At 71.2% G+C, this 46204-nt stretch carries 37 protein-coding genes and 1 pseudogene (1 of these 38 running past the window's edge); 27 read left to right on the top strand and 11 right to left on the bottom strand.

All coding sequences use genetic code 11. From position 1 onward, the window contains the following. Nucleotides 1–98 precede the first annotated feature (98 nt). Nucleotides 99–587, top strand: coding sequence for a hypothetical protein (locus EDF24_RS15770; protein WP_123704059.1), 489 nt, complete (start codon nucleotides 99–101; stop codon nucleotides 585–587). Between the two features lie 2 nt (nucleotides 588–589). On the opposite strand, the gene EDF24_RS15765 is transcribed toward EDF24_RS15770, so the two are convergent. The 5 genes from EDF24_RS15765 to EDF24_RS15750 all read right to left on the bottom strand — a co-directional run bounded on the left by EDF24_RS15765 (nucleotide 590) and on the right by EDF24_RS15750 (nucleotide 7337). Next, nucleotides 590–1669, bottom strand: coding sequence for a glycosyltransferase (locus EDF24_RS15765; protein ID WP_123704057.1), 1080 nt, complete (start codon nucleotides 1667–1669; stop codon nucleotides 590–592). Between the two features lie 24 nt (nucleotides 1670–1693). Continuing rightward, nucleotides 1694–1849 carry a hypothetical protein gene (locus EDF24_RS19285; protein ID WP_165931488.1) on the bottom strand — a complete coding sequence of 52 codons (156 nt, stop codon included), beginning with the start codon at nucleotides 1847–1849 and terminating at the stop codon, nucleotides 1694–1696. A gap of 96 nt (nucleotides 1850–1945) precedes the next feature. Further along, entirely contained in the window at nucleotides 1946–4537 is a 2592-nt protein-coding gene (locus EDF24_RS15760; protein WP_185021691.1) for a glycosyltransferase family 2 protein, read from the bottom strand. Beyond that, nucleotides 4537–5979 carry a glycosyltransferase family 2 protein gene (locus EDF24_RS15755; RefSeq protein ID WP_123704053.1) on the bottom strand — a complete coding sequence of 481 codons (1443 nt, stop codon included), beginning with the start codon at nucleotides 5977–5979 and terminating at the stop codon, nucleotides 4537–4539. The genes EDF24_RS15760 and EDF24_RS15755 overlap by 1 nt, the downstream gene beginning before the upstream one ends. Continuing rightward, nucleotides 5976–7337 (bottom strand): hypothetical protein, encoded by a 1362-nt coding sequence (locus EDF24_RS15750; protein WP_123653103.1) that lies wholly within the window; start codon nucleotides 7335–7337, stop codon nucleotides 5976–5978. The genes EDF24_RS15755 and EDF24_RS15750 overlap by 4 nt, the downstream gene beginning before the upstream one ends. 52 nt (nucleotides 7338–7389) lie before the next feature. Between EDF24_RS15750 and hisD the strand changes: the two genes are divergently transcribed. Genes hisD through EDF24_RS15735 form a run of 3 tightly spaced genes read left to right on the top strand, consistent with a single transcriptional unit; the run spans nucleotide 7390 to nucleotide 10313 of the window. Next, complete coding sequence (hisD, locus tag EDF24_RS15745) at nucleotides 7390–8697, top strand: histidinol dehydrogenase (protein WP_123704051.1); 1308 nt, start codon at nucleotides 7390–7392, stop codon at nucleotides 8695–8697. Nucleotides 8698–8709: 12 nt separating this feature from the next. Continuing rightward, complete coding sequence (gene nrdR, locus EDF24_RS15740; protein WP_123704049.1) at nucleotides 8710–9240, top strand: transcriptional regulator NrdR; 531 nt, start codon at nucleotides 8710–8712, stop codon at nucleotides 9238–9240. After that, a complete protein-coding gene (locus tag EDF24_RS15735) occupies nucleotides 9237–10313 on the top strand; it encodes a quinone-dependent dihydroorotate dehydrogenase (RefSeq protein WP_123653106.1) in 1077 nt (358 codons plus the stop codon). Before nrdR ends, EDF24_RS15735 begins: the two co-directional genes overlap by 4 nt. Nucleotides 10314–11179: 866 nt before the next feature. Here the strand turns inward: EDF24_RS15735 and EDF24_RS15730 are convergent. After that, a complete protein-coding gene (locus EDF24_RS15730; protein WP_243698342.1) occupies nucleotides 11180–11752 on the bottom strand; it encodes a DUF3043 domain-containing protein in 573 nt (190 codons plus the stop codon). 71 nt (nucleotides 11753–11823) lie between these two features. Here EDF24_RS15730 and EDF24_RS15725 point away from each other — a divergent pair, with 71 nt between their 5' ends. From EDF24_RS15725 to EDF24_RS15700, 6 genes are all read left to right on the top strand, one after another. After that, nucleotides 11824–13317, top strand: a complete 1494-nt coding sequence (locus EDF24_RS15725) for a dipeptidase (protein ID WP_123704048.1) — start codon at nucleotides 11824–11826, stop codon at nucleotides 13315–13317. 120 nt (nucleotides 13318–13437) lie between these two features. After that, complete coding sequence (locus tag EDF24_RS15720) at nucleotides 13438–13824, top strand: iron-sulfur cluster assembly accessory protein (RefSeq protein ID WP_123653108.1); 387 nt, start codon at nucleotides 13438–13440, stop codon at nucleotides 13822–13824. Between the two features lie 299 nt (nucleotides 13825–14123). Continuing rightward, the gene (gene coxB / locus EDF24_RS15715) at nucleotides 14124–15023 is read left to right on the top strand and encodes a cytochrome c oxidase subunit II (RefSeq protein ID WP_123653109.1); all 900 of its coding nucleotides are present in this window, start codon (nucleotides 14124–14126) and stop codon (nucleotides 15021–15023) included. A gap of 11 nt (nucleotides 15024–15034) precedes the next feature. Beyond that, complete coding sequence (gene ctaD / locus EDF24_RS15710; protein ID WP_243698341.1) at nucleotides 15035–16771, top strand: cytochrome c oxidase subunit I; 1737 nt, start codon at nucleotides 15035–15037, stop codon at nucleotides 16769–16771. A 4-nt stretch (nucleotides 16772–16775) separates the two neighbouring features. After that, nucleotides 16776–17195, top strand: a complete 420-nt coding sequence (locus EDF24_RS15705; protein WP_123653110.1) for a cytochrome c oxidase subunit 4 — start codon at nucleotides 16776–16778, stop codon at nucleotides 17193–17195. A 193-nt stretch (nucleotides 17196–17388) separates the two neighbouring features. Beyond that, nucleotides 17389–18762, top strand: a complete 1374-nt coding sequence (locus EDF24_RS15700) for a glucose-6-phosphate dehydrogenase (protein ID WP_123653111.1) — start codon at nucleotides 17389–17391, stop codon at nucleotides 18760–18762. 277 nt (nucleotides 18763–19039) lie between these two features. Here EDF24_RS15700 and EDF24_RS15695 read toward each other — a convergent pair whose 3' ends face one another. Further along, a complete protein-coding gene (locus tag EDF24_RS15695) occupies nucleotides 19040–20911 on the bottom strand; it encodes a glycoside hydrolase family 15 protein (protein ID WP_123704046.1) in 1872 nt (623 codons plus the stop codon). Nucleotides 20912–20992: 81 nt separating this feature from the next. After that, nucleotides 20993–22042: an App1 family protein gene (locus tag EDF24_RS15690; protein WP_123704044.1), complete on the bottom strand. Its 1050-nt coding sequence runs from the start codon at nucleotides 22040–22042 to the stop codon at nucleotides 20993–20995. A gap of 169 nt (nucleotides 22043–22211) precedes the next feature. On the opposite strand from EDF24_RS15690, the gene EDF24_RS15685 reads away from it, so the two are divergent. The 13 genes and pseudogenes from EDF24_RS15685 to holA all read left to right on the top strand — a co-directional run bounded on the left by EDF24_RS15685 (nucleotide 22212) and on the right by holA (nucleotide 39226). After that, entirely contained in the window at nucleotides 22212–22859 is a 648-nt protein-coding gene (locus tag EDF24_RS15685) for a TetR/AcrR family transcriptional regulator (protein ID WP_185021690.1), read from the top strand. A 158-nt stretch (nucleotides 22860–23017) separates the two neighbouring features. Beyond that, nucleotides 23018–23887, top strand: a complete 870-nt coding sequence (locus tag EDF24_RS15680) for an ABC transporter ATP-binding protein (RefSeq protein ID WP_123653115.1) — start codon at nucleotides 23018–23020, stop codon at nucleotides 23885–23887. After that, on the top strand, nucleotides 23884–24606 hold the full coding sequence (locus EDF24_RS15675; RefSeq protein WP_123653116.1) for an ABC transporter permease: 723 nt from the start codon (nucleotides 23884–23886) through the stop codon (nucleotides 24604–24606). The genes EDF24_RS15680 and EDF24_RS15675 overlap by 4 nt, the downstream gene beginning before the upstream one ends. Beyond that, a complete protein-coding gene (locus EDF24_RS15670; RefSeq protein ID WP_123653117.1) occupies nucleotides 24603–25343 on the top strand; it encodes an ABC transporter permease in 741 nt (246 codons plus the stop codon). The genes EDF24_RS15675 and EDF24_RS15670 overlap by 4 nt, the downstream gene beginning before the upstream one ends. After that, complete coding sequence (locus EDF24_RS15665; RefSeq protein ID WP_243698340.1) at nucleotides 25340–26275, top strand: ABC transporter substrate-binding protein; 936 nt, start codon at nucleotides 25340–25342, stop codon at nucleotides 26273–26275. Before EDF24_RS15670 ends, EDF24_RS15665 begins: the two co-directional genes overlap by 4 nt. 288 nt (nucleotides 26276–26563) lie before the next feature. Beyond that, nucleotides 26564–27976: a cytochrome ubiquinol oxidase subunit I gene (locus tag EDF24_RS15660; RefSeq protein WP_123653118.1), complete on the top strand. Its 1413-nt coding sequence runs from the start codon at nucleotides 26564–26566 to the stop codon at nucleotides 27974–27976. Further along, nucleotides 27976–28980, top strand: a complete 1005-nt coding sequence (gene cydB, locus EDF24_RS15655; protein ID WP_123653119.1) for a cytochrome d ubiquinol oxidase subunit II — start codon at nucleotides 27976–27978, stop codon at nucleotides 28978–28980. The genes EDF24_RS15660 and cydB overlap by 1 nt, the downstream gene beginning before the upstream one ends. Before the next feature lie 17 nt (nucleotides 28981–28997). Next, complete coding sequence (cydD, locus tag EDF24_RS15650; protein WP_123704042.1) at nucleotides 28998–30638, top strand: thiol reductant ABC exporter subunit CydD; 1641 nt, start codon at nucleotides 28998–29000, stop codon at nucleotides 30636–30638. Further along, a complete protein-coding gene (gene cydC, locus EDF24_RS15645) occupies nucleotides 30635–32329 on the top strand; it encodes a thiol reductant ABC exporter subunit CydC (protein ID WP_123704040.1) in 1695 nt (564 codons plus the stop codon). The genes cydD and cydC overlap by 4 nt, the downstream gene beginning before the upstream one ends. Nucleotides 32330–32401: 72 nt before the next feature. Continuing rightward, nucleotides 32402–34963, top strand: a complete 2562-nt coding sequence (gene leuS / locus EDF24_RS15640; RefSeq protein WP_395868280.1) for a leucine--tRNA ligase — start codon at nucleotides 32402–32404, stop codon at nucleotides 34961–34963. Between the two features lie 105 nt (nucleotides 34964–35068). Continuing rightward, nucleotides 35069–35782 carry a helix-hairpin-helix domain-containing protein gene (locus EDF24_RS15635; protein WP_123704038.1) on the top strand — a complete coding sequence of 238 codons (714 nt, stop codon included), beginning with the start codon at nucleotides 35069–35071 and terminating at the stop codon, nucleotides 35780–35782. Then, a pseudogene (locus tag EDF24_RS19710) lies at nucleotides 35779–37587 on the top strand (ComEC/Rec2 family competence protein); the annotation flags it as partial. The gene EDF24_RS15635 and the pseudogene EDF24_RS19710, both read left to right, overlap by 4 nt. 619 nt (nucleotides 37588–38206) lie before the next feature. After that, on the top strand, nucleotides 38207–39226 hold the full coding sequence (gene holA / locus EDF24_RS15620; protein ID WP_123653124.1) for a DNA polymerase III subunit delta: 1020 nt from the start codon (nucleotides 38207–38209) through the stop codon (nucleotides 39224–39226). A 475-nt stretch (nucleotides 39227–39701) separates the two neighbouring features. On the opposite strand, the gene rpsT is transcribed toward holA, so the two are convergent. Then, on the bottom strand, nucleotides 39702–39962 hold the full coding sequence (rpsT, locus tag EDF24_RS15615; protein WP_123653125.1) for a 30S ribosomal protein S20: 261 nt from the start codon (nucleotides 39960–39962) through the stop codon (nucleotides 39702–39704). Between the two features lie 190 nt (nucleotides 39963–40152). On the opposite strand from rpsT, the gene EDF24_RS15610 reads away from it, so the two are divergent. After that, the gene (locus EDF24_RS15610) at nucleotides 40153–41319 is read left to right on the top strand and encodes a pyridoxal phosphate-dependent aminotransferase (protein ID WP_123704034.1); all 1167 of its coding nucleotides are present in this window, start codon (nucleotides 40153–40155) and stop codon (nucleotides 41317–41319) included. Nucleotides 41320–41471: 152 nt separating this feature from the next. Further along, complete coding sequence (gene lepA, locus EDF24_RS15605) at nucleotides 41472–43319, top strand: translation elongation factor 4 (RefSeq protein WP_123704032.1); 1848 nt, start codon at nucleotides 41472–41474, stop codon at nucleotides 43317–43319. Between the two features lie 7 nt (nucleotides 43320–43326). Here lepA and EDF24_RS15600 read toward each other — a convergent pair whose 3' ends face one another. After that, the gene (locus EDF24_RS15600; RefSeq protein ID WP_148070911.1) at nucleotides 43327–43755 is read right to left on the bottom strand and encodes a hypothetical protein; all 429 of its coding nucleotides are present in this window, start codon (nucleotides 43753–43755) and stop codon (nucleotides 43327–43329) included. A gap of 122 nt (nucleotides 43756–43877) precedes the next feature. On the opposite strand from EDF24_RS15600, the gene EDF24_RS15595 reads away from it, so the two are divergent. Next, complete coding sequence (locus EDF24_RS15595; protein WP_123653129.1) at nucleotides 43878–44525, top strand: DUF1990 family protein; 648 nt, start codon at nucleotides 43878–43880, stop codon at nucleotides 44523–44525. Here EDF24_RS15595 and EDF24_RS15590 read toward each other — a convergent pair. Then, nucleotides 44522–45232 (bottom strand): HAD family hydrolase, encoded by a 711-nt coding sequence (locus tag EDF24_RS15590; protein ID WP_185021689.1) that lies wholly within the window; start codon nucleotides 45230–45232, stop codon nucleotides 44522–44524. The genes EDF24_RS15595 and EDF24_RS15590 overlap by 4 nt on opposite strands. A gap of 28 nt (nucleotides 45233–45260) precedes the next feature. On the opposite strand from EDF24_RS15590, the gene hemW reads away from it, so the two are divergent. Further along, nucleotides 45261–46204 carry the 5' portion of a radical SAM family heme chaperone HemW gene (hemW, locus tag EDF24_RS15585; RefSeq protein ID WP_123704025.1) on the top strand. It continues 289 nt past the right edge of the window, so the window shows 944 of its 1233 coding nt (coding positions 1–944); the start codon lies at nucleotides 45261–45263; its stop codon lies off the right edge, out of view.

Genomic DNA, 46204 nt, shown 5'->3' with positions numbered 1-46204 from the left:
TCGTCGAGGCCGCCCGCAGCACCCTCGTCATCGGCACCACCTGACCCGACACCGATCGCAGCGAAAACGACGACACAGAGCGAGGCTGCTCACAGGCGATGGTCGACGCGCTCACGCGTGGCGACACGAAGTCCGTGGCCGAGGTGTCCCGGCTCCGCCGGTTCGTGCCGCTGGTGGTGAGTCGCGTGGAACCCACGCCCGAAGGGCTCGAACTGAGCGGGACCCTGACCGGAGACGTCGACGTGCCCGCAATCAGCATCGTGCTGCATGACGGTGGCATCGAATCCAGAGCGCCGATCCGGGCGGGGGAGGCCCCGCGCGCTGACGGCAGTCGAGCCTGGTCCGCACGGATCAGTGCGAACGGACTGGACGACGGCCGCTACGCCGTGTCGGTCCGGGGAGAGCACTCCTCGGAGCTGCTGCCCGTCGTGACGGCGAGGATGCCGCTCCCTCCGCTCGACCCGGAGTTCCCGCTGCAGCCGCTCGCGGATCGGAAGAACGGCTGGCGCTTCCTCATCGACCGCCGTCGACCGCCGCGCCGCGGGCTCGCCGGCGTGCTCGGGCGAGTCGGACGCCGACTCCGCTGACCTCAGGCCGCGCGGGCTCCGGCTGCCGTGCTGATGCTGTCGAGCAGGTCGGCATACCGGCGTGAGAGCGCGAACGGAGCGAGACGGCGGCTGAACGCCTCTGCCGCTGCGCTGCTGGCCGGAGGCCCGGCATCCGCCCCCACGATCGCAGCGAGCGAGGACACCGGCTCGCGGGTGTCGAACCACCGCAACCAGTCCTCGCCATCGAACTCGGCTCGCAGGTGCGGTTCGTCCGGGATGACCGCCGGGACCCCGAGGGAAGCCGCCAGGTGGACGCTGCCGGAGTTGAGCACCTGCCGGTACGGGAAGACGGCGAGGTCAGCGGCGCGGAACCACCGCTGGACGTCGGAGTCCGGGACGTAGTCGTACGAGCGGATCGTCCGCACGTCGTCGCCGATCAGGTCGTCAAGTGCCGCACGGTCCTCGTCGCTCGTGCGTCCGGCGAGCAGCAGGACGGGACGGGCGTGGGCGGGGACCCGGGACACCGCCTCGATCAGCACGTCGAGCCCCTTGTACGGGCGGATCTGCCCGAAGAAGAGCACGGCGTGTTGGTCGTCCTCGAGCCCGAAGGACGCCCGGGCGTCGGCCCGTGATGACGACGCCGGGTACACCCCCTGGTAGCTCGGGTGCGGGATGTGCACGACCTTCCCCGCGTCGAGCACGTAGTGCTGCTCGGTGACGGAGGCGGTGGCTGCGTTCAGCACGTGGATCACGTCGGCGGATTCTGCGAGCCACTGGTTCAGCTCGAGTTCCAGCGCAACGTGCCGGGCGTCGTGGGGGAGCACGTTGTGGATCGTCCACAGCAGACCCGCCCCACGGGAGCGAGCGTCGTCGACCGCTCGGCGGAAGCGCTCGAGCCGCTCCGTCGCCTCGGCGAGCGTGTCGGCCCGCTGCACGATCGGCGCCGTCCAGTGCATGTGGAAGACGTCCCCGTCGCCGAGTCGGCCGAGGTGCTGTTCCAGCTGTTCGAGCCGGAGGCTCTCGAGGACGTTCCAGCCGCGGGCCCGGGGAGCCAGCAGCATCAAGTTCAGGTAGGGGTTGTCGCGGTAGGCGGGGAACACCGCGAGGGAGCGATCGGGCACTGCCCGATCCTATGGGCGAGCAGGTCAGTCGAGCATCGTCACGGCGTACTCGACCTCGTGCAGCACGGAGCAGAAGTGCTCTCCGTCACGGTCGATCGCGTCGTGCTTCAGCATGACCGTCCCACACACCGCGCAGTGGGTCGTCCGGGACGACTTGATGGCATCGGTGAGGAGCGACATAGGAGCAGCGTGCTCCGCGCAGATGAACAACGCGCTACAGCAGCCTTGGAACGCGATGAACGTCCCAGCAGCATCGGCCTGGGACGTGACGAAGGGTCAGTGTTGCGCGAGCGTGGAGACGATCGCCGACACCGGGCTCGCGGGGTCGAACACGACCGCGAACTCCCCGTCCGGAACCGCCTGACCAGCACCCAGCCACACCGCGTTGACCGCGCCGGGCTGCGGCACCCACGGCGCCCCAGCGGCGGCTGAGGACCCGGCCCCGACCCACACGGTCACCTCGTCCAACCCGCTCGACCCCCGGTACCAGGACGACGGCGCGTCGACCTGGACGTCGTGCCCGGCGGACCGGAGCGCCGACGCGAGGTCCGACACGTCGGACGCCCGCGACCCGTCGTGCTTCACCGCCACACGGAGCGGCGCGGAGTCACCCCGCACGATGACCGGCCGCGACGACCGCACCATCACCCGGTGCCCCTTCGGCAGCCCCGGCTCGACGCCGAGGTACTCCAGCCCCGCTGCGGCGTACCGGGCTGCGGCATCGGCCGCGGGGTAGCGCCCACGCCACCGCTCGTCGAACAACCGCCGGTTGTCGATCCGGGCATCGTCCCGCCCCGGCGATCGGCTCTCGTGGTGCACGACGAGGGAGGACGGCACGACGACGAACGCCGAGCCGGCAGGGGAGGACGACAGCGCCCGCAGGCACAGGTCCACGTCCTCGAGCCCGTTCGCGTAGACCGGGTCGAACCCGCGCCAGCGGAGCAGGTCGGCGGCCCGGAACGCGGCGGCGGCGGCCGTGATCGCCGAGAACCGGCGCGAGGAGGCGGGAGCGGACGGGTCGAGCGCCCGTTCCGCGTCGTACCGCGGGTGGTCGCCGAGGAAGTGCCACGGCAGCACCTTGTCGCCACCGAAGACGGTGCCGGCGGCCTGCACGACCCCGTCCGGGTAGACCAGGAGTGGTTGGGCTCCGAGGACCGACGGGTCGGACAGTGCGTCGACGAGGGGCCGCAGCCACCCGGACGCCACCTCGGTGTCGTTGTTGAGCATCACCACGGTGCCGCCGGTGGACCACGCGAGACCCAGGTCGCTGCCGAGCGCGAAGTTCCGGTTCCGGTCCTCGCGGTGCAGCTGCACACGCGGCTCGTCGGCGAACCAGGCGCCGAGGATCGCGGACACCGAACGCGGTGACCCGTTGTCCACCACGACGACCTCGACGCGGTCCCCGTCGGCGTCGGCAGCGGTCAGCACGGCCGACACGGCCCGGCGGGTCATCGTCCAGTCCCGGAAGACGGGCATCACGATCGACACGAGCGTGTCGTCGCGGACCGCCCCGGCGAGGGCGTCCCAGTCGATCCGGTGCGGCGCGAGCGCCACCTCCTGCCACGACGCGGGCTGCGCGGAGGACACCCGCCGGGCGTCCCGCACGTTGTCGTAGTCGACCCCGAGGACGGGCACGTAGCGCGGGACACCGAACCGGGTCCCGATGCGGAGCAGCCACTCCCAGTCGATCCAGCGGCGCAGCGCCTCGTCGAACGGGCCGACGGCGGCCACCACGGAGCGCCGGACGACGACCGCGTTGAGGTCGATGAAGTTGCCGGCGAGCAGGTCGTCGAGCGTGCCGTCCTCGCCGCGGTACGTCTCCACGGGAGCGGTCGCGTCGTCCGCGTTGTTCGCGCCGACCATCCGCACGCCGGTGTGCACACCGGACACGTCGTCGTCCTGCAGCAGGGCAGCGACGGCGGCCGCCAGGTGCTCCGGCCGCCAGGTGTTGTCGGCGTCGAGGAACGCGACGAACTCGCCGCGGACGGCCGCGAGCCCGGTGTTGCGTGCGGCGCCGGCGCCGCCGTTCTCCCGCTCGACGAGGCGGATCCGCTCGTCGGTGGCGGCGCGCTCGCGGACGAGGTCGGGGGTCGCGTCGCCGGAGCCGTCGTCGACGACGACGAGCTCCCACGACGGGTACTGCTGCGCGAGCACGGAGTCGATCGCGGCACCGAGCACGTCGGCGCGCCGGAACACCGGCATCACCACGGACACGAGCGGCGTCTCGGCGTCACGACGAGCGGCTCCGGTGGCGTACCGGGCGAGCACCTCGTCGGTCGGCGGTCCGTCCCACGTGCTGCGGTAGCGCCGGCGGGTCCGGTGCTGCGCGTCGGCGAACGCGCGGGCAGTGCGGACGGCTGCGTCGCGTGCGGCGGCCCACGTGGGCGCGTCTCCCGGTCGGCCTGGAGGCACGGGGAGCGTGGTCTCGCCGGTCGCGTTCCGCACGAAGTGCCGGAGTGCGTCGAGGGTGGATGCCGGACGCTCCGCGCTCGGCAGGGTCGCCGCGTAGATCCCCGCATCGAACAGCGGACCGGTCGCGAAGAGCTCCGGCCCTTCCTGGTGCAGGGCGTCGTACCAGGACATCCGGGCGTCGGGCTGGTGCTCGCGCATCCATTCGTGCTCGACGAGCGGGGACAGCGACAGGCCGCGCTGCCCGTCGTTGTGCACGTAGAAGGAGATCGCCTCGTCGTCGGTGGCGAAGCGGCGCCCGGTCTGGGCCTCGAGGTACGCGCGGTCGACGATGCCGAACTCGGCGATCCGGCGAGCCCAGCGGTCGAGCCTGTCGGTGACGGTGAGGGGCTTCTCCGGGCCGCGGCCCAGTCGCGCGAGCTTCCGAGCGACGCGGCCGAGCCCGTTCTTGTCGGCCATCAGCGACGACCCGGCAGCCGACCCGCGACCTTCGCGATGGCCTGGCCGGTCCGGAACGACCGGCTCGTGCGGAGCTCGTGGAGTTCGCGGCGGAGCCGGACGACCTCGTCCGCGGCGCCGGCGTCCGCGGCCTCGGCAGCGGTGACGTCGAGGGGGAGCAGCGCGGCCCAGCGGCGTTCGACGGCGGCAGCGCGGTCGGCCAGCGGAGCGGTGACCGCCGCGGCGATGGCCGGACCGGCGTCGACGAGTTCGCCGCGCGGCACGACGACGTCGGCATGCGCGTCGACGAGCGGGGCAACGGCATCGGAGCCGGCACGGTGCGCCGCGGAGGACCACGGGGTCCACGGCTCGGGGGACCGGACGACGACGATGTGCAGCGATCTGCGGTTCGCGAGGACGACCGCTGCGGGCGTCGGGTCCACGAGCACGGTGACCGTGACCAGGTCGTCCGCGTTCGGGGCACCGGACGTGAGCGCCCATCCGGCCGGGCCCGGCACACCGGAGGGGAGCCGGGCCTCCAGGCGGTACCCGTCCCCGAAGGCGGCGTCGAGCGCACCGACCAGGCCGGCCGTCTCCTCGACGTGGCGGAGGTCCACCGCGACCCGGCGGACGGTGCCGGCGGGCACCAGCGCGTCGGCGAAGCGCTCCGTCGCCGTCATGCCGTGCCGCTGGTAGGCGGCGACGGCGTCCGGCAGGAACGGGTAGCGCCGCTCGAGTTCCTGCTGGTGGGCGGCACGGAGGGCGTTCCGGTTGCCGGAGAAGCTCTTGCCGCCCGCGTGCAGGACGAGTGCGCGGTTCGCGATCCGCGACGACCAGCCGTGCGCGGCGATGCGCAGGCAGTAGTCGTTCTCCTCGCCGTAGCCGGGGGCGAACGCGTCGTCGAACAGGCCGTGCTCCGTGATGAGCTCGCGGCGGGTGAGGAAGCAGAAGCCCATCGCGACCGGCATCACCTGGGACACCGGCAGCAGCGGGGCGATCTCGGACCAGACGGCGCGGGTGCGCTCCTCGGTGCGGGCGGCACCCGGCGTGGTCAGGCGGTAGGGGATGCTCGCGATCGTGGCGTTGTCGCTCCGGGCCGTGACGACGCCGGTGTGGTCCTCGTCGAGCACCTCGAGCATCGCCTCGAGGAACCCGGCGGTCGGGACGGCGTCGCTGTTGAGCAGGAGGACCGCGTCGCCGCCGGTGTCGAGTTCGGTCACCGCGCGGTTGCAGGTGCCGACGAAGCCGAGGTTCTGCGCGTTGCGCTCGTACCGGAACGCCTCCATGCCGGCCGTGCGGTCGAGCAGCGCGCGCTCGATGGTGTCGGCGTCGGGGCCGCAGTCGTTCACGAGGAGCACGCGGTGGTGCGTCGTGTCGAGGTGTTCGACGAGGCCGTCGACGCACCGCAGCAGCGACTCGAGGTCGCCGTACACGGGGACGACGACGAGGACGGATCGGGTCATCGGGCGGACTCCTCATCGAGTTCGGTCGCGAGCGCGTGGATCGCGCGCTCCAGGGTGCCGCCGAGCGCGCCGTCGGCGAGCGGGGCGTAGCCGGTCGGTCCCTCGGCGAGGACCCGGCGGACGGCGTCGGCGACGGCGAGGCCGAGCGAGCGGGCGTCGGCGGGGACGGCCGCGAGGTTCGGGTGCAGCGCGCCGCGGGTGTCGCGGAACTCGTTCGTCACGACCCGGGCGCCGGAGATCGCCCCGTCGAACGGCGGGTGGCTCGGGTGCGGGCTGTGCTGCAGCGAGAGCACGACGTTCGTCGACGCGATGAAGCGGAAGTAGTCGTCCCAGGGCATCGTGCCGTGGGAGACGAGCTTCACGTCGCCGCGACCGCCGTCGAGCTCCACGTCGCCGTGCAGTTCGCCGGCGGAGTGGAACTCCAGGCGGACGTCGTCGTCGGCGAGCTCCTGCACGGCCACGCGGAGCGCCGCGACGCCGAGCCGGAAGAGGTTCCGGTGCTTGCTCGGGCGCCCGTAGAAGAGGACCCGGACCACGCGGTCCTCCGCGGGACGACGGGCGTCGGCCACGCGCTGCAGGAGCTCCTCGTCCAGGTGCGGGGCGAAGGTCAGCGCCTCGGGGACGTCGATGCCCTCGACCTCGGACAGGTAGCGGCGGAGCGGCTCGGAGTTCACGACCATCCGGAAGCCGGCGCGGTACGTGGACGCGGCGACGGCGTACTCGGTCGACCACGGGCTGAAGCCGGGCTCGTAGTCCTGCACGAGGTACACGACCCGGGCGCGGTCGATCACGCCGGCCGTGACGGCGACGTCGATCGCGTGCGCGGTCTTCCAGTGCGTGGCCATCCACACGTCCTCGGCGCCGAACACGGTGTCGAGGACGTCCTCGCGGCGGACCACCCGGACGCCGGGGCGCCCGTCGATCCGCGTCTCGGGGAAGCGGTCGGCCACCAGGGCCTCGGCGGCGGCGGTGCTGTTGCCCGGCGTCGTCCAGCGGACCATGACGACCCGGACGCGGCGGTCCAGGCGCTGCCCGAGCGCGACCGCAGCGGCGAGGGCGGTCTGCACGCCGGCGAACGCGGCGCCCTCGCGGAGCTCGTCGACGACGAGGACCACCTCGGGCGCGCGGGCCTCGGTGCGGATGCCGGCGATCGCGAGACTCGTCTCCACGAGCCCCTCGAACGGCTGCGCGGACCGGGGCGCACGGTCGCGTTCGCGTCGGGCGACGCCGACGTCGACCCGGGACACGGTGCGCCCGAGCCGCTCGCGGATGTCGTTGCGGTAGTGGTCGTCGCGCAGGTACCGCTCGTTGACACGGGCCAGGTCGGCGACGAGTCGTCGGGCCTTCTCGAAGTTCATCGATGCTCACGTTACCGGGCGGCACTCCTGCCCTCGGTACGCTGGGGGCCTCATGATGCAGCGAATCGACCTCCGCGGCGGACTGCCCGCCCGCGCCGAACTCCTCCGACTCATGCCGCGCGCCGCCGGGGACGTCTCGCACGCGGTCGACGCCGCACGGGTGCTCGTCGAGGACGTCCGCGCACACGGGGCGGCAGCGCTGCAGGAGCAGGCCGAGCGGTTCGACGGGGGAGCCCCAGCGAACGTGCGGGTGCCGGCCGCCGAGATCGCCGCCGCGGTCGCCGGCCTGACGCCGGAACTCCGCGAAGCACTCGACGAGGCGATCCGCCGCGTCCGGGCAGCGAGCGCCGCGCAGGTGCCGCCCGCATCCGTCACGACCCTGGCCGACGGCGCCGAGGTGCACCAGCGCTGGCAGCCGATGCGCCGCGTCGGGCTCTACGTCCCCGGCGGCAAGGCCGTGTACCCGTCGAGCGTCGTCATGAACGTCGTCCCCGCGCAGGTCGCCGGCGTCGGGTCGATCGCGCTCGTCTCCCCGCCGCAGCGGGACCACGGGGGAGCGGTGCACCCGACGATCCTCGCCGCCGCCGGGCTCCTCGGCATCGACGAGGTCTACGCGATGGGCGGCGCCGGCGCGATCGGTGCGCTGGCGTACGGCGTGCCGTCGATCGGGCTCGAACCCGTCGACCTGGTCACCGGCCCCGGCAACAACTACGTCGCCGCCGCGAAGCGCCTGGTGCGCGGGGTGGTCGGCATCGACGCCGAAGCCGGCGCGACCGAGATCCTCGTGATCGCCGACGACACCGCCGACCCCGCATTCGTGGCCGCCGACCTGATCAGCCAGGCCGAGCACGACGAGCAGGCCGGCAGTGTGCTGGTGACGACGTCGGCGGCGTTCGCCGATGCGGTGGAAGCCGCCATCCCGGGGCAGACGGCCGTGCTCGGGACCGCCGTGCGCCTCCAGGCCGCCCTGGACGGACCGCAGTCCGCCGTCGTCCTCGTCGACTCGCTCGCCGACGCGGCCACCGTGAGCAACGCGTACGGACCGGAGCACCTCGAGATCCAGACCGCCGACGACGACGCGGTGCTCGCCGACATCGACGCCGCGGGTGCGGTGTTCGTCGGACCGAGCACGCCCGTGAGCCTCGGGGACTACCTCGCCGGCTCCAACCACGTGCTGCCGACCGGCGGCCAGGCGCGCTTCGGGTCCGGGCTCTCCGCGTCCACGTTCCTCCGGCCGCAGCAGGTGATCCGCTACACGGCGGACGCCCTCGCCCAGGTCGCGCCGCACATCGTGGCGCTCTCGACCGAGGAACAGCTCCCCGCACACGGGGCCGCCGTGACGGAGCGTGTGAACCGATAGCCTGGGGCCGACATGTTCTGCCCCTTCTGCCGCCACCCGGACTCCCGCGTCGTCGACTCCCGCACCAGCGACGACGGCACCTCCATCCGTCGACGCCGCCAGTGCCCGAACTGCGGTCGACGTTTCTCCACGACCGAGACGGCATCGCTCAACGTCGTCAAGCGCAACGGGGTGCTCGAGCCGTTCTCGCGGGAGAAGATCATCTCCGGCGTGCGGAAGGCGTGCCAGGGGCGACCCGTGACCGACTCCGACCTCGCGGTGCTCGCGCAGCGGGTGGAGGAGATCGTGCGGTCCTCCGGCGCCAGCCAGATCGAGGCGAACGACATCGGGCTCGCGATCCTCGACCCGCTGCGGGAGCTCGACGAGGTCGCCTACCTGCGGTACGCCAGCGTGTACCAGGCGTTCGACTCGCTCGAGGACTTCGAGTCCGCGATCGGGCAGCTGCGGATCGACCACCACGGGGCTGCTGGTTCTGGCGCTTCGGCCGCGTCCGGGTCATCGTCCGCTTCCGGGGCCCCGTCCGCTTCCGGGGGGTCCGCGTGAGCGGCGTCGCCGAGCGGCTCGTCCGCGGCGGGTACGCCGTCGTCTTCCGGTCCGTCTTCGCCAACATGGACCCCGAGCGCGCCCACCACGTCGCCTTCGCCGTGATCCGCTGGCTGCCGCACGTGCCCTTCCTCTCCGGAGTCGTCGAGCGGTACTCCCGCCCCGCGGCAGCCGACGGCGTCACCACGATGGGCATCCACTTCCCCTCCCGCTTCGGCCTCGCCGCCGGGTTCGACAAGGACGCCCGCGGCATCGCCGGCCTGGGGCTCCTCGGCTTCGGCCACGTCGAGGTCGGCACGATCACCGCGAAGCCACAGCCGGGCAACGAGAAGCCCCGGCTCTTCCGGCTCATCGAGGACCGCGCCCTGATCAACCGGATGGGCTTCAACAACCGCGGCGCCGCAGCCGCCGCCCGCCGCCTGGAACGCGCACGCCGGAACCCCGGCCGCCCGGTCATCGGCGTGAACATCGGCAAGAGCCGCGTGGTCGACGTCGCCGACGCCGTCGAGGACTACCTCGAGTCGACCCGGCTCCTCGCCCCCTTCGCGGACTACCTCGCGGTGAACGTCAGCTCGCCGAACACGCCGGGGCTCCGCGGCCTGCAGGAACTCGACCAGCTCCGGCCGCTGCTCTCCGCCGTGAAGGCCGCCGCCGGACGCGTGCCCGTGCTCGTGAAGATCGCGCCGGACCTCACCGACGAACAGATCGACGCGATCGCCGGGCTCGCGGTGGACCTCGGGCTCGCCGGGGTCATCGCCAACAACACCACGATCGACCGGTCCGGGCTCCGGACCCCTGCTGACGCCGTCGCGGCGATGGGTGCCGGGGGACTCTCCGGAGCGCCGCTGGCCGGGCGCTCGCTCGACGTGCTCCGGCGCGTGCGGGCCGCGGTGCCGTCGGACTTCTGCGTGATCGCGGTCGGGGGCGTCACCTCGGAGGCCGACGTCCAGGCCCGGATCGACGCCGGCGCGACCCTGGTGCAGGGCTACACGGCGTTCCTCTACGAGGGGCCCACCTGGGCCACGCGGATCAACCGGCTGCGCCGACGCCGCTTGCGGCGCGCCGCGCGCTGACGCGCGGGCTGCCGCGCGGGGCGCTGGGGCGGGGCGCCCCCGCGCGGGCGGGGCGCGCGCGCCCGCGCGGGGCGCGGCGCGCACGCGCGGGCGTGAGATCGCACTTCGTGTCGCCTCGACGTGAGCAAGGCGACACGAAGTGCGATCTCGCGGCCTCGGCGGTCGTCACCACCCACGGGCCGGGAGGCTCGTTGCGGCCCGCCACCGAGCCTCCCGTCCGGCGCCGCGCCACGCGCGGGCGTGAGATCGCACTTGCGGTCGCCTCGACGTGAGCAAGGCGACACGAAGTGCGATCTCGCGGCCTCGTCGGTCGTCACCACCCGGCGGCCGGGAGGCTCGTCGTGGCCCGGCACCGAGCCTCCCGTCCGGCGCCGGGCCACGACACGGGCGTGAGATCGCGCTTCGTGTTGCCTCGACGTGAGCAAGGCGACACGAAGTGCGATCTCGCGGCCTCGTCGGTCGTCACCACCCACCGGCCGGGAGGCTCGTTGCGGCCCGGCGCCGAGCCTCCCGTCCGGCGGGTGGCCCGCACGCCACCGTGGTGGTGCCGCCGCGCGCCGGGCCACTTCGGATGGCGACCGCGAGCGGTCGCGACACCCCGCTCACGTCCGCCGAGCGGTCGCAGATCGTCGCGTGATCGCTCGCCGGGTGACGGTTCGTGACCGGTCGGCGTCCCGCACACGGGGTGTCATGACCGCGCGAGGAACCGCCGGGGACCACGGGGCGCGCACGAAGCACGGACGACGAAGCGCGGACGACGAAGCGCGGACGACGAAGCGCGGACGACGAAGCGCGGACGACGAAGCACGGACGACGAAGCGCCGCCGGCCCGGGGGCCGACGGCGCTTCGCGCGGAGCAGGAGGGGTCAGGCGGGGTACTGGCCGCGCTTGACCTGGGGCTTGGGGAGGCGGAGGAACCGCAGCTGCCACGCCCGCGTCAGGATGTAGAGGAACGAGCCCTTCTGGAACTCGCCGAACTTCGCGGTGAGCTTGCGGCGCAGGACGAACCAGAGCACCAGGCAGTCGATGATGAACAGTGCGACGAACGCCCACACGAGGAGCAGCGCGTACGAGGCCGCCGCGGTCTGCGACGCGACGAACCCGACGATCAGGAAGATCACCAGGATGGGCATCATCACTTCGCCGACGTTCCAGCGGGCGTCGATGTAGTCGCGCACGAACTTGCGCTGCTCGCCCTTGTCCTTGGCGGGGAGGTAGCGCTCCTCACCGTTGGCCATGCCGACCCGGGCCTTCTCGCGCTCGTTGGTGAGACGCGCGCGGGCGGCCTTCTTGTCGACGGGGGTGTTGCCGACGAGCGGGCGGCGGTTGGCGGCTTCGCGCTCACGGCGCGACGGCGTCGGACGACCCTTGCCCTGTTCGAGCAGTTCCTCTTCGGAGGGGTTGACTGTCGTGTTGGTCTTCGGTGCTGCCTTCGCCACGGTGATTCCTGCTGTCGGTGAGCGGTGCACCGAGGAGCGCCCCGGTGCCGGTGTCCTCTAGATTACCGGGCATGACCGACACCGCACAGTCCGCACCCGCGACCGACCCCCGGCTCCTCGACGCCCTCCGCGAACAGGTGCAGGGTGACCTGCCCCGGACGATCGCCGATCTCGCAGGCCTGGTGCGGATCCCGTCGGTGTCGTGGTCGGCGTTCGACGCGGCGAACGTGCGCCGGAGCGCCGAGGCGGTGGCGGAGCTCGCGCGGGACACCGGCGTGTTCGAGGAGGTCCGGATCGTCCGCAGCGCGGTGAGCGGCGACACGCCCGCGGACGCGGACGGCGCCGAAAGCGCGGACAGCGCCGAGAGCGCCGACAGCGCCGAAGGCGCCGAGCACGACGGCGTCGAGCTCGGCCAGCCGGCGATCCTCGCGGTCCGCCCGGCCCGGAACGGCAAGCCGACCGTGATGCTCTACGCCCACCACGACGTCCAGCCGCAGGGCGACGACGCGCTCTGGGAGACCCCGCCGTTCGAGCCGACGCTCCGCGGGGACCGTCTGTACGGCCGCGGCGCCTCGGACGACAAGGCCGGTGTGATGACCCACATCGCCTCGCTCCGGGCCCTGCACGCGCAGTTCGGTGACGACCTCGACCTCGGCATCGTGCTGTTCGTGGAGGGGGAGGAGGAGTTCGGCTCCCGCTCGTTCCGCACCTTCCTCCGCGAGCAGAAGGAGCACCTCGCCGCCGACGTCATCGTGGTGGCCGACAGCGACAACTGGTCGACCGAGGTCCCGGCGATCACCGTCTCCCTCCGCGGCAACGTCACGTTCAAGCTGACCCTCACGACGCTCGAGCACGCCAGCCACAGCGGCATGTTCGGGGGAGCGGCCCCCGACGCGATGCTCCCGATGGTCCGGCTCCTCGCCTCGCTGCACGACGACGCGGGTTCGGTCGCGGTCGACGGCCTCACCGCGTACGACGCGCCGGTCCCGGCCCGCTCCGAGGACGAGCTCGCCGCCGACGCCGCGCTGGTCCCGGGCGCGAAGCCGGTCGGCACGGGCGACGTGCTGTCCCGGATGTGGTTCCAGCCGTCGATCACGGTCACGGGCATGGACGTCCCGAGCGTCGCGAACGCCTCGAACACGCTGCTGCCGACCGTGTCCGCGCGGGTCTCGGTGCGCGTCGCGCCGGGCCAGGCGGCCACGGACGCGTACGCCGCGGTCGAGCGGCACATCCACGCCCACACGCCGTTCGGTGCCCGCGTGGAGATCAGCGAGCCGGACGCCGGCGACGGCTTCCTGGTGGACACCAGCGGCTGGGCGGTGCAGGAAGCGCGGACCGCGATGGCCGAGGGCTGGGGCGCCGCGCCCGTCGAGCAGGGCATCGGCGGCTCGATCCCGTTCGTGTCCGACCTGGCCGCGGAGTTCCCGGAGGCGCAGATCCTGGTGACCGGCGTCGAGGACCCCGACACCCGTGCGCACAGCCCGAACGAGTCCCAGCACCTCGGTGTCCTGCACCGTGCGATCGCCTCCGAGGCGATCCTGCTGGCTCGCCTGGCGACGCGCTGACGACACGACCCAGCCTGGAGGCCCGGTGCACGTTCTCCACAACGGCTCACGTCGGTCGGTGGGCGTGCTTACAATCGGACCAGGCGCGGTGAACCGCACCGCTGCGAGAGGGAGGCGCGCATGAGCGACACCATCACGAACGAAGCCGTCGTCACGGACGTGGCTGCCACGGCGACGCCGTCGCACGGCGTCCTGCTCAGTGACGCCGCCGCGGGCAAGGTCGCGAGCCTCCTCGAGCAGGAAGGGCGCGACGACCTCCGCCTGCGCCTCGCCGTGCAGCCGGGTGGTTGCTCGGGCTTGATCTACCAGCTGTACTTCGACGAGCGCCTGCTCGACGGGGACACCACGGCGGAGTTCGACGGGGTCGAGGTCGTCGTCGACAAGATGAGCGTCCCGTACCTCGACGGCGCCACGATCGACTTCGAGGACACGATCCAGAAGCAGGGCTTCACGATCGACAACCCGAACGCCCAGGGCAGCTGCGCCTGCGGAGACAGCTTCCACTGATCCGCAGCCACCGACGCGTGAACGCGGGTGGGGAACGACCGACACGGTCGCTCCCCACCCGCGTTTCTGCATGCCGGACTTCTCACACTCGACGACACCTGCGGTTGACCAGGGAAAATCCCTGTCCGACCCGCGCCGATCCGGCCCGAGGGTGTGTCGGGTGTGCACGAGGCGTCACCAGCTGCGAGTAAGCTAGGAGTGTCCCAACCAAGCTGGGAGCCAGCCATGGGTCACCTCTGTGACCCGACGTCGGTCTCGACGGGCTGAGCCCGCGGCTTCAGTCTTTCCGAGAGGTAACAGTGCGTTCGAATCGCCGTATACGTTGGGCGGCCGTCCCGGTGGCCGTCGGTCTGGTCATCGCACTGGCGGGCTGCTCGCAGCAGCAGCTCAACGGATGGCTCCCCGGCACCGATGAGACGAAGGACGTCACGAACCACACGAGCCGCATCGTCGGCCTGTGGACCACCAGCTGGGTCGTGCTCCTCGCCGTCGGTCTCATCGTGTGGGGCCTGATCATCTGGGCAGCGATCGTCTACCGCCGTCGGAAGGGCCAGACCGGCCTCCCGGTGCAGATGCGCTACAACATGCCGCTCGAGATCTTCTACACGATCGTGCCGCTGATCCTCGTGCTCGGCTTCTTCGCCTTCACCGCGAAGGACCAGGCCGCGATCGAGAAGCCCTTCGCGCAGCCGGACACCACGGTGCACGTCTACGGCAAGCGCTGGGCGTGGGACTTCAACTACATCGACCAGAACGACCCGTCGAAGAGCGTCTACTACCAGGGCATCCAGGCCCAGGAAGAAGAGAACGCGAACGGCGCGATCGACGAGTCGCAGCTCCCGACCCTCTACCTGCCGGTCGGCAAGAAGGTCAAGATCGAGCTCGACTCCCGCGACGTGGACCACTCCTTCTGGATCATCGACTTCCTCTACAAGAAGGACATGCTCCCGGGGAAGACGAACTACGAGTACTTCATCCCGGAGAAGGTCGGCACCTACCAGGGCAAGTGCGCCGAGCTCTGCGGCGAGTACCACTCGCTGATGCTCTTCCAGGTGAAGGTCGTGTCGCCCGCGAAGTACCAGGCGTACCTCGACACGCTCAAGGACCAGGGCAAGGTGGGCCTGCTCGGCGACGAGTACAACACCAACACGAACCAGCCTGACAACAAGGCGCCTGTCACGGCGTCAGACGACAAGTAGGGGCTCGCCAGATGACAACGTCATTCGTCGGCCAACCGACTGCCACCTCGACGCCGGACTTCCAGGCGTCGAAGGTCGGTCGGAAGGGCAACATCATCGTCCGGTGGATCACCTCCACGGACCACAAGACGATCGGGTACATGTACCTGATCACGTCGTTCCTGTACTTCCTGCTCGCCGGCGTGATGGCCCTGGTCATCCGCGCACAGCTCTTCGAGCCCGGCCTGCAGCTGGTGGCGACGAAGGAGCAGTACAACCAGCTGTTCACGATGCACGGCACGATCATGCTGCTGCTCTTCGCGACGCCGCTGTTCTCGGGCTTCGCGAACGCGATCATGCCGCTGCAGATCGGTGCCCCGGACGTCGCGTTCCCGCGACTGAACGGGTTCGCCTTCTGGCTGTACTTCTTCGGTGGCCTCATCGCCGTCGGTGGCTTCCTCACCCCGCAGGGCGCCGCGTCCTTCGGCTGGTTCGCCTACGCACCACTCAGTGACACGACGTTCACACCAGGCCTCGGTGGCACCCTCTGGGTGTTCGGGCTCGGCCTGACGGGCTTCTCGACGATCCTCGGCGCGGTGAACTTCATCACGACGATCATCACGATGCGTGCCCCGGGCATGACGATGTTCCGCATGTCGATCTTCACGTGGAACACCCTCGTGACCTCGCTGCTCGTGCTGATGGCCTTCCCGGTCCTCGCCGCCGCGCTCTTCGGCCTCGGTCTCGACCGCGTGTTCGACGCCCAGATCTTCAACCCGGCCAACGGCGGAGCGCTGCTCTGGCAGCACCTCTTCTGGTTCTTCGGCCACCCCGAGGTCTACATCATCGCGCTGCCGTTCTTCGGCATCGTCTCCGAGGTCTTCCCGGTCTTCAGCCGCAAGCCGATCTTCGGGTACAAGACCCTCGTCTACGCGACCATCGCCATCGCGGCCCTCTCGGTCACGGTGTGGGCGCACCACATGTACGTCACCGGTTCGGTGCTGCTGCCGTGGTTCTCGCTCATGACGATGCTCATCGCGGTCCCGACCGGCGTGAAGATCTTCAACTGGGTCGGCACGATGTGGCGTGGCTCGGTGACCTTCGAGACCCCGATCCTCTGGGCGATCGGCTTCCTGATCACCTTCACGTTCGGTGGTCTGACGGGTGTCATCCTGGCGTCCCCGCCGCTCGACTTCCACGTCTCGGACTCGTACTTCGTCGTCGCGCACTTCCACTACGTGGTCTTCGGCACCGTCGTCTTCGCGATGTTCTCCGGCTTCTACTTCTGGTGGCCGAAGTGGACGGGTCGGATGCTCAACGAGCGCCTCGGCAAGATCCACTTCTGGCTCCTGTTCATCGGCTTCCACACGACGTTCCTCATCCAGCACTGGCTGGGCGTCATCGGCATGCCGCGTCGTTACGCGACGTACCTGCCGAACGACGGCTTCACCTGGATGAACCAGCTGTCGACCATCGGCGCGATGATCCTCGGCATCTCGTTCCTGCCGTTCATCTTCAACGTCTACGTCACCGCGCGGAACGCCCCGAAGGTGGCCGTGAACGACCCGTGGGGCTACGGCCGCTCGCTCGAGTGGGCGACCTCCTGCCCGCCGCCGCGGCACAACTTCACGTCGATCCCGCGCATCCGCTCGGAGTCCCCGGCATTCGACCTGAACCACCCCGAAGCGGGTGTGCCGATCGGTGTGGGTCCCGCGAAGGACGCGCCCGATGCCCCGACCTACGACGCCGCGAAGGGCGAGGTGAAGTAAGGCGATGCGCGCCAACGTCAACCTGTTCTGGATCCTCTTCGGGTTCTTCATCCTCGCGGACGCCGCCTACACGGTCTGGTTCGCCCTCGCCCACAACGGTGGCTGGGAGCCGGTCGGCACGGTCGGCATCGGCCTGGTCGGCATCATGTCCGCGTTCATCGCGTTCTACCTCGGGCGGGTGCTGTCCGCACAGGGCGGCGACCTGCCGGAAGACCGCCAGGACGCCAACATCGAGGACGGCGACGCCGAGCTCGGGCACTTCAGCCCGTGGTCGTGGTGGCCGATCCTCCTCGCCGGCGCCGTCGCGATCACCTTCCTCGGTGTCGCGGCCGGCCTCTGGATCGTCCCGATCGGCCTCGTGCTGATCACGGTCACGCTGGTGGGCTGGGTCTTCGAGTACTACCGCGGCAACTTCGGTCACTGATGTCAGCAGCACTGACATCGTCATGACCCGCACTTGACGCTTCGGGCGGCACCTCCACCGGTGCCGCCCGAACTGCGTCCAGACGACCTTCCCGGACACGGCGCGCGAGAGCGTTCCTGCCAGGGGAATCATCCGGCCCGTGTACGGCTTGAGCCATGCGGACCCCACCACCACGCGAAAGGAGTCACCTCCGGTGACCGACAAGCGCACCCTCATCATCTTCGGCGCGACGGGCGACCTCGCCTCCCGTCTGCTCCTGCCGGGCCTCGGCACGTTCCTGCAGAGCGGCCGTGCCGTCCCCGTGCAGCTGATCGGCACGGGCCGCAGCGAGCGTTCCCCCGAGCAGTGGAAGGACATCGTCACGAAGTCCTTCGCCACGCAGGACGTCAAGGGCCCGGAGGTGGACGCGACCATCGAGTCGACCGAGTTCATCCAGGGTGACCCGACCGACCCGAAGCACCTCGAGGCGCTCCTCGCGGCCGCCGAGAACGAGCCGATCCTGTACTTCGCGCTCCCGCCGCAGATCGCCTCGGACATCTGCGAGGCGCTCGAGCAGGTCGAGCTCCCCGAGGGCACCACGCTCGCGTTCGAGAAGCCGTTCGGCACCGACGTCGCCAGCGCGAAGGCCCTCAACGAGACCGTCCTGAAGCTCGTCCCGGAAGAGCGCGTGCACCGCACCGACCACTTCCTCGGACGCACCACGGTCCTGAACATCATCGGTCTGCGCTTCGCGAACCGTCTGTTCGAGCCGATCTGGAACGCGGACAACATCGAGAAGGTCGACATCTTCTACGACGAGACCCTCGGTCTCGAGAACCGCGCCCAGTACTACGACGAGGCCGGCGCGATGGTCGACATGATCCAGTCGCACCTGCTGCAGATCCTCGGGCTCGTCACGATGGACGCCCCGGCTGCGATCGACGCCGTCGAGTTCCGTTCGTCGCTCGCGCGTGCGCTCCGCTCCACGCAGCTCAAGGGTGACGACCCGAAGATCGCCTCGCGCCGCGCCGTCTACACGGCCGGCACGATCGACGGCAAGGACCTGCCGTCGTACCAGGACGAGGACGGCGTCGAGCCCTCCCGCAAGACCGAGACCCTCGCGGAGATCTCGGTCGAGGTGGACACGGCCCGCTGGAAGGGCGTCCCCTTCACGCTCCGTTCCGGCAAGGCACTCGGTGCCAGCCGCAAGGAAGTCCTGATCACGTTCAAGCCGGTGCCGCGTCTGCCCTCCGGCCTCAGCGGTCGCCCGAAGACGGACACGCTCCGCATCGTCCTGAACCCGGACGAGATCGAGCTGACCGTGTCGGCGAACGGCGGCGGCAACCCGTTCGAGATGGGCCAGGTCACCCTGTCCTCCTCGTTCAGCGACGGCGAGCTGACCCCGTACGGCGAGGTCCTCAACGGCATCTTCCACGACGACCCGCTGCTCTCGATCCGCGGCGACGTCGCGGAGCGCTGCTGGGAGATCGTCGAGCCGGTCGTCGCCGCCTGGAAGGCGAACGACGTCCCGCTCGAGGAGTACCGCGCGGGCTCGCGCGGCCCGGCGGACTGGGAGTCGTCTTCCTGACGACTGCGATCCTGCGGATCTGACGGACGGGAGGCCCGGTGCCAGCTGGCACCGGGCCTCCCGTCCGTCGTGGTCGTGCGTTTCTTCCCATCGCGGCCGCGGTGGGATGTCGAATCGCGCGTGGGTGGTCGGAACTTCTGACCGCCTACGCGCGTTTCAACTTCCTACGCGGGTTTCGACCGCCTGCCGTGGGGCGAGGCGGGCGCGGCGCCGGGGCGGGGCGGCGCCGGGGCGGCGCGGCGGCGCCGGGGCGGGGCGGGGCGGGGCCGCGGGGCGGTCAGGCGGGAGTGCCCGCGCGCTCGCCCTCGCCGGTCCAGGAGCGGGTGCCGCCGTCGCGCTGGGGGATGCGCGTGCGGTGGCCGGAGGCCTTGCCCCGTGCGCGGTTGATCGCGTCCGCGGCGGCGACGAGCGTCAGGTGCGACAGCGCCTGCGGCGTGTTGCCGATGTGGTGGCCGGTCGCGACGTCGACCTCTTCCGAGAGCATGCCGACGTCGTTGGCGTAGCCGACGAGGACGTCCATCAGGCGCTCGGCGTCCTCGATCCGGCCGGACGCGGCGTACTGCTCGACGAGCCAGAACGAGCACGCGAGGAACGGGTGCTCGCTCCCGCTGAGCCCGTCGAACCCGGCGGACGTGCGGTAGCGGAGCACGAGGCCGTCGGAGCCGACGCGGAGGTCGTCCTCGATCGCCTTGACCGTGCCGAGCATCCGCGGGTCGTCCGCCTTGCAGAAGCCGATCTGCGGGAGGACGAGCAGGCTCGCGTCGACCTCGTCCGTGTCGTAGTGCTGCCGGAACGCACCGCGGGCCCTGTCGTACCCGTGCTCGTCGATCTCGGCGCGCACGGCGTCGCGGAGGCTCCGCCAGCGGTCGACCGGTCCTTCGAGCCCGAACTCCTCCACCGCGGCGACCCCGCGGTCGAACGCCGCCCAGATCATCGCGCGCGAGTGGGTGAAGTGCCGACGGGGGCCGCGCATCTCCCAGATGCCGTTGTCGGGTTCCTGCCAGTGCTCCTCGACGTAGCCGAGCAGTGCGCGCTGCAGGGCCCAGGAGTCGGCGTTCTCCTCGACCCCGAGCTCGCGGGCGTCGTGGAGTGCGGCGAGCACCTCACCGAAGACGTCGCCCTGGTACTGCGTGTACGCACCGTTCCCGACACGCACCGGCTTCGAGCCGGCGTACCCGGCCAGGTGGTCGAGCTCCCACTCGGGGAGCTCCCGCTCCCCGGCGATGCCGTACATGATCTGCACGTCGGCCGGGTCACCGGCGATCGCCCGGAGGAGCCAGCCACGCCAGTGCTTCGCCTCGTCCTGGTACCCGTGCGCGATGAGCGACGCGAGTGCGAGGGAGGCGTCGCGGAGCCAGACGTAGCGGTAGTCCCAGTTGCGTTCGCCGCCCGGGTCTTCGGGGAGGCTCGTGGTGGCGGCCGCCACGACTCCGCCGGTCTCGGCGTGGGTCATCGCCCGGAGGAACAGCAGCGACTGCCGGGTCTCCGCCGCGTACCGGCCCTCGACCCGGGTCTTGCCGGTCCACGCGTGCCACCAGTCCTTCGTGTGGGCGAGGGCCGCGTCGACGTCGATCGGCACCGGCGGTTCGCGGTGCGAGGGGTACCAGGTCAGCACGGTGTCGAGCACGTCGCCGTCCCGCACGGTGGCGACGGCGAGGTGCCGGTGGTCGTCGGCGTGGAAGCGGATGCCCCGGACGATCACGGACGCGGGGCCGGCGGTGGCGAGGAGCGCGGGGTCGTCGTCGTCCCCGATCTGCCGGACCCAGGGGAGCGCTCGGGCGTAGTCGAACCGGATCCGCAGCGTCTGCCGCATCTCCACCGACCCGCGGAGGCCCCGCACCCGGCGGACGATGGTCGCCCGGTGCGCGTCGATCGGCATGAACTCGGTGACCTCGACGATGCCGGAGTCGGTGGTCCAGACGGTGGTCAGGACGAGGGTGTCCGGGTCGTAGCGCCGTTCGGCCGTGGCGTGCTGGTCGGACGGGCGGAGCGACCAGTGCCCGGCGTGCTCGTCACCGAGGAGCGCGGCGAAGGTCGACGGTGCGTCGAACCGGGGGAGACAGGCCCAGTCGATGGTGCCGGCCCGGTCGACCAGGGCAGCCGTGTAGCAGTCCCCGATGATCGCGTGGTCTTCGATGCGCTGTGCCATGACCCGATCGAACCACCGCCCACCGGTGTTCCACCGGCGTCGTGACGGCGGGGCTGATGTTCCGTACAGTCCTGGTGCCGCTCAGTCGATGTCGGCGAGCCCGATCCGGCCGAGTTCGGTCCAGAGTCCGGCGCCGTCGGGCGCGTAGACCCACGGCGCCGTGGACGCCTTCGAGCGCTCCTGCGCGCGGGACCGACCACCGGCGAGGACCGCTTCACTCGTGGACAGCTGGCGGATCGCGACGCCGGCGACGTTCTCCGGGTGTTCGCGCGCGAAGTCGCCGTACAGGGTCTCGTCGTGCTGGCCGTCGTCGCCGACCAGGAGCCACTGCACGTCCGGGAAGTCCCGGGCGAGGCGCCGCAGGTTCTCGTGCTTGTGCATCTGCCCGCTCCGGAAGAAACGGTCGTGGGTGGGACCCCAGTCGGTGAGGAGCAGGGTGCCGGACGGGTACATGTTCCGGGTCAGGAAGCGCTGCAGCGTCGGTGCGACGTTCCACGCGCCGGTGGACAGGTAGACGGTCGGCGCGCCCGGGTGCTGCGCGAGGACGCGTTCGTACAGCACCGACATGCCGGGGACCGGGCGGCGTCCGTGCTCGGTGAGGACGAAGGAGTTCCACGCCGCGAGCATCGGCCGGGGGAGCGACGTGACCATCACGGTGTCGTCGATGTCGGAGAGCAGCCCGAACCGGGTGTCCGGGTGGACGATGAAGACGTCGGCTTCGACGTCGCGCTGTCCGCCGGCGGACAGGCGGATCGTCTGCCACCCCGGTTCGAGGTCGATCGGCACGATGGTGTCGACGACCCCGCCGCGGTCGGACTGCACGGTGTGGGTGGTCCCGCCGGCCGTGATCGTGACCTCCGCGTGGTCGACGGCGACACTCGTGAAGGTCTTCCAGCCGCGCACACCCTCGAACGAGGCGTCGGATGCCAGGCCGCGCCGGGTCAGCAGCACGCGGCAGAGCACCCGGATCCACCCCGGCGCGCCGTAGCCCGTGTACGGAATGACGGTGGGGACGAGACCGCGGCGTCGGGCACGCTGTTCGCGGAACTCCTGCACGGCGTCCTCGATGCGGGCGGCCCGGTGCAGGATCGGCTCGGCCAGCGACGGTTCGTGGGACGTCGGGTCGGGCATCGCCCCATCATTCCACGCACTGGACGCAAGATGTCCACGACGGCAGAAGACACCCCGAGAATCGCAGCGATGTTCCAGCCGTCCTCTGCGAGAGTTGGCCCCGTCGGTCGGCCCCGCCGCTCCGTCCCGTCACACCAACAGCCCGCGGCCACCGCGAGAAGGAGAACACGTGCTCGTCACCGAGGTTTCGAACGCACTGCCGGGGGGATCATCACTGCTCAGGAACGAGCCGGTCCAAGCCCGCAGTTCGGCGCGCCTCGCCGGACTCCTGGACGCCGCAGCCGCGGTGATCGACGAGATCGGGTTCGAGCGGCTCACCACGGCCATGGTCGCCGAGCGGGCGGGGGCGTCCATCGGCACGGTGTACCGGTACTTCCCGGACCGCATCGCCGTGGTCGAGGCACTCGCGATCCGCTGCACGCAGCGACTCGCCTCCCGCTTCGTCGAGGCGCTCGACGCGAGCGGCGCGACGACGTGGCAGGACGCCTGCGACGCGCTCATCGACATGACGAGCGACATGTACCGCACCGAGCCGGGCTTCCGCGCGATCCGCTTCGGCGACGCAGCGGACTCCGGCGTGGGGGACGCCGAGGACCGCATGGCGGCGCTCGGGGGTGCCGTCGGCACGATCATGCGCGAGCGCTTCGGGCTGCCGGCGAACGACGCGGTCACGCGCGCCTGGGTCGTCCTCACCGAGTCCGGCCACGCCGTGCTCGCCCGGGCCCACCAGGACCGCAGCGCACCGGACGCCGCCCTGATCGAGGCGTACCGGGCCATGGTCAAGACGTACATGGAATCGGTCGTCGCCACCGCCTGACCCGCCACACCAATCCGACGAGCGCCCGCTCTCCGAACCGGAGGTGCGGGCGCTCGGCTGTCCGGAAGTCGTCACGGATCGTCACGCGGACGAACCGCTGTCGGTGCTGACGGGTACTCTCACTCGGAGTCGGGCTACCTCCTACCAGAAGGGCACCCATGATCGAGTTCCGCTCGGTGCGCAAGACGTACCCGGACGGCACCAATGCCGTCGAGCGGTTCGACCTCGTCATCCCATCGCGCACCACGACGGTCTTCGTCGGGTCCAGCGGTTGTGGCAAGACGACGTTGCTCCGCATGATCAACCGCATGGTCGACCCCTCGTCGGGTTCCGTGGCGATCGACGGCGAGGACGTCGCGGGGGTCGACCCCGTGAAGCTCCGCCGCAGCATCGGCTACGTGATGCAGAACGCCGGGCTGCTGCCGCACCGCAAGGTCGCGGACAACATCGCCACGGTGCCGCTGCTCACCGGCGTGTCCAAGCAGGACGCACGGGCGCACGCCCTCGAGCTGATGGACACCGTCGGCCTCGACCGTGCCTTCGCCGACCGCTACCCGTCGCAGCTGTCCGGTGGGCAGCAGCAGCGCGTCGGTGTCGCTCGCGGGCTCGCCGTCGACCCGAACATCCTGCTCATGGACGAGCCCTTCGGCGCGGTGGACCCGCTGGTCCGCAACGACCTGCAGGACGAGCTCATCCGGTTGCAGCGTGAACTCGGCAAGACGGTGGTGTTCGTCACCCACGACATCGACGAGGCCTTCAAGCTCGGCGACCAGGTCGTCATCCTGAAGAAGGGCGGCGAGATCGCCCAGCTCGGCACGCCGGCGGAGATCCTCGCGGAGCCCGCCGACGACTTCGTCGCGAACTTCATCGGTGCCGGCCGCGGTCGTCGTGCGCTCCGCGTCGAGCAGACGCCGACCGGGCCGATCGTGGTGGACGGCGACGGCCGTGCCGCTGGTGTGCTCACCGGGCCGGTGCAGGTGGTGGACGCGGCGTCCGCCGTTCCGCAGCCGACCCGGGACACCGCGTGAACTGGGTCACCGGCAACCTCGACACGATCACGTCGAACCTGATCGCGCACGTCTGGTTGTCGGTCCCGCCGATCGTGATCAGCTTCGTGCTGTCGGTCCCGATCGGTCTGCTCGTGAACCGGCTGCGCAAGGGGCGCCGTGGTGCCCGCGCGACCGGCTCGACGATCGTCGTGGTGGCGAGCCTGCTCTACGCGATCCCGTCGTTCCCGCTGTTCCTCGCGCTGCCGCCACTGCTCGGGACGAACATCCTCGACCCGCTCAACGTGGTGATCGCGCTGACGATCTACGGCGTCGCGCTGATGGCCCGCTCGGCCGCGGACGCGCTCGACGCCGTCGACCCCGCCGTCGTCAACGCGGCAGAGGCCATGGGCTACTCGCCCACGCAGCGGTTCTTCCGCGTGGAGCTCCCGCTCGCCGGCCCGGTCCTCCTCGCCGGCATCCGGGTCGTCGCCGTGAGCACGGTGAGCCTCGTCACGGTCGGTGCGCTCCTCGGCATCCCGAACCTCGGCTTCCTGCTCACCGACGGCCTGAAGCGCGGCATCAGCGTCGAGATCCTGACGGGCATCGTCCTGACGATCGTGCTCGCACTCGTCATCGACGCGCTGCTCGTGCTCATCGGACGCATCGTGATGCCCTGGACCCGGGGGAGCGGCCGCGCCGCCCGCAGTGTCCGGCGCCGTGCCGCGGCCGACGTCCGCACCGGGGAGGTCTCCGCGTGAACCTCTTCGCCGGCGCCATCGCCTGGATCTTCGACCCCGCGAACTCGACCGGACCGAACGGCATCCCCGTCCGCCTGGTCGAACACATCTGGATCACCCTGCTCTCCGTCGTCATCGCGTGTGCGATCGCGGTGCCGCTCGGGCTGGTCATCGGCCACACCGGCAAGGGCAAGAGCCTGGCCGTCGGGTTCTCCGGCGGTGTCCGCGCGCTCCCGACCCTCGGCCTCCTGACGATCCTCGCCCTGTGGATCGGCCTCGGCATCCAGGCGCCGCTGATCTCCCTCGTGATCCTCGCGATCCCCTCGATCCTGGCCGGCACGTACTCCGGGCTCGAGGCGATCGACCGTGTGACGATCGACGCCGCACGCGCCCAGGGCATGACGACGTGGCAGCTGCTGACGAAGGTGGAGATCCCGCTCGGGCTCCCGCTCATCGTCGGTGGCATCCGCGCCGCGGTGCTCCAGGTCATCGCCACCGCCACCCTGGCCGCGTACATCAACGCGGGCGGTCTCGGCGGGTACGCGTTCTCCGGGCTCGCGAACCAGGACTACGAAGAGGTCCTCGGCGGTTCGCTCCTGGTGATCGCACTCGCCATCGTCTTCGAGATCGTGTTCGCCGTCCTGCAGCGGCTCGCGGTGCCGGCGGGACTCACCGCCGCCTCCGCGAGTGATGGACGGCGCGACGCTGACAGCTCGGAAAGTCGAGCATCAACCCCCTTGGAAGGAACCCTCCAGTGATCACAGCACGTACCAAGCGCCTCGGCGCGACCATCGCCGTCGCCACCGCGGCAGCGATCGCCCTCGCGGGCTGCTCCTCGGGCGACCCGCTGTCCTCCGGTGGGGGCTCGAGCGACTCGAAGACCATCACCGTCGGCTCGCAGGCCTACCCGTCGAACGAGATCATCGCGGAGCTCTACGCGCAGGAGCTCGAGCACGCCGGCTTCGACGTCACGAAGAAGCTCAACATCGGTCAGCGCAAGGCCTACTGGCCCGAGGTCGCCAAGGGGAACATCGACGTCTTCCCCGAGTACAACGGCAACCTGCTGAACTACCTGCTCCAGACCGACAAGAAGGACACCACGACGGAGACCACGACGGACGGCATCAACGCCGCCCTGAAGGACGAGCTCCCCTCCGGTGTCAAGGCGCTCACCTCGGCCGCCGCGTCCGACTCGGACACCTACACGGTGACCCAGGACCTCGCGGACAAGTACGACCTCAAGTCGATCGCCGACCTGTCCAAGATCGGCGGGACCATCTCGATCGCCGCGAACCCCGAGTTCGCGACGGCCGCGTACGGTCCGACCGGCCTCAAGGCCAAGTACGGCATCACCGCCGAGGTCAACCAGCAGAACGACTCCGGTGGCCCGCTGACGGTCAAGGCGATCAAGGACGGCGACTCGCAGGTCGCGGACATCTACTCGGCCAGCGCGTCGATCGCGACCGAGAAGCTCGTCACCCTCGAGGACCCGAAGAGCCTCGTCCCGGTGAACAACGTCACGCCGATCGTGTCCTCGAAGCTGTCGTCCAAGGCGACCGCGGCGATCGACAAGGTCAACAAGGTGCTGACCACCGAGGCGCTCATCGAGCTGGACCGTCAGAACTCCGTGGACCAGAAGTCCGCGGCGTCGGTCGCGAAGGCGTTCCTCCAGAAGCAGGGCCTGCTGTAAGCACCCCGCTGCAGAAATAAACGACAGGTGTCGGGCGCTCGCCCGGCACCTGTCGTCGTTCGTGGGAGCGCGCGGGAACGAGTGTCCGAGCACAGAAGTTCCGCACGGTTGTGCCGTGCACGCCTGCTGCACGTTCGTGCAGACGGCAGTTCTACAAGTTGTCGAAACGACCGTCCTGCCGGTAGCGTGGGGGTGTCCCAACGGTTGTGACACACCAGAAGTAGCCCTTCCACAGGAAGCAACTGACGTGCACCAGCAGCGCGCGGCGTTCCCGATCGGTTCCGCCGCATGAACGACATCCTCGATCCCCTGATCCTGTCGCGGTGGCAGTTCGGTCTGACGACGATCTACCACTTCCTCTTCGTCCCGCTGACGATCGGCATGGCCGTCGTCGTCGCGACGTTCCAGACCGCCTGGTACCGGACCGGCCGCGCGCACTACCTGCAGCTCACCCGGTTCTTCGGTCGGATCTTCCTGATCAACTTCGCGATGGGTGTCGTCACCGGCATCGTGCAGGAGTTCCAGTTCGGGATGAACTGGTCGAACTACTCCCGGTTCGTCGGTGACGTGTTCGGCGCTCCGCTCGCGCTCGAGGGCATCCTCGCCTTCTTCTTCGAGGCGGCGTTCATCGGGGTGTGGATCTTCGGTTGGGACCGCCTGCCGAAGGGCGTGCACCTCGCGAGCATGTGGTGCGTCAGCGCCGGCACGATCATGTCGGCGTACTTCATCATCGCGGCGAACGCGTTCATGCAGCACCCGGTCGGCTACGTCATCAACGAGGCCAAGGGCCGTGCGGAACTCACCGACATCTGGGCCGTCCTGACGAACAAGGTCGCGCTGGCGGCGTTCCCGCACACGCTGTTCGCCTGCTTCATGGTGGCTGCCGGCGTGATCATCTCCGTCGCGGCCTACCACCTGGCGCGCAACCAGAACCTCGAGACGATGATGCCGGCGCTGAAGTTCGGCCTGTGGACGATGGTCGCGGCCGGGGCGCTCACGGTGCTCACCGGCGACCAGCTCGGCCTGACGATGGTCGACACGCAGCCGATGAAGATGGCCGCCGCGGAAGCGCTGTACAACACCGCGACCGGCAAGGACGCCTCGTTCTCGATCTTCACGCTCGGCACGCCGGACGGGGTGCACGAGCTCTTCTCGATCCGCGTGCCCTACCTGCTCTCCTTCCTCTCCACCCACACCTTCACCGGCACCGTCGAGGGCATCAACAACCTCCAGGCCGAGTACACGCAGGTGTACGGCCCCGGCGACTACAAGCCGATCATCTGGGTGACCTACTGGTCCTTCCGCTGGATGATCGCCCTCGGCGTCGGCGCCGTGATGGTCTCGCTCGCCGGCCTCTGGCTGACCCGCAAGGGCCGTTTCCCGCGCCAGCGCTGGGTGTGGCGGATCGCGACGTGGGCCGTGCCGCTGCCGATGGCGGCGATGATCGTCGGCTGGATCTTCACCGAGATGGGCCGGCAACCGTGGCTCGTGTTCGGGTTGCTGAAGACCGCGGACGGGGTCTCGCCGAACGTCACGGGGCTCGAGGTCCTCATCTCGCTGGTCGTCTTCACGCTGATCTACGGGTCGCTCGCGGTGGTGGAGTTCCGGCTGATCAAGAAGGTCGCGCAAGAGGGCCCTGCCGCTCCGGCAGCGGTCGACGAGGAGACCGGTGAGGTCAAGCACGAAGTGACGGTCTACTGATGGATCTCCCCGTTCTCTGGTTCGCCATCGTCGGCCTGTTCTTCGTCGGCTACTTCGTCCTCGACGGCTTCGACTTCGGCGTCGGCATGGCGCTGCCGTTCCTCGGCAAGGACGACACCGACCGGCGCGTGATGATCAACACGATCGGCCCGGTCTGGGACCTCAACGAGACCTGGGTCATCGTCGCCGGCGCCTGCCTGTTCGCAGCGTTCCCGGAGTGGTACGCCACGATGTTCTCCGGCTTCTACCTGGCGCTGCTGCTCATCCTGGCGGCGCTGATCGCCCGCGGCGTCTCGTTCGAGTACCGGCACCAGAACAAGCAGCTGCAGTGGAAGCGCTCGTTCGACCTGATGATCATCGTCGGCAGCGCGGTGCCGTCGTTCCTCTGGGGCGTCGCGTTCGGCAACGTGGTCCGCGGCATCCCGATGGACTCCGGCCACAACTACACGGGCACGCTGTTCGACCTGCTGAACCCGTTCGCGCTGCTGACCGGCCTCGCCACGCTGCTGGTGTTCTTCACGCACGGTGTCGTCTTCATCGCGCTGAAGACCGAGGGGGACATCCGGGTGCGGGCGAAGCGCCTGGCGACCCGCGCGGGCATCGTGACGATCGTCGTCGCCGCCGCGTTCCTGGTGTCGATGGCCTTCGTCCGGGCGACCCCGACGTCACTCGTCCTGTCGGTCGTCGCCGCGCTGGCGCTCGTCCTCGCCGTGCTCTGCAACGCGTGGGGCCGGGAGGGCCGGGCGTTCACGCTCATGGCCGTGACGATCGCCGCCGTGGTGCTCGCGATGTTCACCGCGGTCTTCCCGGACGTGATGCCCGCGACGAACGACGCGGCGAACAGCCTGAACGTGTACAACGCCTCGAGTGGGACGTACACGCTGACGGTGATGAGCTGGGTGGCGTTGATCTTCGTGCCGCTCGTGCTCGCCTACCAGGCGTTCACGTACTGGGTGTTCCGCAAGCGCGTCACGCGGGCCCAGGTCACCGCGGCAGTGCACTGAGACCAGGAGGCACCACGATGAAGCCGCTCGACCCGCGCCTGCTCCGCCTGTCGCGGTCCGCGCGCGGCTCCATCGCCGCCGCGGCCGGCACCGGCGTCCTCCGCACGATCGCCACCATCGGGATCGCGTGGGGGATCGCCGCCGCCGTGACCCAGGTCATCGACGCGCGGGGCGGGATGCCGGACACGTTCGTCCCGACGCTCGCACTGCTCGGCGCGGCGTTCGCGCTCCGGGCCGTCGCGGCCTGGGCCACGGACGACCTCGCCGCCCGGGCCGCCGCGACGGTGAAGAGCGAGATGCGCTCCACGGTGCTGGCGCGGGCCGCCGAGCGGGGTCCGGCGTGGCTCGCGGAACGGTCCAGCGCGGGGTTCGCGACCACGCTCGGGCCGGGGCTCGACGCCCTCGACGCGTACTTCGGCCGGTACCTGCCGCAGCTCGCGCTCACCGCGATCGCGACACCGGTGCTCCTCGTCGCGATCGGATTCGGCGACCTGACCAGCGGGCTGATCATCCTCTGCGCGCTGCCGGTCATCCCGGTGTTCATGATCTTGATCGGCATGGCCACGCAGTCGCTGCAGCAGCGCCAGTCCGACGCGCTCGCCCGGCTCGGCGGCGCCTTCCTCGAGGCGGTCGAGGGCCTCGCGACGCTCAAGGTGTTCGGGCGGGCCCGACGCCAGGTCGGCCGCATCGGCACCGTCACCGACGAGTACCGCCGCGGGACGCTCGGGGTCCTCCGCCTCTCCTTCATGAGCGGGTTCGCCCTCGAACTCGCCGCCAGCCTCTCCGTCGCCCTGGTCGCGGTGTCGATCGGCATCCGGCTCGTGGACGGGTCGCTCGGGCTCGGCGCGGCGATGTTCGTCCTGGTCCTCGCCCCGGAGGCGTTCGCGCCCCTCCGCCAGGTCGGCGCGGACTTCCACGCGGCCCAGGACGGCGTCGAGGCGTCCAGCGCGGTGCTCGACGTCCTCGCCGACGACCGCACGCCCGCCGTCCGGCCGGAGACGGCACCGGCCGCGACCGACCTCGTGCTCCGCGGCGTCACGGTGCGCCGACCCGACGTGGTGATCGGTCCCGTGGACCTCGACGCGCGTCCGGGCACCGTCGTGGTGCTCGCCGGCCCGAGCGGTTCCGGCAAGTCGAGCCTCATCGCCGCGATCCGCGGGGTGCTGCCGCACGACGGCGCGATCACCGTGCCCGGGGCCGCGGGGACGACGCGGGCGGACCGCATCGCGTGGGCCGACCAGCGGCCCCGACTCGTCCGCGGGACCATCGCGGAGAACGTCGCGCTCAGCGCGACCCCCGTGCCGTCGACGGTCGCGTCCGCCCTGGGCGAGGCGGGGCTGGGACTCGACCCGGGCCTCCAGGTCGGTGCCGGCGGGACCGGTCTGTCGGGCGGCCAGGCGCAACGCGTCGCCGTCGCCCGCGCCCTGTACCGGCACACCCGGGCCGACACGCGGCTCGTCCTGCTCGACGAACCGACGTCGGCGCTCGACGCCGACGCCGAGGCGCACGTCGTCGCCGCGATCCGTCGACTCGCCGACGACGGCGCGGTCGTCGTCGTCGCCAGCCACCGACCGGCGGTCGTCGCGGCCGCCGACCTCCTGGTCGCCATCGGCGACACCGGATCCGTCACGACGCACGTCGCGGGAGCACACGCATGAGCAGCACCGACCTGGAGGCCCGTGACGGCTCCGTCCTGCGCCTCGCGATGCCGCGTGGGCCCGGTTGGGGGCGTGCGGTCACCGCCGGCGCGCTCAGTGCGCTGTGCGCGGTCGCGCTGCTCGCCGCGAGCGGCTACCTGATCACGCGCGCGGCGGAGCACCCGCCGATCCTGTACCTGACGCTCGTGATGGTCGGCGTCCGGGCGTTCGCGCTCGGGCGGGCCGCGCTCCGGTACGTGGACCGCCTCGCCGGGCACGATGCCTCGTTCCGGCAGCTCGCCGTGGTGCGGACGGAGATGTACCGACGGCTGGCCTCGATCGCGCCGGCGGGGCTCGGGGCCACCGGTCGCGGCGACCTGATGACCCGGCTCGTCACCGACACGGACCGGCTGCAGGACCTGCCGATCCGGGTGGTCGGTCCGCTCGTGTCCGCGGGTGTGGCCGCCGTGGCCTCCGTCGTCGCGGTCGCCCTGGTGTCGCTGCCGGCCGCCCTCGTGCTGTTCCTCGCGCTCGTCGTGGCCGCCGTGCTCGGGTCCGTCGTCACCGCCGCGATCGCCCGGCGGAGCGACGAGACCACCGCCGCCGAACGGGGCCGGGTCGCCGACCTGGTGCTCGACACCGTCCGCACGCTCGACGTGTTCGCCGCCTACGGCACCCTCGACGAGCGGCTGGCGCACATCGCGACGCTCGACGACCGGGTGACCCGCGCGGTGCGACGTCGGGCCACGGTCGAGGCGCTCGTCGGCGCGCTCGTCGGGCTCGTCGGCGGTGCCGCCGTGATCGGGATCCTGGCGGTCGGCGCACCCGCGGTCGTCACGGGGGCGCTCGACGGGCCGCTCTGGGCGCTGGCCGTGTTCGTGCCGCTCGCCCTGTTCGAGGTCGTCGGCGGCGTGCCCCTCGCGGTGCTGACGTTCCGGCGGGTCCGGGCAGCGGCCGACCGCGTCGAGCAGGTCGTGCCCGAGACGCTGCCGGCGGGCATCGTGCCCGAGCCGGACGCCGACGCCCCGGCGTCCGACCTCGTCGTGGACGGGCCGGTCACCGTCGCCGTCGCGGGGATGACCGTCCGGTGGCCCGGATCGGCGGTGCCCGCGGTGGACGACGTGTCGTTCGCGCTGGCCCCCGGCGAGGTCGTCGTGATCGCGGGGCCGAGCGGCGCCGGCAAGTCGACGCTCGTGGACGCGCTCGTGCGGTTCGTCGACCACGAGGGCAGCTACACGCTCGACGGCGTCGAGGCGCGGTCGATGCACCCGGACGCCGTGCGCGCCCGGGTCGGGCTCATCGAGCAGGACCCCTTCGTGTTCGACCAGTCGATCCGGCAGAACCTGCTCTTCGCCCGGGACACCGCGACCGACGACGAGCTCCTCACGGTGCTCGAGCGCGTCGGGCTCGGGTCGTGGGTGGCGCGCCGCGGTGGGCTCGACGCGGGCGTGGGGGAGCGTGGCGCGCTCGTGTCCGGCGGGCAGGCGCACCGACTGGCGCTGGCCCGGGCGCTCCTGCACGCGTTCCCGGTGCTGGTGCTCGACGAGCCGACGGCCGACATCGACCCGGACCTCGGCGAGTCGGTGCTCCGGGACCTCGTCGGGACCGCGCGGGCCGCAGGCAACACCGTCGTGGTCGTGTCGCACGTGCCGGTGCCGCCGGACCTGGTCACCAGGACCCTCCGGATGCGGGACGGCCGCCTGGTGGCGTGAGCCGCACGCCCTGGGCGCATATCCTTGATGACCGGAGCACGTCCGACGGACGTTCCCCGCGCCTCCAGACCGATTGAGAGTTCCGTGACCATCGAGCAGCCCGTCGAGGACCCGCACGCCTACGACTTCCGTCGTATCCAGGACAAGTGGCAGAGCCGCTGGGAAGAGCTCGGCCTCTTCACCATCGACCCCGAGGACCGCCGTCCGCGGAAGTACATCCTCGAGATGTTCCCGTACCCCTCCGGCGACCTGCACATGGGCCACGCCGAGAACTGGGCGCTCGGGGACTTCGTCGCGCGCTACTGGCGGCAGCAGGGCTTCAACGTGCTGCACCCGATCGGCTGGGACTCGTTCGGGCTGCCCGCCGAGAACGCGGCGATCAAGCGCGGCGTGGACCCGAAGGACTGGACCTACGCGAACATCGCGCAGCAGAAGGCCTCGTTCAAGCGGTACGCGCCGTCCTTCGACTGGACGACCGAGATCCACACCTCGGACCCCGAGTACTACAAGTGGAACCAGTGGCTGTTCCTCAAGATGTACGAGAAGGGCCTGGCGTACCGCAAGGACAGCTGGGTCAACTGGGACCCGGTGGACCAGACCGTGCTCGCCAACGAGCAGGTCCTGCCCGACGGCACCTCGGACCGCTCCGGTGCCGTCGTCGTCAAGAAGAAGCTGACGCAGTGGTACTTCAAGATCACCGACTACGCGGACCGGCTGCTCGACGACCTCAACCAGCTCGAGGGCCGGTGGCCGTCGAAGGTCCTCGCCATGCAGCGCAACTGGATCGGCCGCTCGGTCGGTGCGGACGTCGACTTCGTGATCGAGGGCCACGACGAGCCCGTGACCGTGTTCACCACGCGCCCGGACACCATCCACGGTGTGACGTTCCTGGTCGTCGCGCCGGACTCCGACCTCGCCGCCGCCCTGGTCGCTCCCGCGTCGCCGTCCGTCCGCTCCGCGTTCGAGGACTACCTGACCGCGACGCAGAAGACCTCGGAGATCGACCGGCAGAACGCCGACCGCCCGAAGACCGGCGTGCCGCTCGACCGGTTCGCGATCCACCCCCTCACCGGTGAGCGCCTGCCGATCTGGGCCGCCGACTACGTGCTCGCCGACTACGGCCACGGCGCGGTCATGGCCGTGCCGGCGCACGACCAGCGCGACCTCGACTTCGCGCGCGCGTTCGACCTGCCGGTGAAGGTCGTCGTGGACACGAACGCCGCCGTCACCGGGGCGATCCCCGTGATCACACCCGACATGTCGCTGGCCGATCTGCCGTCGCTCGACCCGGCGACGACCGGTGAAGCGCTGACGGGCCAGGGCCGGATGATGAACTCCGGGCCGCTCGACGGGATGTCGAAGCAGCACGCGATCACCGCCGCCATCAAGCTCCTCGAGGAGCGCGGCACCGGCCGTGCCGCCAAGACGTACCGCCTCCGCGACTGGCTGATCTCCCGCCAGCGCTTCTGGGGCACCCCGATCCCGATCATCCACGGTGCCGACGGCACCGAGCACCCGGTGCCGCTCGACCAGCTGCCCGTCGTGCTGCCTTCGACCGAGGGCCTCGACCTGAAGCCGAAGGGCACCTCGCCGCTCGGCGGGGCGACCGACTGGGTGAACGTGCCGAACCCCGTCGACGGCACACCCGCGAAGCGTGACGCCGACACCATGGACACGTTCGTGGACTCGTCCTGGTACTTCCTGCGCTTCCTGTCGCCGAACGACGACACCAAGGCGTTCGACCCCGAGATGGCGCGCAAGTGGGCGCCCGTCGACCAGTACGTCGGCGGCGTCGAGCACGCGATCCTGCACCTGCTCTACGCCCGGTTCGTCACGAAGGTCCTGTTCGACCTCGGCTACCTCGACTTCACCGAGCCGTTCTCGGCGCTGCTCAACCAGGGCATGGTGCTCTCCGGCGGCTCGAAGATGTCGAAGTCCAAGGGCGGCGTCTCCCTCGGCGACGAGCTCGACGCGCACGGCGTCGACGCGATCCGCATGGTGATGGGCTTCGCCGGCCCGCCCGAGGACGACATCAACTGGGAGGACGTCTCCCCGGCGGCCTCCGCCCGCTTCCTCGCCCGCGCCTACCGCCTGGCGACCGACGTCACCTCGACACCGGACGCCGTGTGGGCCGAGGGCGACCGGGCGCTCCGCCAGGTCACCCACCGGTTCCTGGCCGACGCGCCGGGGATGATGGAGTCGTTCAAGTTCAACGTCGTGATCGCACGGCTCATGGACCTGGTGAACGTCACCCGCAAGGCGATCGACAACGGCCCCGGTGCCGGCGACCCCGCCGTCCGCGAAGCCGTCGAGACCATCGCCCTCGGGCTCAGCGTCTTCGCGCCGTACACCGGCGAGGAGATGTGGGAGCGCCTCGGGTACACGTCCTCGGTGGCGACGTACGGGTGGCGGAAGGCCGACCCGACGCTGCTGGTGCAGGAGACCCTCACCGCGGTGGTGCAGGTCAACGGCAAGGTGCGTGACTCGTTCGAGGTCTCGAAGTCCATCGAGGCGGACGAGCTCGAGCGGCTCGCCCGCGGCTCGGCGAACGTGCAGCGGTACATCGGGGAGCGGGAGATCGTGAAGGTGATCGTCCGTGCGCCGAAGCTCGTGAACATCGCCATCAAGGGGTAGCGGGCTCCTCCGGTTCTTCCTGCACAGGCGGAACTTACAGCTCGCTGTCCACAGTGTCTCGTCGCGGAGCCCGGCCGAACGGTCGTGCTCCGTAGCGTTTCCGCCATGTCCCGGTTCACCCTGACGCCCCGTGCGGCGCTCGTGCTCGCTGCGATCGTCGTCGCGGTGGCGCTGGTCGTGATCGTGCTCGGCGCGCGGGGTGGGGGTGCGGGCGGGACGGTGTCGGTGGACGGTGCGTCCGCGGTCCCTGCTGACGGTGCGCCTGGTCCTGGTGTGCCAGCTTCCGGTGGTCCTGGTCCTGGTCCTGGTGGTTCTGCTTCTGCGTCGTCCTCTGCGGGGGCGGTCGTCGTGGTGCACGTGCTCGGGGCCGTGGGGCGGGCGGGGGTCGTCTCGCTCCCTGCGGGGAGTCGGGTCACCGACGCCCTCTCCGCGGCGGGGGAAGCCGCTGACGATGCCGACCTTGCACGGCTGAACCTCGCGCGGCTCGTCGTCGACGGGGAGCGCCTCTACGTGCCGAAGGTGGGGGAGACCGAGCTGCCCGCGGCGCTGGACGCGGCTGGTGGCGGCGGTGCTGGTGGTTCATCGGCCGGTGTCCCGGGTGCGGGCTCAGGTGCGGGTGCGCCGTCGGACCTGATCGACCTGAACACGGCGGACCAGACCGCGCTCGAGACCCTGCCGGGCATCGGGCCGGCCCTGGCCGGGCGCATCCTGGCGTGGCGTGACGAACACGGGCGGTTCGCCGCGGTCGAGGACCTGCTCGACGTCGCGGGCATCGGGGACGTCCGGTTCGCCGAGCTGCAGGACCGGGTGCGGGTGTGAACGTCGCGCCGGTCCGGACCGACCTGCGCATCGCTGTGCCGGCTGCCGTCGCGTGGGTCGCGGCGGCGGTGCTCGTCGGGGTGCCGGACCGGGGTTGGTGGGTTGCCGGTGGGGCGGGCTGCGTGGTCCTCGTGGGGCTGGTCGTCGTGTGTACGGGTGCCGGGCGTTCGGGTGTCGGGCGTTCGTCGGTGGTGCTCCGCGTCGCTGCTGCGTTCGTGGTCACGTCGGCGGCCTTCGTCGGGGTGGTCGGGGTCGCGGTGGCCGTCGCGGAGCCGGGTCGTTCGCCGGCGTCGCTCACCGCCGTCCTCGGCCGGACGGTACGGGTCGAGGCGGTGCTCGATCGTGACCTCGGCGCCGGGGACCGGTCCGTGGTCGGGACGCTGTCGGCGGTCGACGGGGTCGACGGGGTCGATGAGGTCCTCGGTGCCCGTGGCCGTTCCGGGCTCGACGTGCCGGTCCGGCTCGTCCCGTCGCGGGACACCGACGCGCCGTCCGTGCTCGGTGCCGGAACGCGGGTGTCCGGCTCCGGGGTGCTCGAAGCGGACGGACCGGGATCGGCCACCGCGTTCGTCGTGTTCCTCCGCGGCACCCCGGCCACGTCGCCACCGACCGGGTTCCTCGCCGAGACGAACACCGCGCGGTCGGCGTTCGCTGACGTGACCTCGCAGCTGCCGCAGCCGGGCGGGTCACTGCTCCGCGGTCTCGCGATCGGGGACCGGAGCGGGCTCGACCCGGCGACGGAGACCGCGATGGAGACCAGTGCGCTCACCCACCTCACCGCCGTCTCGGGATCGAACTGCGCGGTGATCGTCGCGCTCGTCGTCGTGCTCGGGAAGGCGGCCGGGCTCGGGCGGCTGGCGCGAGCTGCGTGTGCGGTCACCCTGCTGCTCGGGTTCGTCGTGCTGGTGCGTCCGGACCCGTCGATCCTCCGGGCGACCGTGATGGCCGTCGTCGTCCTGGTCGTGCACCTCGCGGGGCGTCCGGTGCGGGGCGTCCCGCTGATCTGCCTCGCCGTGCTCGGGATGCTCGTCGTCGACCCCTGGTTCTCGCGTTCCTTCGCGTTCGGGTTGTCGGTCCTCGCCACGAGCGGCATCGTCGTGCTCGGACCGCCCCTGACCGCGGTGCTGGCCCGACGGTGCTGGACGCCGGTCGCCGCCGCGCTGGCCGTGCCGATCGCCGCGCAGGTGGCGTGCTGGCCGCTGACGATCCCACTCTCCGCCGCGCTCCCGACGTATGCGGTGCCCGCGAACCTCGTCACCGAGCCGCTCGCGCCGGTGGTCACCGTGCTCGGGCTCGGCGCGTGCCTGCTCGCACCCGTGTGGCCGGCGGGAGCGGCGGTCGTCGCGGCAGTCGCCTGGGCGCCGGCCGCGGCCATCGGTGCCGTCGCGCACGGTGCCGCTGCACTGCCGTTCGCCGCGGTGCCGTGGCCCACCGGGCTGCTCGGCGTCGGAGCGGCCGCGACGGTCAGCTCGGGGCTCGTCGCCGCGGTGCTCGTACCCGCAGCACTCCGGACGCGGGTGCTGCTGATCGCGGCGGTGGTCGGGGTGATCGGCATCGCGTCGACGCTCGTCCCGCGGGCGATCGTCCGGGCCGGGCTCCCCGGCGACTGGGCGATCGCGGCGTGCGACGTCGGCCAGGGGGACGCGGTCCTCATCCGCAACGGGGCGAGCACCGCGTTGGTGGACGTCGGGGACGACCCGGAGCGACTGCGCGCGTGCCTGGACCTGCTCGGCGTCGACCGGATCGACCTACTCGTGCTGACGCACTTCGACCGCGACCACGTCGGCGCCGTGGACGAGGTCGCGGCCGACGTCGACATCGCGCTGACCGGGTCGACCGGACGACCGGCGGACGATGCCGTCGTCCGTGACCTGCAGCGGGCCGGAGTGGACGTGCGACGGGGCGACGACGGCGTCGCAGGGATGCTCGGTGCCCTCCCGTGGAGCGTGCTCTGGCCGCGGGCGAGCGACTCCGCGAGCGGCAACGACGCGAGCATCGTGCTCGCGGTCGGCCCCTCGGCACCGTCGTGCACGTCGTGCCTGTCGGGCGTGTTCCTCGGGGACCTCGACGCCACCGCGCAGCGCCGGCTGCGGGGGAGTGCCGGCATCGAACCGGTCGACGTCGTCAAGGTGTCGCACCACGGTTCGGCGGACCAGGACCCGGTGCTCTACCGGGAGCTCGCGGCGCCGGTCGGGCTGATCGGCGTCGGCGCGGACAACACCTACGGACACCCCACCGACCGGGCGCTGTCGATGCTGGCGGCAGCGGGGACGACACCCTTCCGTACCGATCTGCAGGGCACCGTCGTGGTGCGCCGCGGGACCGAGGGGCCAGAGGTGTGGACCGAGCGGGCGTCCGCCGACCCCGTGCCGTCCGCGTCGGGGGTGGCCCGTAGACTCGGAGCCGCACCATCGGAAGGAACGCATGCCCGCCAAGAAGCCCGCGCGCGCCGCCGCGAAGATCGACCAGGTCCCGTGGTCGGGCATCCGTCCCGCGCCCGTGATCCTCGTGACCGGGCCGGAGACGTTCCTCGCAGAGCGGGCGACCGGCATGCTGCGCGACCTGCTGGTCGGCGAGGACCCTGCGCTCGAGGTCCACGACCTCGAAGCGGACCAGTACGCCCCCGGCCTCCTCGCCACCCTCGCGAGCCCGTCCCTGTTCGGCGAACCCCGGCTCGTGCGGGTGACCAACGTCGAGAAGTGCACGGACGCCTTCATCACCGAGACGATCTCCTACCTCGGCAACCCCGCCGACGACGTCACCCTGGTGCTCCGACACGGCGGCGGGGTCCGGGGCAAGAAGCTCCTCGACACGATCCGCAGCGGTGTCGGCGGTGGGATCGAGGTCCAGTGCGACGAGCTCAAGCGGGAGACCGACCGCATCGACTTCGTGAACGCGGAGTTCCGGGCCGCCCGACGGAAGATCGCGCCCTCGGCCGTCCGCACCCTGGTCGCGGCGTTCGCGGACGACCTCGCCGAGCTCGCGGCCGCGTGCCGGCAGCTGCTCGCCGACGAAGCGCAGGAGATCACGGACAAGGTCGTCGACAAGTACTACGGCGGCCGCGTCGAGACCAACGCGTTCAAGGTCGCCGACATCGCGCTCGCGGGCCGGTCGGCCCCGGCGATCGTCGAGCTGCGGCACGCCCTGTCGACGGGTGAAGCGCCCGTGCCGATCGTCGCCGCGTTCGCGAGCAAGATCCGCACGATGGCCAAGGTCAGTGCCTTCCGGGGCTCCAGCGGCCAGGCGGCTTCCGCGCTCGGCATGGCGCCGTGGCAGGTGCAGCGTGCCCAGCGCGACGTCGCCGGGTGGAGCGAGGCCGGCCTCGCGAACGCGATCATCAGCATCGCCGAGGCGGACACCGCGGTGAAGGGTGGCTCGCGCGACGCGCACTACGCGCTCGAGGTCATGGTCCGCACCATCGCCCGTCGCGGCGAGGACCGCTGAGCCGACCCGGTCCTCCCGTCGGCTCGCGCACGCGCGCGCCCGCACGCGCGCGCCCGCCCGTCGCGGCCCGGCGCCCGGCGCCCGGCGGTCGGCGGCGCGAGCGGGCGCCGCACAACGCAAACCACTTCGCACCACGGAAACGCGTGGTGCGAAGTGCCTTCCGTTGTGCGGAGCCGAGCCGAGCCCCGCGCGTCACCAGGTGGCGGCATCGGCGCCGGCGCCGCGACCCGGCTGCCGTCTGTCCGCGGCGCGAGCGGGCGCCGCACAACGCAAAACACTTCGCACCACGGAATCACGTGGTGCGAAGTGTTTTCGGTTGTGCGGTGCCGAGCCGAGCCGCGCGCCCGCCGTCAGCGAGACCCGCGCCACCCCGCCCCGCCCCGCCCTGCCTCGCCCCGCCCCGCGCCGACCCCCCCCGCCCCGGAACGACGAAGGCCCCGCACCATTCGGTGCGGGGCCCTCAAGCGTCAGCGGCTCAGAGCGCGCTGACCTTCTTCGCGATGGCCGACTTGCGGTTCGCGGCCTGGTTCTTGTGGATGACGCCCTTGCTCACGGCCTTGTCGAGCTTCTTCGACGCCACGGCGAGAGCGGCGGTGGCCTTCTCCTTGTCGCCGGCGACGATCGCCTCGTTGGTGTGACGGATGAACGTCTTGAGCTCGGACTTGTAGGCCTTGTTGCGCTCCGTGGCCTTGAGGTTGGTCTTGATGCGCTTGATCTGCGACTTGATGTTCGCCATGTGGTGCTCCTGCTTCGTCTCGTACGGGTGAATGCGACCGCTGGGTAGAGGGGCCCTTGGTCGTCTCGCGTTCCACCCGTGGGCGGGGAACGCGCAAGCCAGCAAGCAACACTACCAGGCAGGGAACAGCGGTTCAATGCGCGCGACACGCGTCACCGCGCGGAAACACGCGGGCGTTACCGTGTTGGGCATGCCGTCCCTCGCACCTCGGATCGACACCGTCCCCGCCTCCGGCATCCGCCGGGTCTTCGAACAGGCCGCCCTGCTGCAGGCCGAGGGCGATGACGTCACGATGCTCGTCATCGGCGAGCCGGACGTCCCGGTCGCGGCGCACATCGCCGACGCCGCCAAGCGGGCGTGGACCGAGGACCGCACCGACTACACGCCGAACGGCGGCATCGCACCGCTCCGGAGGGCCATCCAGGAGAAGCTGCTCCGCGAGAACCGCATCGAGGCGGACCTCGAGCAGATCTGGGTGACGGTCGGGGCGACGCAGGCCCTGTTCCAGGCGATGACGCTGGTGCTGAGCCCGGGCGACGAGCTCCTCGTGCCGGACCCCGGCTACACGACGTTCACGATGAACGCGCACATCATCGGGGCGACGCCGGTGCCGTACCGGCTGGAGCCGCAGCACGGGTTCGAGCCGGACCTCGACGCGCTCGAGGCGAGCATCACCGAGCACACCCGGGCGATCGTGGTGAACTCGCCGTCGAACCCGCTCGGCTCGGTGTTCGGTGAGGACACCCTCCGGAGCATCCTGGCGCTGGCGAAGTGGCACGACCTGTGGGTGATCAGCGACGAGGTCTACGAGTACTTCACCTACGACACCCGGCACGTGAGCCTGGCGGCGCTCGACGAGGACGACCGGGTGTTCACGGCGTTCTCGCTGAGCAAGACGTACGCGATGACGGGCGTCCGTGTCGGGTACCTCGTGACGCCGAAGGGCCTCGGTGCGACGATGCGGACCACGCAGGAGGCGATGATCAGCTGCGTCGCCGAGCCGGACCAGTACGCGGCCCTCGCGGCGATCGTGGGGGACCACTCCGCGGTTCGCGACGCCCGGGAGCACTACCGCGCCAACCTCGCGGTCGCGACCGAGGTCCTCGACGCCGCCGGCATCCGCTACAACGACCCGCGCGGCGCCTTCTACCTGTGGATCGACATGTCGCACGCCGCCCAGGGCGACGTCGCGGAGTGGGCGCTCGCGTTCCTCCAGCACGAGAAGGTCGCGGTCGCACCGGGCAGCGCGTTCGGCCGGACCGGCGAGGGCTGGATCCGGATCTGCCTGGCGGCGACCCCGGAGGACCTCCGGCGCGGCCTGGGCGCGCTGCCGGCTCCGGCGCACGCCACCGTCTGAGCGGACGGCCGGCCGGGACCCCGGACGGGAGGCTCGGTGCACGCCCGCCACGCCCCGCACCGTGCGAGGGACGCACCACACCCCACACCCCGCACCGCAAGCGCGCCCAACCGTGGGACAATCGTTCGACCGTCCGACCCACCTGAGGAACCGTGAGCCCACAAGCAGCAACTCCGCTCGAGCCCGCCGCGACTCCGGCCGACGCGATCCGCAACTTCTGCATCATCGCGCACATCGACCACGGCAAGTCGACGCTGGCCGACCGCATGCTCTCGATCACCGGCATCGTCGAGGACCGCGCGATGCGCGCCCAGTACCTCGACCGCATGGACATCGAGCGCGAGCGCGGCATCACGATCAAGTCGCAGGCCGTCCGCATGCCGTGGGAGCTGGACGGCGAGACCTACGCGCTGAACATGATCGACACACCCGGGCACGTCGACTTCTCGTACGAGGTCTCCCGGTCGCTCGCCGCGTGCGAGGGCGCCATCCTGCTCGTCGACGCCGCCCAGGGCATCGAGGCCCAGACGCTCGCGAACCTCTACCTGGCGCTCGAGAACGACCTGCAGATCATCCCGGTCCTCAACAAGATCGACCTGCCCGCCGCCGACCCCGACAAGTACGCGGCCGAGCTCGCGCAGCTCATCGGCGGCAAGCCCGAGGACGTCCTCCGCGTCTCCGGCAAGACCGGCGTCGGCGTGCCGGAGCTCCTCGACCTGGTCGTCCGGACGGTCCCCGCCCCGGTCGGCACGGTCGACGCCGCGCCCCGCGCGATGATCTTCGACTCGGTCTACGACAGCTACCGCGGTGTCGTGACGTACATCCGCATGATCGACGGCTCGATCGCCCCGCGCGAGAAGGTCCAGATGATGTCGACCAAGTCGACGCACGAGATCCTGGAGATCGGGGTGTCGAGCCCGGAGCCCATCCCGACGAAGGGCCTGTCCGTCGGCGAGGTCGGCTACCTCATCACCGGCGTGAAGGACGTCCGCCTGTCGAAGGTCGGCGACACCGTCACGAGCGCCCAGCGTCCGGCGACCGAAGCCCTGCCCGGCTACACGGACCCGAAGCCGATGGTGTTCTCGGGCCTGTACCCGATCGACGGCTCGGACTACCCGGACCTCCGCGAGGCGCTCGACAAGCTCAAGCTCTCGGACGCGGCACTCGTGTACGAACCCGAGACCTCCGTCGCGCTCGGTTTCGGCTTCCGCTGCGGCTTCCTCGGCCTGCTGCACCTGGAGATCATCACCGAGCGCCTGTCCCGCGAGTTCGGCCTCGACCTCATCACGACCGCGCCGAGCGTCATCTACGAGGTCACGAACGAGGACAACACCGTGACCGAGGTCACGAACCCGTCCGAGTTCCCGACCGGGCGCATCGTCGAGGTCCGCGAGCCGATGGTCCGCGCCGCGATCCTCGCCCCGAAGGACTACGTCGGCGCGATCATGGAGCTCTGCCAGCAGCGCCGCGGCTCCCTGCTCGGCATGGAGTACCTCGGTGAGGACCGCGTCGAGATCCGCTACCAGATCCCGCTCGGCGAGATCGTGTTCGACTTCTTCGACCAGCTGAAGAGCAAGACGCAGGGCTACGCCAGCCTCGACTACGAGCCGATCGGCGACCAGGCGGCCGACCTCGTCAAGGTCGACATCCTGCTGCAGGGCGACCAGGTCGACGCGTTCAGCGCGATCGTGCACCGCGACAAGGCGTACGCGTACGGCACGCTGATGACCGAGCGGCTCCGCAAGCTCATCCCGCGCCAGCAGTTCGAGGTCCCGATCCAGGCGGCGATCGGCGCCCGCATCATCGCCCGCGAGAGCATCCGGGCGATGCGCAAGGACGTCCTCGCGAAGTGCTACGGCGGTGACATCACCCGCAAGCGCAAGCTCCTCGAGAAGCAGAAGGAGGGCAAGAAGCGCATGAAGACCATCGGTCGGGTCGAGGTCCCGCAGGAAGCCTTCATCGCGGCGCTCTCCGGCGACGTGGAAGAGAAGAAGAAGTAGCGCGAAGCTACGCGCGAGATCGCAGGGCCGCCAGGCAGACCGCCGGGAGGCTCGCAGCAGCCAGTCCCGCCAGCGCGGTCCGCACGATGGTCGCGTTCGACGCCGCAACCACGTCCGGCGCGGTCGTCGCCACGACCGCGGCTGCCACGGCGCCGAGCGCCAGGAGCGCCGTCACCCCGCCGAGCACCAGCGGCAGCCGGCGGCCCCGGTGGTGCTGCACGGCGAGCACGAGCGTCGCCCCGAAGAGCAGCACCCCGAGCCCGGCGGCCGACGCCCCGACGGCGGCGATGGTGTTCAGCGTCTCGAAGCCGGCGGCCACCCGGTCGACCGCGATCCGGCACGCCGCGGCCACCGCGAAGCTCCCGAGCGCGAGCACGCCAGATGCCCGGACGCGCGCGTCAACGGACCGTCGGCGAGCGGGGGCTGGCGTGAGCACGAGCCAACGATAGGGGCGTGGCGGAGGTGGGCACGGCCTCCAGTTCGGGGTGCACGGGAAGTGGACGACGGACCGCGCGCCGTCGGTTCGACCCGGCCACGCACCCCCAGTACGATGGCCAGATGAGCAGCCGCGGAGGGTACCTGACCGCCCTGACCTACGGAGCAGTCGGTGCCACGCAGGCGCCCGACCTGATGACCTACCCGCCAGAGGGGTTCGTCCCCGCGGAGTCGCGCTCCCGCATCGGCCACGGTGACCAGCGCTTCGAGACCGCGGTGACCCAGGCGTTGACGTGGCAGATCCAGGAGCGCAGCGGCATCGCGGTGCGCGTGGACGAAGCACCCGACGACGACGAGGTCCGGTACAACCCGGTGACCTTCGACGAGCAGGGTGTGCCGATCGCGCCGGCCTCGATCGGGACGCCGCGGGTGGAGCAGTTCTCGCCGGACGGCACCCCGCTGGTGACCGCCGGGACGAGCGCGGTGCTGACGATGCACGCGTTCGGGCAGACGGTGCAGGCGCCGGTGCGGGTCGTGTCGATCATCGACGAGCCGGACCGCAAGGGCTTCGCGTACGGCACGCTCGAGGGGCACCCGCTCTCGGGCGAGGAGTCGTTCGTCATCGAGCGCACCGCGGACGGCTCGGTGTGGCTGCAGATCCGGCAGTTCTCGCAGCCCGCGAGCGCGAAGTGGCGTTTCGTCGCGCCGCTGCTCCGTCGCCAGCAGCGCGTGATGGCGGAGAAGTACCTCGAGGCCCTGCGCGGCGACTAGTCCGCGCTACCCTCGTGCCGCAGCGGCGGCAGCGCGGCGATCGCGTCCTCGATGAGCGCCGCGTCCGAGACGCAGTCGCGCGCGATCGCGACGGCGTTCGTGTGCCGGAGCGCGTCGACGTCGTAGACGCCGGTCGCGACCGCGAGGAACGGGATGCCGACGGCGTCCGCCGCTTCGCCGTCGCGCGGGGTGTCGCCGACGATGACGGCGCGGGTGCCGGCGAGTGCGTCCGCGGCGAGGGCGGTGACCCCGGCGCGCTCCACCTCTTCGTCGCCGAAGTACGAGTGTTCCCAGTCGAACGCGTCGACGTCGAACCCGGCGCCGGCGAGCTTGACCCGTGCGCGGTAGGCGGAGTTGCCGGTGAGCAGGCCGTTCCGCCAGCCGAGCTCGGCGAAGCGGGTGACGAGGGCGACGGCCCCCGGTGCGGCGGTGCGGTGCTCGCCCGCGCGGTGCCGCTCTTCGGAGAGGTCGCGGAGGTGGCGGGTCACGGTGGGGATCAGGTCGTCGCCGAGGTCGTGGGCGCGGACGTGCTCGGCGATGATGCCGGCGTCGGTCCGGCCGTGCTGGTGCCCGACGAGGAGGGGGAGGTCGCGGCCCGTCGCCCGTTCGAGCGCGAGGTGGTACAGGTTGCCGGGCGATGTGGCGTTCCGGACGAGGGTGCCGTCGATGTCCCACAGCACCGTGGTCGGGACGGGGTGGTGCTCCATGACTCCATCATGGCGGACAATGGACTCCATGCCGAGTGCCCTCCCGATCGCTGACCCGGCACCCGCGGACGGGCTGATCACCCCCGGCGCCGGTTCGGGCGACGTGCCCTTCGGCGTCTACGTGCACGTGCCCTTCTGCCGGGTGCGCTGCGGCTACTGCGACTTCAACACGTACACCGCGTCCGAGCTCCGCGGTGTCCGCCGCGACGACTACGCCGGACACGCCGTCCGGGAGATCGCCTGGGCCGCTTCGGTCCTGGACCGCTCCGGCGTGCCGCGACGTCCGGTGTCCACCGTCTTCTTCGGCGGCGGCACCCCGACGATGCTCCCCGCGAGCGACCTGGCGATGATCCTCAGGGCGATCGACGACACGTGGGGGATCCTCCCCGGGGCCGAGGTCACCACCGAGGCGAACCCGGACTCCGTCGACGCGGAGTCCATCGCGACCCTGCGGCGCGCGGGCTTCACGCGGATGAGCTACGGCATGCAGTCCGCGGTCCCGCACGTGCTCGCGACGCTCGACCGTACCCACGACCCGCTCCGGGTGCCGGACGTCGTCGACCTCGCGAAGCAGCAGGGGCTCGACGTCTCGCTCGACCTGATCTACTCCACGCCGGGGGAGTCCCTGGACGACTGGCGCACCTCGCTCGACGCCGCGATCGCCTGCGAGCCCGACCACGTGTCCGCGTACTCGCTCATCGTCGAGGACGGCACGGCGATGGGCCGCGCCGTCTCGCGCGGGGAGCTGCCGGCGCCCGACGACGACCTCGCCGCGGACATGTACGAGCTCGCGGACCAGGTCCTCGGTGACGCCGGGTACGGCTGGTACGAGGTCTCGAACTGGGCCCGCGGCGACGAGCACGTCAGCCGGCACAACCTGTCCTACTGGAAGGGCCACGACTGGTGGGGCGTCGGCCCCGGCGCGCACTCGAGCGTCGCCGGCACTCGGTGGTGGAACGTCAAGCACCCGGC

The organism is Curtobacterium sp. PhB130, assembly GCF_003755165.1.
Classification (GTDB): Bacteria; Actinomycetota; Actinomycetes; order Actinomycetales; family Microbacteriaceae; genus Curtobacterium.
Note: the sequence above shows the minus strand (reverse complement) of the source record. Positions and strands in the feature narration are given on the sequence as shown.

Excerpts from the sequence above, each read along its gene's own strand:
- EDF24_RS15770 (WP_123704059.1), top strand. The coding sequence starts at position 99 with ATGGTCGACGCGCTCACGCGTGGCGACACGAAGTCCGTGGCCGAGGTG.
- EDF24_RS19285 (WP_165931488.1), bottom strand. The coding sequence starts at position 1,849 with ATGTCGCTCCTCACCGATGCCATCAAGTCGTCCCGGACGACCCACTGC.
- EDF24_RS15760 (WP_185021691.1), bottom strand. The coding sequence starts at position 4,537 with ATGGCCGACAAGAACGGGCTCGGCCGCGTCGCTCGGAAGCTCGCGCGA.
- EDF24_RS15755 (WP_123704053.1), bottom strand. The coding sequence starts at position 5,979 with ATGACCCGATCCGTCCTCGTCGTCGTCCCCGTGTACGGCGACCTCGAG.
- EDF24_RS15750 (WP_123653103.1), bottom strand. The coding sequence starts at position 7,337 with ATGAACTTCGAGAAGGCCCGACGACTCGTCGCCGACCTGGCCCGTGTC.
- hisD (WP_123704051.1), top strand. The coding sequence starts at position 7,390 with ATGATGCAGCGAATCGACCTCCGCGGCGGACTGCCCGCCCGCGCCGAA.
- nrdR (WP_123704049.1), top strand. The coding sequence starts at position 8,710 with ATGTTCTGCCCCTTCTGCCGCCACCCGGACTCCCGCGTCGTCGACTCC.
- EDF24_RS15725 (WP_123704048.1), top strand. The coding sequence starts at position 11,824 with ATGACCGACACCGCACAGTCCGCACCCGCGACCGACCCCCGGCTCCTC.
- EDF24_RS15720 (WP_123653108.1), top strand. The coding sequence starts at position 13,438 with ATGAGCGACACCATCACGAACGAAGCCGTCGTCACGGACGTGGCTGCC.
- ctaD (WP_243698341.1), top strand. The coding sequence starts at position 15,035 with ATGACAACGTCATTCGTCGGCCAACCGACTGCCACCTCGACGCCGGAC.
- EDF24_RS15705 (WP_123653110.1), top strand. The coding sequence starts at position 16,776 with ATGCGCGCCAACGTCAACCTGTTCTGGATCCTCTTCGGGTTCTTCATC.
- EDF24_RS15695 (WP_123704046.1), bottom strand. The coding sequence starts at position 20,911 with ATGGCACAGCGCATCGAAGACCACGCGATCATCGGGGACTGCTACACG.
- EDF24_RS15690 (WP_123704044.1), bottom strand. The coding sequence starts at position 22,042 with ATGCCCGACCCGACGTCCCACGAACCGTCGCTGGCCGAGCCGATCCTG.
- EDF24_RS15680 (WP_123653115.1), top strand. The coding sequence starts at position 23,018 with ATGATCGAGTTCCGCTCGGTGCGCAAGACGTACCCGGACGGCACCAAT.
- EDF24_RS15660 (WP_123653118.1), top strand. The coding sequence starts at position 26,564 with ATGAACGACATCCTCGATCCCCTGATCCTGTCGCGGTGGCAGTTCGGT.
- cydB (WP_123653119.1), top strand. The coding sequence starts at position 27,976 with ATGGATCTCCCCGTTCTCTGGTTCGCCATCGTCGGCCTGTTCTTCGTC.
- cydD (WP_123704042.1), top strand. The coding sequence starts at position 28,998 with ATGAAGCCGCTCGACCCGCGCCTGCTCCGCCTGTCGCGGTCCGCGCGC.
- cydC (WP_123704040.1), top strand. The coding sequence starts at position 30,635 with ATGAGCAGCACCGACCTGGAGGCCCGTGACGGCTCCGTCCTGCGCCTC.
- EDF24_RS15635 (WP_123704038.1), top strand. The coding sequence starts at position 35,069 with ATGTCCCGGTTCACCCTGACGCCCCGTGCGGCGCTCGTGCTCGCTGCG.
- holA (WP_123653124.1), top strand. The coding sequence starts at position 38,207 with ATGCCCGCCAAGAAGCCCGCGCGCGCCGCCGCGAAGATCGACCAGGTC.
- rpsT (WP_123653125.1), bottom strand. The coding sequence starts at position 39,962 with ATGGCGAACATCAAGTCGCAGATCAAGCGCATCAAGACCAACCTCAAG.
- EDF24_RS15610 (WP_123704034.1), top strand. The coding sequence starts at position 40,153 with ATGCCGTCCCTCGCACCTCGGATCGACACCGTCCCCGCCTCCGGCATC.
- EDF24_RS15595 (WP_123653129.1), top strand. The coding sequence starts at position 43,878 with ATGAGCAGCCGCGGAGGGTACCTGACCGCCCTGACCTACGGAGCAGTC.
- EDF24_RS15590 (WP_185021689.1), bottom strand. The coding sequence starts at position 45,232 with ATGGAGCACCACCCCGTCCCGACCACGGTGCTGTGGGACATCGACGGC.